General features: G+C 66.3%; 39 protein-coding genes. 17 read left to right on the top strand and 22 right to left on the bottom strand.

All coding sequences use genetic code 11. From position 1 onward, the window contains the following. Nucleotides 1-632 precede the first annotated feature (632 nt). Nucleotides 633-1,385: a phosphohydrolase gene (locus tag AB0L58_RS36810; protein ID WP_364394696.1), complete on the bottom strand. Its 753-nt coding sequence runs from the start codon at nucleotides 1,383-1,385 to the stop codon at nucleotides 633-635. Between the two features lie 192 nt (nucleotides 1,386-1,577). After that, nucleotides 1,578-2,417 carry an NAD(P)H-binding protein gene (locus AB0L58_RS36805; RefSeq protein ID WP_364394694.1) on the bottom strand — a complete coding sequence of 280 codons (840 nt, stop codon included), beginning with the start codon at nucleotides 2,415-2,417 and terminating at the stop codon, nucleotides 1,578-1,580. 63 nt (nucleotides 2,418-2,480) lie between these two features. Between AB0L58_RS36805 and AB0L58_RS36800 the strand changes: the two genes are divergently transcribed. The 3 genes from AB0L58_RS36800 (at nucleotide 2,481) to AB0L58_RS36790 (ending at nucleotide 4,488) form a co-directional block, all read left to right on the top strand. Continuing rightward, nucleotides 2,481-2,885 carry a helix-turn-helix domain-containing protein gene (locus AB0L58_RS36800; RefSeq protein WP_364394692.1) on the top strand — a complete coding sequence of 135 codons (405 nt, stop codon included), beginning with the start codon at nucleotides 2,481-2,483 and terminating at the stop codon, nucleotides 2,883-2,885. A gap of 102 nt (nucleotides 2,886-2,987) precedes the next feature. Beyond that, nucleotides 2,988-3,938, top strand: coding sequence for a helix-turn-helix domain-containing protein (locus AB0L58_RS36795; RefSeq protein ID WP_364394690.1), 951 nt, complete (start codon nucleotides 2,988-2,990; stop codon nucleotides 3,936-3,938). A 280-nt stretch (nucleotides 3,939-4,218) separates the two neighbouring features. Continuing rightward, nucleotides 4,219-4,488 carry a hypothetical protein gene (locus AB0L58_RS36790; RefSeq protein WP_364394688.1) on the top strand — a complete coding sequence of 90 codons (270 nt, stop codon included), beginning with the start codon at nucleotides 4,219-4,221 and terminating at the stop codon, nucleotides 4,486-4,488. On the opposite strand, the gene AB0L58_RS36785 is transcribed toward AB0L58_RS36790, so the two are convergent. Continuing rightward, nucleotides 4,489-5,931 carry an aldehyde dehydrogenase gene (locus AB0L58_RS36785; RefSeq protein WP_364394686.1) on the bottom strand — a complete coding sequence of 481 codons (1,443 nt, stop codon included), beginning with the start codon at nucleotides 5,929-5,931 and terminating at the stop codon, nucleotides 4,489-4,491. It lies immediately after the preceding gene. Between the two features lie 208 nt (nucleotides 5,932-6,139). Between AB0L58_RS36785 and AB0L58_RS36780 the strand changes: the two genes are divergently transcribed. Next, on the top strand, nucleotides 6,140-6,439 hold the full coding sequence (locus AB0L58_RS36780) for a hypothetical protein (protein ID WP_364394684.1): 300 nt from the start codon (nucleotides 6,140-6,142) through the stop codon (nucleotides 6,437-6,439). Between the two features lie 2 nt (nucleotides 6,440-6,441). Here the strand turns inward: AB0L58_RS36780 and AB0L58_RS36775 are convergent, their stop codons facing one another. After that, nucleotides 6,442-7,224 carry a class I SAM-dependent methyltransferase gene (locus tag AB0L58_RS36775; protein ID WP_364394708.1) on the bottom strand — a complete coding sequence of 261 codons (783 nt, stop codon included), beginning with the start codon at nucleotides 7,222-7,224 and terminating at the stop codon, nucleotides 6,442-6,444. Between the two features lie 226 nt (nucleotides 7,225-7,450). Here AB0L58_RS36775 and AB0L58_RS36770 point away from each other — a divergent pair, with 226 nt between their 5' ends. Next, nucleotides 7,451-8,617 (top strand): glycosyltransferase family 4 protein, encoded by a 1,167-nt coding sequence (locus AB0L58_RS36770; RefSeq protein WP_364394682.1) that lies wholly within the window; start codon nucleotides 7,451-7,453, stop codon nucleotides 8,615-8,617. A 101-nt stretch (nucleotides 8,618-8,718) separates the two neighbouring features. On the opposite strand, the gene AB0L58_RS36765 is transcribed toward AB0L58_RS36770, so the two are convergent. After that, a complete protein-coding gene (locus AB0L58_RS36765) occupies nucleotides 8,719-10,524 on the bottom strand; it encodes a hypothetical protein (protein WP_364394680.1) in 1,806 nt (601 codons plus the stop codon). 89 nt (nucleotides 10,525-10,613) lie between these two features. Next, the gene (locus tag AB0L58_RS36760) at nucleotides 10,614-11,081 is read right to left on the bottom strand and encodes a MarR family transcriptional regulator (protein WP_364394678.1); all 468 of its coding nucleotides are present in this window, start codon (nucleotides 11,079-11,081) and stop codon (nucleotides 10,614-10,616) included. A 385-nt stretch (nucleotides 11,082-11,466) separates the two neighbouring features. Here AB0L58_RS36760 and AB0L58_RS36755 point away from each other — a divergent pair, with 385 nt between their 5' ends. Both AB0L58_RS36755 and AB0L58_RS36750 read left to right on the top strand, forming a co-directional pair. Next, nucleotides 11,467-12,690 (top strand): polysaccharide biosynthesis protein, encoded by a 1,224-nt coding sequence (locus AB0L58_RS36755; RefSeq protein WP_364394706.1) that lies wholly within the window; start codon nucleotides 11,467-11,469, stop codon nucleotides 12,688-12,690. An 81-nt stretch (nucleotides 12,691-12,771) separates the two neighbouring features. Then, nucleotides 12,772-13,137 (top strand): VOC family protein, encoded by a 366-nt coding sequence (locus AB0L58_RS36750; protein ID WP_364394676.1) that lies wholly within the window; start codon nucleotides 12,772-12,774, stop codon nucleotides 13,135-13,137. 87 nt (nucleotides 13,138-13,224) lie between these two features. Here the strand turns inward: AB0L58_RS36750 and AB0L58_RS36745 are convergent, their stop codons facing one another. Further along, nucleotides 13,225-14,331 carry a DUF3068 domain-containing protein gene (locus AB0L58_RS36745; protein WP_364394674.1) on the bottom strand — a complete coding sequence of 369 codons (1,107 nt, stop codon included), beginning with the start codon at nucleotides 14,329-14,331 and terminating at the stop codon, nucleotides 13,225-13,227. A gap of 239 nt (nucleotides 14,332-14,570) precedes the next feature. On the opposite strand from AB0L58_RS36745, the gene AB0L58_RS36740 reads away from it, so the two are divergent. Next, nucleotides 14,571-15,776: an acyltransferase gene (locus tag AB0L58_RS36740; RefSeq protein ID WP_364394672.1), complete on the top strand. Its 1,206-nt coding sequence runs from the start codon at nucleotides 14,571-14,573 to the stop codon at nucleotides 15,774-15,776. A 112-nt stretch (nucleotides 15,777-15,888) separates the two neighbouring features. Here the strand turns inward: AB0L58_RS36740 and AB0L58_RS36735 are convergent, their stop codons facing one another. The 5 genes from AB0L58_RS36735 to AB0L58_RS36715 all read right to left on the bottom strand — a co-directional run bounded on the left by AB0L58_RS36735 (nucleotide 15,889) and on the right by AB0L58_RS36715 (nucleotide 22,877). Further along, a complete protein-coding gene (locus tag AB0L58_RS36735; RefSeq protein WP_364394670.1) occupies nucleotides 15,889-16,389 on the bottom strand; it encodes a DinB family protein in 501 nt (166 codons plus the stop codon). Nucleotides 16,390-16,419: 30 nt separating this feature from the next. Continuing rightward, on the bottom strand, nucleotides 16,420-20,820 hold the full coding sequence (locus tag AB0L58_RS36730; protein WP_364394704.1) for an alpha-(1->3)-arabinofuranosyltransferase: 4,401 nt from the start codon (nucleotides 20,818-20,820) through the stop codon (nucleotides 16,420-16,422). Between the two features lie 145 nt (nucleotides 20,821-20,965). Next, on the bottom strand, nucleotides 20,966-21,133 hold the full coding sequence (locus tag AB0L58_RS36725; protein ID WP_083898253.1) for a DUF2613 domain-containing protein: 168 nt from the start codon (nucleotides 21,131-21,133) through the stop codon (nucleotides 20,966-20,968). Nucleotides 21,134-21,248: 115 nt separating this feature from the next. Further along, nucleotides 21,249-22,340, bottom strand: coding sequence for an isochorismate synthase (locus tag AB0L58_RS36720; protein ID WP_364394668.1), 1,092 nt, complete (start codon nucleotides 22,338-22,340; stop codon nucleotides 21,249-21,251). Between the two features lie 57 nt (nucleotides 22,341-22,397). Further along, nucleotides 22,398-22,877, bottom strand: coding sequence for a universal stress protein (locus tag AB0L58_RS36715; RefSeq protein ID WP_364394665.1), 480 nt, complete (start codon nucleotides 22,875-22,877; stop codon nucleotides 22,398-22,400). A gap of 147 nt (nucleotides 22,878-23,024) precedes the next feature. Between AB0L58_RS36715 and AB0L58_RS36710 the strand changes: the two genes are divergently transcribed. The 4 genes from AB0L58_RS36710 to AB0L58_RS36695 all read left to right on the top strand — a co-directional run bounded on the left by AB0L58_RS36710 (nucleotide 23,025) and on the right by AB0L58_RS36695 (nucleotide 27,834). Continuing rightward, complete coding sequence (locus AB0L58_RS36710; RefSeq protein ID WP_364394663.1) at nucleotides 23,025-24,353, top strand: ADP-ribosylglycohydrolase family protein; 1,329 nt, start codon at nucleotides 23,025-23,027, stop codon at nucleotides 24,351-24,353. Nucleotides 24,354-24,391: 38 nt separating this feature from the next. After that, complete coding sequence (locus AB0L58_RS36705; RefSeq protein ID WP_364394661.1) at nucleotides 24,392-25,549, top strand: glycoside hydrolase family 3 N-terminal domain-containing protein; 1,158 nt, start codon at nucleotides 24,392-24,394, stop codon at nucleotides 25,547-25,549. Between the two features lie 251 nt (nucleotides 25,550-25,800). Then, the gene (locus tag AB0L58_RS36700; RefSeq protein WP_364394659.1) at nucleotides 25,801-26,400 is read left to right on the top strand and encodes a TetR/AcrR family transcriptional regulator; all 600 of its coding nucleotides are present in this window, start codon (nucleotides 25,801-25,803) and stop codon (nucleotides 26,398-26,400) included. Between the two features lie 207 nt (nucleotides 26,401-26,607). After that, on the top strand, nucleotides 26,608-27,834 hold the full coding sequence (locus AB0L58_RS36695) for a DUF5685 family protein (RefSeq protein ID WP_364394658.1): 1,227 nt from the start codon (nucleotides 26,608-26,610) through the stop codon (nucleotides 27,832-27,834). A 249-nt stretch (nucleotides 27,835-28,083) separates the two neighbouring features. On the opposite strand, the gene AB0L58_RS36690 is transcribed toward AB0L58_RS36695, so the two are convergent. Beyond that, on the bottom strand, nucleotides 28,084-28,950 hold the full coding sequence (locus AB0L58_RS36690) for a MaoC/PaaZ C-terminal domain-containing protein (RefSeq protein ID WP_364394702.1): 867 nt from the start codon (nucleotides 28,948-28,950) through the stop codon (nucleotides 28,084-28,086). Then, nucleotides 28,950-30,308 carry a 3-oxoacyl-ACP reductase gene (locus AB0L58_RS36685; RefSeq protein ID WP_364394656.1) on the bottom strand — a complete coding sequence of 453 codons (1,359 nt, stop codon included), beginning with the start codon at nucleotides 30,306-30,308 and terminating at the stop codon, nucleotides 28,950-28,952. Before AB0L58_RS36685 ends, AB0L58_RS36690 begins: the two co-directional genes overlap by 1 nt. Nucleotides 30,309-30,554: 246 nt before the next feature. Here AB0L58_RS36685 and AB0L58_RS36680 point away from each other — a divergent pair, with 246 nt between their 5' ends. Continuing rightward, entirely contained in the window at nucleotides 30,555-31,871 is a 1,317-nt protein-coding gene (locus tag AB0L58_RS36680) for an acetyl-CoA C-acetyltransferase (RefSeq protein WP_364394654.1), read from the top strand. Between the two features lie 322 nt (nucleotides 31,872-32,193). Further along, nucleotides 32,194-32,739 carry a hypothetical protein gene (locus AB0L58_RS36675; protein ID WP_364394652.1) on the top strand — a complete coding sequence of 182 codons (546 nt, stop codon included), beginning with the start codon at nucleotides 32,194-32,196 and terminating at the stop codon, nucleotides 32,737-32,739. Nucleotides 32,740-32,743: 4 nt separating this feature from the next. On the opposite strand, the gene prcB is transcribed toward AB0L58_RS36675, so the two are convergent. Both prcB and gnd read right to left on the bottom strand, forming a co-directional pair. Further along, entirely contained in the window at nucleotides 32,744-33,541 is a 798-nt protein-coding gene (prcB, locus tag AB0L58_RS36670) for a proteasome subunit beta (protein ID WP_364394650.1), read from the bottom strand. A 56-nt stretch (nucleotides 33,542-33,597) separates the two neighbouring features. Next, nucleotides 33,598-34,629, bottom strand: a complete 1,032-nt coding sequence (gene gnd, locus AB0L58_RS36665) for a phosphogluconate dehydrogenase (NAD(+)-dependent, decarboxylating) (protein WP_364394648.1) — start codon at nucleotides 34,627-34,629, stop codon at nucleotides 33,598-33,600. Between the two features lie 284 nt (nucleotides 34,630-34,913). Here gnd and AB0L58_RS36660 point away from each other — a divergent pair, with 284 nt between their 5' ends. Next, complete coding sequence (locus AB0L58_RS36660) at nucleotides 34,914-36,947, top strand: VanW family protein (protein WP_364394646.1); 2,034 nt, start codon at nucleotides 34,914-34,916, stop codon at nucleotides 36,945-36,947. Nucleotides 36,948-36,954: 7 nt separating this feature from the next. Here the strand turns inward: AB0L58_RS36660 and AB0L58_RS36655 are convergent, their stop codons facing one another. Further along, the gene (locus tag AB0L58_RS36655; protein ID WP_364394644.1) at nucleotides 36,955-38,058 is read right to left on the bottom strand and encodes a DUF4185 domain-containing protein; all 1,104 of its coding nucleotides are present in this window, start codon (nucleotides 38,056-38,058) and stop codon (nucleotides 36,955-36,957) included. 278 nt (nucleotides 38,059-38,336) lie between these two features. Between AB0L58_RS36655 and AB0L58_RS36650 the strand changes: the two genes are divergently transcribed. Further along, a complete protein-coding gene (locus AB0L58_RS36650; RefSeq protein WP_364394642.1) occupies nucleotides 38,337-39,461 on the top strand; it encodes a GGDEF domain-containing protein in 1,125 nt (374 codons plus the stop codon). A 49-nt stretch (nucleotides 39,462-39,510) separates the two neighbouring features. Here the strand turns inward: AB0L58_RS36650 and AB0L58_RS36645 are convergent, their stop codons facing one another. Further along, complete coding sequence (locus AB0L58_RS36645; protein WP_364394640.1) at nucleotides 39,511-41,346, bottom strand: acyl-CoA dehydrogenase; 1,836 nt, start codon at nucleotides 41,344-41,346, stop codon at nucleotides 39,511-39,513. A gap of 332 nt (nucleotides 41,347-41,678) precedes the next feature. Here AB0L58_RS36645 and AB0L58_RS36640 point away from each other — a divergent pair, with 332 nt between their 5' ends. Continuing rightward, nucleotides 41,679-42,275: an alpha/beta family hydrolase gene (locus AB0L58_RS36640; RefSeq protein WP_364394638.1), complete on the top strand. Its 597-nt coding sequence runs from the start codon at nucleotides 41,679-41,681 to the stop codon at nucleotides 42,273-42,275. A gap of 57 nt (nucleotides 42,276-42,332) precedes the next feature. On the opposite strand, the gene AB0L58_RS36635 is transcribed toward AB0L58_RS36640, so the two are convergent. The 4 genes from AB0L58_RS36635 to AB0L58_RS36620 all read right to left on the bottom strand — a co-directional run bounded on the left by AB0L58_RS36635 (nucleotide 42,333) and on the right by AB0L58_RS36620 (nucleotide 46,663). Continuing rightward, a complete protein-coding gene (locus AB0L58_RS36635; RefSeq protein ID WP_364394636.1) occupies nucleotides 42,333-43,031 on the bottom strand; it encodes a class I SAM-dependent methyltransferase in 699 nt (232 codons plus the stop codon). A 229-nt stretch (nucleotides 43,032-43,260) separates the two neighbouring features. After that, complete coding sequence (locus AB0L58_RS36630) at nucleotides 43,261-44,496, bottom strand: erythromycin esterase family protein (protein ID WP_364394634.1); 1,236 nt, start codon at nucleotides 44,494-44,496, stop codon at nucleotides 43,261-43,263. 127 nt (nucleotides 44,497-44,623) lie between these two features. Continuing rightward, complete coding sequence (locus tag AB0L58_RS36625; protein WP_364394632.1) at nucleotides 44,624-45,733, bottom strand: DUF4185 domain-containing protein; 1,110 nt, start codon at nucleotides 45,731-45,733, stop codon at nucleotides 44,624-44,626. Between the two features lie 180 nt (nucleotides 45,734-45,913). Continuing rightward, entirely contained in the window at nucleotides 45,914-46,663 is a 750-nt protein-coding gene (locus AB0L58_RS36620; RefSeq protein WP_364394630.1) for a crotonase/enoyl-CoA hydratase family protein, read from the bottom strand. Between the last annotated feature and the right edge of the window lie 59 nt (nucleotides 46,664-46,722).

Genomic DNA, 46,722 nt, shown 5'->3' with positions numbered 1-46,722 from the left:
AGCGCCTTCGGCGCTGCGTGTTCGCGGCCCCCTTCGGTCTCGCGTCCGAGCCGTCGAGACTCGCGCCTGCGGCGCATGCGCTTCGACGGCTCGGATGCGAGACGGGCCGCGAACGGGTCGCTCGTAAGACTCGCTCCGTGGTGGTTGGTGCGGGTGGAGCGTTCGGCACCTGGTGTATTCGTGTCGGACGGGTGAGTCCCGTGCCTGCGGTGCATGTGGTTCGATGGCTCGGATGCGAGACGGGCCGCGAACGGGTCGTTCGTAAGACTCGCTCCGTGGTGGTTGGTGCGGGTGGAGCGTTCGGCACCTGGTGTATTCGTGTCGGACGGGTGAGTCCGGTGGCTGCGGTGCATGTGGTTCGATGGCTCGGATGCGAGGCGGGCCGCGAAGCGTCGTTCGTAAGACTCGCTGCGTGGTGGTTGGTGCGGGTGGAGCGTTCGGCACCTGGTGTATTCGTGTCGGACGGGTGAGTCCCGTGCCTGCGGCGCATGCGCTTCGATGGCTCGGACGCGAGACGGGGCGTGAACGGGTCGCTCGTAAGACTCGCTCCGTGGGCCGAGTAATCGCCGAAACTCGTGGCACCGCCCGCACCATCGGAAGATGGTGCGGGCGGTGCCGTTTGTGACGGAGTGCTATTCGGCGAACGGTGCGCGGGCGATCAGCTGACGGAAGCCCGCGGTTCGCATGAGCCATCGGGCGCGTCCGTCCGGCACCGCGGCGGCCTCGTTCGTGAACGCTTCGGTCAAATGCTGTTTGAGGTTATGCCGCGGATGACGGCGCAGCAGTTCCTCGACCCAGCTCGGATCGAGATCGGACATCCGTGCCCCGAACACATCCACGGCCGCGCCGGCGGAAACGAAGCCGAGATTGTCGACCTTGTCGGCGACTCCGATGGTGAGATGCGCGGCGATCGCGGCACCGACCGTCTCCGCCTGCTCCGGTGTCGCCCCCGCGCCGATAGCGAATTCGACCGCGCGCTCCGCCCCGGCCACCGCGAAACACCTTCCGGGTGTTGGATGCTCGAGCCGCAAATCGTGCAGCAGGCAGGAGACATAGGCCAGCTCGTCGTCGTATCGCGTGCCATCGAATGCAGCGAGCGCCCGCCCGAAGAAGTAACTCCGATACGAGTGCTCCAACACGTGCACCGAAAGACATTCCCGCGCTTCCGCTTCCGCGTCCTTGGCGAGCTTCGAATCCGGCAGTCGCAGATCCGCGAAATCCACCCGCCCACTACCCCGCTTACCGAGCGCCAACGCGACCTTGCCAGCAACGAGCCGCGGCACTCCCGCAACCAACCTGACAGTCAGCTGCCCGCGCTGCCCACTCGAAAGCGCCCCACCGCTACGCCTAGCCCATTCCCAATCCATCCCAGCAGGCGCACCCACATCACTCTCCTCACTCCTCGACCACATCTCCCTCCCCACTCAACCCCCCCACCCACTCCCCCGACGAGTGGCGCAAATGCCACTAATCCTCGGATTTCCGCCAATCACTGGACGAGTGATCACGTGGAATCCGTGGCGGCAAAACGAGAAGCCGCCGCCACCAGTTCCACCACCTGATCTTGATCAGAGAGCTCAGCGGAAGTCGGATGCGTGGTCTGTTGCCCATTGGGCGAAGGTGTGTGGGGGGCGGGCGGTGATTTTTTCGATGATTGTCGATATCTGCGGTGGGGTGGTGACTCCGGCTTTCCATCCGGCCATGACGGCCTCGACGCCGATTTGCGGCATGGTTTTGCCCAGCTCTACGCGGGCTTGTTCGTCGGAGATCACCTCGACGGTGATTTCGCGATCGATGGCCGTGCCGATATGACGCACCTGCTCGCGCAGGGTCAGTGACTCGGGGCCCCACACGGTATAGGCCTGACTTTCGTGACCGGGCTCGGTCAGCGCGGTTACCGCGAGTGCCGCCATATCCTTCTCGTGGATGGGTGCGGTCCGGGAGTCGGGATACGGCATCCGGACGACACCCTCGTTCCGGATGGAATGCTGCCACCACCACAGTGCGTTCGTGGCGAACATGCCGGGGCGGATGAAGGTCCAGGCCAGCTCGGACCGTTCGATGGCGGACTCGATGACGCTGTGCATCAAGGCAATTGGATTACTCGAGGCGTCGCTGTTCAGCACCGCGCCCGACGATAGGAACACCACCTGTCGCACCCCGGCGGCCTCGGCCGCCGCCACGAATCCATCGATTCCCTCGGGTTTGGCGTAGAGGAATACGCGCTGCGCGCCCTCGAGTGCGGCGGGCAGCGTTTCGGGCTGCTCGAGATCGGCCGCGACGACCTCCGCGCCCGGCGGGAACGCTGCTGCGGCGGGTTCCCTGCTCGTCGCGCGGACCTGCTCCCCGCTCGAAATCAGTCCTGCCACCACGTGGCGACCGACATTGCCTCTGGCTCCGAAAACGACTGTGACCATGGCGGCAGCGTAGGCCTCCGGGCTTACCCATGGTAAGGACATACCTTCGGGTAAGCTCCAGAAATGACGGTACGTTCGCAGGTCCCGCCCACTACCTGGCAGGGCATGAGTGACGCATTCAACAGTGAATGTCCGGCCCGTGAGGTGCTCGACCACATCACCAGCCGCTGGGGCATGCTGATCCTGACCGCGCTGACCGACGGGCCACTACGGTTCTCCGAGCTGCACACCAAAATCGGCGGTATCAGCGAGAAAATGCTGTCGCAGACTCTGCGCACACTCGGGCGCGACGGGCTGATCGCACGCACCGTCGAGCCCACCACGCCACCGCGGGTCAGCTACGAACTCACCGAACTCGGCCGAGGGCTCACCGAATCGCTGCACCAGTTTCTCGGTTGGATCCGCCAGCACACGGTCGAGGTGATGGCCGCCCAGCGCCGCCACGACCGCTCCATCGATATTCGATAGCGCCTGGCTATTGCGCGAGTGTGTGGTGGCCGGCGCCTGTGTGTCGCCCAAGGTTGGTGGCGCGAATTCCATTGATGCTTGGATTCGTGCCAAACTGAGGGTGTGAAGCAAGTGGTCGCGCTGGCGTTGGACGGAGTCATGACCTACGACCTGGCGTGCGCGGTGCAGGCATTCCGTCACGGGCCGGGCAAGACCGGGGAGCCGGTGGGGTTCGAGATGCGGACCTGCGGCCTGCGGCCCGGCCCGGTGTGGACCCCCAATGGTTTCGAACTTCGGGTCGACGACGGACTCGATGCGCTGACCAGCGCCGATATCGTGGTGGTTCCCGGCATCGGATTGCCGACGCTGCCCCCGGCCGATGCGGTGGTCGATGCGCTCCGGGCCGCGTCGGCGCGGGGCGCGATCATGGTGAGCATATGCGTCGGTGCATTCGTCCTGGCGCGGGCCGGACTCCTGGATGGGCGACCGGCCACCACCCACTGGGCATATTGCGACGAATTCGCCGAATTGTTCCCCGCGGTCAAGCTCGACCCCGCCGCACTGTATGTGGATGACGGCGATGTGCTCACCTCGGCGGGCCTGTCCGCGGGAATGGACCTGTGCCTGCACATTGTGCGTCGTGAGCTGGGTGCGGGTGCGGCCGCCGAGCTGGCCCGCTGGAATGTGACGTCACCGCATCGCGAGGGCGGCCAGGCGCAATATATTCCGGATGCTTTGGGCGGCAGTGACTTTCCAGGCACCCTGGCCGCGACCATGGCCTGGGCCGCGGCGAATCCGGCTGCGGCGCCGGATGTTTCGGCGCTCGCCGGATATGCGCTGATGAGTGAACGCACATTTATCCGCCGGTTCAAGGCGGAAGTGGGCACGACGCCGCGGCGCTGGTTGGAGGCGCAGCGCACGGTGCGTGCCAGAGAATTGCTGGAGACCACTGAATTGCCCGTCGAAGTTGTTGCGGCACAATCGGGATTCGGCAGCGTCACCGCGCTGCGGGTGCATCTGCGCGCGGCCACCGGGACGACGCCCGCTGGTTATCGCCGGTCGCTGCGCCGCTAGTCGGCGAATGCGCGTACCTCGCGGTATCGATCGGTCGATGTTCTCGGATTGCCGGATCTGGAGCCGTCGGTGCGCTACGGTTGATTTGCCCGGACGCACTTCGTAACAATAGGAAGCAGGTCCGACAGGGGCTTATGCGCCCATATTTCCCGTCTCATGACCGAACAGTTCGATTGCTAATCGTTAACTATGACTTGGATCGACTGAACTACTTCCCTTTCGACTCGTGAATCCGCATACCTGCGGCGAGCGATGAGATCGACGCATGAGAGGTGGTTGGATGAGTACAGCATCGCGAAGCGATTCGGTGCGGGGTGGCGGTCGGGTGACGGGCGGGCCCGATCTGGAAATCGGCCCGCTGACGGCGCCGCGGATCGCCGGTAACGAGTCGGCGACCGCCAGCACACCGCTGCGGCGTGCTGTCGGACGTTTGCAGGATGTGCTGCCGTTGGGCTGGCAGGTCGAGATCATCGACGCCCCCGATGCGCCGAGCATCGTCGACGCACCGGGTCGTCAGCCCGTAGTGCGGGTGGTTATGCCGGGAGCCTGACTACCCGGTCCACCCCATCGGCATCAGCAGGGACTTCTGCTCGCAGAATGCGTCCAGACCCTCCGGTCCGTTCTCCCGGCCGAGGCCGGAGTTCTTGTACCCGCCGAACGGCGAACTCGGGTCGAACGCATACCAGTTGATCGCGTAGGTTCCGGTGCGCACCCGCGCCGCGATTTCCGCACCGTGCTCGATATCGGCGGTCCAGACCGAGCCGGCCAGTCCGTATACCGAATCGTTCGCGATGGCCACCGCTTCGTCCTCGGTCTCGTATGGAATGACCGACAGGACCGGGCCGAAAATCTCCTCCTGCGCGATCGTCGACTTGTTATCGACATCGGCGAAGATGGTCGGCTCGACGAACCAGCCGCGGTCCACATCCGCCGGGCGACCGCCGCCGAGCGCCAATCGCGCGCCCTCTTCCTTGCCCTTCGCGATATACCCCTCGACGCGGTCGCGCTGGCGTTCGGAGATGAGTGGGCCGAAGGTCGTCGCCGGATCGGTGGGATCGCCGGTCTTCAGCGTCTTCACATGCTCGACCAGTGCGTCCAGGATCTCGTCGTAGCGGCTGCGCGGTGCGAGAATGCGCGTCTGCGCGACGCAGCCCTGGCCGCTGTTCATCAGACCGGAGAAGGCCAGCACCGGAATATTGGCGATATCCATATCCGGCAGCAGGATTGCCGCCGATTTGCCACCGAGCTCGAGCGAGACGCTCTTGAGCTGTCCGGTCGCAATGGCGCCGATCTTGCGGCCGACGGCGGTGCTGCCGGTGAAGGTGATCTTGTCGACGCCCGGATGCGAGACCAGATACTCCGCGGCATCCGCCTCGGCGGGCAGGATCGACAGCACGCCCTCGGGCAGGCCCGCCTCGGTGAAGATTTCCCCGATCTTGTTGGCGGTCAACGGAGTCAGCGGCGCGGGCTTCAGCACCACGGTGCATCCGGCGAGCAATGCGGGGGCGAGCTTATTGGCCGCGAGGAACAGCGGCACATTCCATGCCGTGACCGCGGCGACCACCCCGCGCGGCTCCCGCGAGACCCGGGAGGTGCCGAACAAGCCGGTTCGGGTTTCGTGCCAGGGGAAGGACTCGGCCAGTCCGGCGTACGCGTCGAGCGTGGCCACCGCCGGAATCTGGTTGAGCGTCATGGCGATCATCTGGGGTGCGCCCATTTCCGCGGTGAGCGTGGCGAGCAGATCGGCCGAACGCTGCTCGATCAGGCGGGCGGCGCGCGACAATACCTGGGCGCGCTCCGCGGGCGGCGTGGACGGCCACGGACCGTTGTCGAAGGCGTGCCGGGCAGTGGCGACGGCGGCGTCGACATCGGCGCGACCGACCACCGGGACGCTGCCCACCGGCTCGACCGTCGCGGGCGAGATGACCTGGAGGCGCTCGGTGGCGGCGGGCGCGGTCCAGCGGCCGCCGATGAACAGGCTGTCGTAATGCATGAGAACACGTTACAGTTTTGTGGCCCGCTTGTCTGTAACGTGTTTCAGTTTTCGGCTCGATCGACATTCTGAACAGCGCGAATTCCGACCTCCCGGTTCGCTTTTCAGAGAACGCACTATTGCGTTCTGTTGCTGCACCGGTCATGCTGTAGCTACTGATCAGCTCGCTCGATTCATGAACCGATTACGCAATTGGGGAGTCCGAGTCATGGCGGTGCAAGTGATCGGCCGGTCGCTGATGACCAGCGACCAGACCGAGCATCAAGCTAAAAGTGTTGGCGCAGGTGGGTGGGTGGTTTCCTTCCTACCGGGCCGAACGCTGACCATCGAGCAGGCTATGGCCGCGATGCAGGCCGCCGAGGCGGTCGCCGTGGTCGGGATGCTGGCCGATCAGGTCGGCCTGACCACCCTGGAGACGGTTGGTCTGGCCATTCAGGAATCGCCCTGGGCCGCGACGATCAACGCATGCGGGCGCAGGAGCTGGCGCCGGGGCTGGCTGGAGAAGTAGCGCTACGGCTTGGTTGCCACTACCACCAGGTTGCTCACCAGTAACTCTCGCAATACGGGTACGCGAACCACCCACCAGGCCCAGCGTGGGTGGTAGCGGGGGAATACGATGCGCACATCTGCGGAAGTGCCTGCCGCCCAACGTAACCCGTCCGCAGCGCCGACCGCGAACAGCGATTCGCCGAAGCGGTTCTTCGGTTCCCGGCCGGTCTTGCGACGGTATCGGCGCGCGGCGTACTCGCCACCGAGGTAGTGCCACGGTCCCGTTTCGTGGCCGCCGAACGGGCCGTGCCACACCGTGTACGACAGCACGATCAAGCCGCCTCGACGGGTTACGCGCACCATTTCGTCGGCCATGACCCAAGGCTGTGGCACGTGCTCGGCGACGTTCGAGGAGAAGCAGATGTCGACCGCGTTATCGCGGAACGGCAGTGCCATACCGGACCCGCGGACCGCGCCGGCCATCGAAAGCCCGGCGGCGTGCATCTCGGATGGGTCGGGCTCGACGGGAATGTAGCGCGCACCGGTCTTGACGAATTCGTCCGCGAAGTAGCCGGGGCCACCGCCGACGTCCAGAATGGTCGCGCCATCGAGGCCGCACCCGGTAGCGTCCGCGTAGAAATCGCCGATCATCGCCGCGCTGTCGGCGGCCAGACCACCGTAGAACAGTGCCGGGTCGGTCTGCTCGAACCGAAAGCTGCCGAGCAGCCGCAGCGACCGGCGCAATGTCGCCCGCCGCGCGAACCGGGACACGACTCGTCCGCGCCGGGCAGCCTGCGCTGCCACGGCCTCGGCTGGCTCGGTTTCAGCTCTCGGCACGGCGCCGAGTCTCGCATAGTGCTGGCAACACACCGCAGTCCCGCCTGCCCAGGGCGGGAATTCGCGCGGGCGTCGGTCGCCGTTCACTCGACGCGCGATTACCCGCAATGGCGCGGTGGAAGCTGGTCGGCGGGGTGCGCGGGTTAGGGTGTACGGCGATATCCGTGACCTGCTGACCGAGAGAAGCTCCACCGTGCGCGAAGTCCTCCTGCTGTGCTGGCGTGACACCGGGCACCCGCAGGGCGGCGGCAGCGAACGGTACCTGGAACAGGTCGGCGCGCAGCTCGCCGCGCGCGGGGTCAAGGTCACCCTGCGCACCGCGCGCTATCCGGGGGCGCCGAAGCGGGAGCGGATCGACGGCATCGATATCAGCCGGGCGGGCGGGCGGTTCTCCGTCTATCCGCGGGCACTGGCCGCGATCGCATTCGGACGGCTCGGCATGGGGCCGCTGCGGGGCGTGCGTCCCGATGTGGTGATCGATACCCAGAACGGGATCCCGTTCTTCGCGGGTGCGGCGACCAAGGCACCGTCGGTGGTGCTGGTGCATCACGGGCATCGGGAGCAGTGGCCGGTCGCCGGACGGTTCGTCGGGCGGATCGGCTGGTGGATCGAATCGCGGCTTTCGCCGCGGGTGCATCGACACAACCAATACCTGACCGTTTCGCTGCCCTCGGCCGAGGAACTGGCCACGCTGGGGGTGGACGGTTCCCGGATCGCGGTGGTCCGCAATGGCGCCGAACCTGTTCCGGTGGATGCTCCGACCGGTTGCGCCGAGACGCGTACCGACGAGCCGCGCATCGTGGTGCTCTCGCGATTGGTGCCGCACAAGCAGATCGAAGACGCGTTGGCGGTTGTCGCCCGACTACGGAGTCGGATTCCCGGCCTGCGGCTCGATGTGATCGGTGACGGTTGGTGGGCGGACAACCTGAAGGCCGACGCCAACGACCTCGGCATCGCCGATGCGGTCACCTTCCACGGCCACGTCGACGAGCAGCGCAAACACGAATTGCTCGCGCGCGCTTGGGTACATGTGCTGCCGTCGCGCAAGGAGGGCTGGGGGCTCGCGGTCATCGAGGCGGCGCAACACGGGGTACCGACTATCGGTTACCGCAGTTCGCGCGGACTCACCGATTCCATTGTCGACGGGGTGACCGGGGTGCTCGTCGACGATGTGAGCCAGCTCTGCGAATCCGTCGGTGAGCTCGTCGACGACACCGAAGCCCGCGCCGTCATGGGGGAGAAGGCCCGTGCCCGTGCGCGTGAATTCTCCTGGGAGCAGACCGGAAACGGTGTGTATGCGGTGCTCGCGGCCGCGGCGCGCGGGGAGCACACCTCGGGGCTCATCCCGCCTGGGCCGTGATCTGGCTGCCGTCGTGCGACGAGTCGGCGCGCAGTGCGGTCTGTCGCTCCTGCTGACCGCGCGCGACATGCTCGGTCGAACGGCGGAATGTGCCGTTGCCGTCAACGGGTTGGGCGTGGGCGCGATATGGCTGCCACCAGCAGACCACCGACCAGCACGGCGGCCCAGAGGAGGTGGGCGGCGTAGGCGATCATCCGGTGTGTGGACTGCGATTCTTTGACATGGTCTGTTGCGCCGGGAACTCGGTACAGCGCCAGATCGGGGTCGGCGTAGACCGAGTCCAGCTGGGCGAGCGTTGTTTTCGACTCGCCGAGCGGTCCGGGCGTGGTGCGTTCGACGAGGACCCAGCCGACACCGAGCTCGCCCAACCGCTGTGCCGAATCACCGTGCAGCAGTGTGCTTTCCACCTCCCGCGCCCGGACGCCCTCGCCGGCCACGGTCCGTCCGCGCACCGGAAGCTCACCGGTTTGCAACACGTCGCGCGGCAACATCCGCGGTGCCGGATCCAGTACCGCCACCTTGCCGCTGTAGGGAAACTTCCGAAACATTCCGCCGGGCAATACCGCGATATCCCCGCGCCCATCGATCCGGTCCGCGACCCGCTGCCAGCCGACCGGATAGTGCACCGGCCGCAGCGCACCACCGACGCCCCAAGCCAAATCGAACAGCGGCAGCACCAGCAATGCGATGAATACCGTTGCGGTCAACGTAGTCCCGGGCATCGGCGAGCTGGCGGACTCCTTGGCCGCGAAGCGCGCTGCGACGGCTCGGCAGCCGGCGGCGGCGCACAGCGCATAGGCGGGCATGGCAAGCGCCACATACTTCTGCGTATCCCGCAACAGTCCCGCCCCGGACACATGAGCGACAAGCCACTCCATGCCGCTCATACCCCACGACGTCGCCCCCAACGCGGGCAGCACGACAGCGCAAGCCGCCAATACCAGCAGCCCGCGGCGAACTCGCACGGCGGCGCGTTCGGTGTCACCAGCCGAAGGGGCGCTGTTGATTTTCCCAGCGGTGCTGCGGATGCCAACGGCCACGAGGGCAAGCAGTAGGGCGCTGGCGATCAGGGCGAGGGGTGTGGTCCGGGAGTCGGGGACCGAATCGGCGTTCCAGATTCCACCGAGTCCGGCCAGCGCGCCGAGGGTGCCGAGCGCGGGTTCGGCGCGGGCGGCGAAGGCGGCGATTCCGGTCGGGTCGGAAGGCACGGTCCCGGCACCCGATAAGGCCGCCGCCGCCAACCAGGGACCGGACGCCGCCGACAGCAGAACCAGCGCCCCGAGCACATTTCGGCGCCCGACCAACACCACCGCGGAGCTGCCCGCCAACAGCGCGCCGGTCGGCGTCAGCCCCGCCGCCGCGAAACATCCGGCCAGGGCACCCCAGGAACCGACCGCGCCACCGCGTGCCACCGCGTCGGCGCCATGCCCCCCGATGCGAATTCGATAGGCGGCCAGCGCGGTCCACGGCAGTGCCGCGTATCCGGTCAACAGGCTCCAATGCCCTTGGAGTAGGCGTTCGGCCACGTATGGGTTCCAGAGCGCGACGGTCACAGCGACCAATTGCGGTCCGGTCGATACCCGAAGCAGTTCCTTGGCCAGCACCGCCGCTCCGTACCCGGCCGCCCACAGTGCCACGAGCAGGATCGTCTTGACGATCAGCCCACCGTCGACGATCGGCGACAGCGTGGCCAGCATCGCATCCTGTGGAACCGCTCGCGGAGCGGCGTCGCCGAGCCCGAGCGCCGAGTCCGTCAGATACGACCGCGGCGTGCTCACCGCATCTCGCAGCAGCAGGTAGCCCGGCCCCAACAGCGGCCCAGCGATCACCGCGGCCAGCAATCCGCTGTAACCGGCGGGGACGAACCTTGCCCACTTGTCGCGTCGAGCCAGGCCGCTGCCATTCACGCCTGTGCACCTTACGTACCGACGAGCGAACCGCCACGCTCCGGTACCGACCGCCTGTTACTGGGTCGATCGGCCCGCGCACGGGGTATTCACTGCCGCCCTTGCAGCGCCGCACGACGTTCGACCGCTCGCACCGCGGGGAAGTCGGCGGCGAAGCCGCGCAACAGTCGCAGCGTCTCGTCGACGGGTTGCCCCGTGGTCGCGATGTCGATCGCCCCGTACAGGCGCTCTTCCACCCGCGCCACCTCGGCGGCGAGGTGGCGTCCGGCCGGTGTGAGGCCGAGGGTGATCTGGCGCCGGTCGGTGGGGCCGGTCTGCTTATCGATCAGGTCCATGGCGACGAGTCGGTCCACGAGTCGGCTCGGGCTGCCGCCGGTCTCGCAGACCAACAGGTCGCCGAGCCCGGCCAAGGTCAGCGGTTGATGGTCGGCAAGTACGCGCAGGACCTCGGCCTGGGATGGCGTCAGTCCCAACGGTCGCAGCTCCGATGACAGCTTCCGGTTTCCCTCCCGCTGGATGGCGAGAATGAGATAGCGCAGTTCCTCAGCCGGCCGCACGGATGTGCACCTGCCGAGTGTCGTCGAATGAGCGGGTGAACGTCATGGGCTACCACTTTAGATGTCGTGTAACGGGCTGACGCGGGACAGGGGCCGCTAGCTGCTGGGCTCTGTTCGCGGAGATGTGCGTGTGCGAAGCGGAACGGGGCGACCGGTGGCGCTCACGGTGCGCCGGAGCAGCAGAGAACAAGGACGAGGTCGCTGCGGCCATCCTTTTAGATTACATGGCATACATGTTGTGTAATCTAAATGGTGATGCAGGTCATGGCAGTGCGGACGGTGGCCGCATGCGGGGCGCGTGGTGACGGGGTGGGACGATTGCCGCGTGCCCACAGTCCGTCGCCTCCCCGTCGTGGCGGATCTGACGTTGGTCACGGCCGGGGCGATGACGGCCAACGTGGCGGGATATCTGCTGCAGATGCTGGCCAGCCGGTGGTTGGGCGTCGCCGGATACAGCGAATTCGCCAGCCTGCTCGCGGTGCAGCTGTTGTGCGCGGTGCCCGCGCTGGCCTTGCAGAACGTGGTGGCCAGGGAACTGGTGCGTGGTGCGAGCGTGGCGGCACTGCGCGGATTGCAGTGGCGGTGTGCGGTGATCGTCGCGGTGGTGGCCGCGGTGCTGGTGCCGTCGGTGACCGCGGTACTGAATGTGGGCGTACTCGCCTGCGCCGCCGCCCTCGGCGCGGCCCCTGCCCTGGTCCTGCTATCCGGTGAACAGGGAATTCTGCAGGGCAGCAGGCGCTTCCGCGCCCTGGCCATAGTCCTGGGCGCGGCCGGAGTCGCGCGCGTGGCCCCGGCGTTGGTAGTCCTCGCGGCTGGCGGCGGCACAGCCCCCGCACTGTGGGCCGCCGCGCTCGGCATCGTCGCCGCCGCCGCATACGCCCGCTCCACCGCAGGCTCGCCCCCATCGCGAACTCGCCTCGCGATTTCCCCGGTCACAGAACGGTCGGAAGGGCTACCGGGTGGCGACGGGCCGCCGCCCGGGATCGCGGTGCCTTCCGTCGGTGTGTTGCCGGTGTTGCGGGCGGCGCAGGTGCAGGCGGCGTTGATGGCGTTGTCGTCCGCGGATCTGATCATCGCGCGAATAGTTTTGGACGAGGCGGATGCGAGCCGGTATGCGCTCGGTGCGATCGCGGCGAAGATCGCGTTCTGGCTGCCGCAGGCTGTGGGAGTAGTGCTGTATCCGCGGATGGCGCAGCCGACACATTCGGCGCGTGCGATCCGGGATGCGCTGGCCGTACTGTCCGGCATCGGAATCGTGGCGGTATTGGGCGCTGCCCTCGCCGCACCGATCGCGCCTTTGTTCGCGGGACAGGACTACGCGCCGATCCAAGGCTTGCTGTGGTTGTTCGCCCTGCAGGGAGCGATACTCGCGGTGTTGCAAGGCGCGCTGCTCTCGGCGATCGCGGTGGATCGCACCGCCCTCGCCGCGGTGACCTGGCTCGGTTTGGCGGTCGAGGTGGTGCTCATGACATGCTTCGCCCGCTCGGTACCCGCGCTGATCACCACCGCGGTCGGTGTCGCGGCCGTTACCACCACGTTCGTGGCGGTGATCGTCCTGCGCACCGCGGACCGCTCCGGGACCGCCGAAACGCCGAGCACATCCGGCTGAGCACGCACTATCCGAGGCATAACCTGTGCCGGTCGATAAGACACGCATCGCAGCGCCGTCCATGCATCTAGCATCACCAGCATGATCACCGCCGTGCATACCCTGGTCTACGCGGAGGATCCGGACGCGGCTCGTGCCTTCTTCCGCGACGTTCTCGGCTGGCCGAATGTCGATGCCCACGCCGGCTGGCTCATTTTCGGGACGGGGCCGAGCGAGCTCGGCGTGCATCCCGCGGATGGGCCGCCACGCCATGAGATTTCGTTGATGTGCGATGACATCGAGCAGACGATGGCGGAATTGGGCGGGCGTGGGGCGCAATTCGTGGGTGCGGTCGCCGAGCGGAGTTTCGGGCGCTGCGTCGATATGAAGATTCCGGGTGCGGGAGTGATGCTGCTGTATCAGCCGTCGCATCCCGTTGCCTATCCGCAGGGTTCGCCCACGCCCTGAGCGTCGCATGTCATCCGGACCGACCCACGCCGAAACGAACTCGGCTCCCCGACATAACGCCGGGGAGCCGAGTTATCGGATCAACTGTCAGCGATTCTTCTGGATCCGGATCTGCTCGGTCGGACTGTCGTCCCCACCGCGACCCGGCCCACGCCGGGCCGCACCGACCGGCGCGGACCCACCGCGGATCCCGAGGAACACACCGCCGACCACTGCGGCCACACCGAGCACGCCGAGCACGATCGGCATGATCCGGCCGTACAGCGACAGCTTGTCGATGTTCTCCTTGGCCACCGAGATCTGCGATTCGATGGTGTTCTCGTCGAAGACGAGGTGCGACTTCAGCGCGGTGACATCGGGGTGGTCACCGCTGCGCGCGTAGTAGAGGTGGATCTGCTCGCCACCCTTGATCACCGTGCCGGTCTGCGGTTCGACCCACAGGTCGCGGGTGTCGGTGTAGAAGCGGCTCATGGTGACCGGCTCGTCGCCCTCGAGGCCCCACTTGGCGGCGGGCAGGCTCAGCTTGTTGGACGGCGACTGGATCACGTCCCACAAGTTGGTCACCGGGACCGTCATCTGGAAGTGGTAGACCTTCATATCGTTGATTTCGGTCTCTTCGATGAAGTTGGCATCGAAGGTCTTACGCGCATTGATATCGAAGTACGGGTAGGTCTTCTTCTCGGTGCCGATCGGGAAGCGGTACTGCAGACCGGTGTGCTGGACCGGGTCGGCAATGCTCTCCATGTCCTTGTTCACCGTGACGGCGATGGAGCCGTTGGGGTCCTTGGCCACGGGCTCGCCGGACTTGCGGTCGATGGTGACCCGGTCCACGGTGGCGCTGAGTAGGCCGGTGTCGCCCTGCTTGTCGATGCGACGCAGGGTCTGACCGGCCTGGAGGGTCATCTCGGTGGCGTCGGAGGGCTCCTCGACGGTGGTGAACCGCTGCGAGATCAGCGGCACATTGGTGTCGATCTTGGCCGCGCCCTCCGGTGCGGTGAGCGACTTGGAGTCCAGGACCAGGCTGTCCTCGCCCGACTGGTTCGTCGCGATGGTTGTGATCTCGAGGTCGAGTGGAGTTTTGGCCAGTTTGCTGACGGTGTAGGTCGGGATCATCACCGCGGCGACGATCAGCAACGCGCCGAGACCCACGAGCAGGCAGGCCACCGTCCTTCTGGTTCCGGCACTCAGTGCCATGCAAACTCTCCTCGTCGTAGAACACAGGTCTGTACGGCGAGTACTGCGGGCGCACCGCGGCACTCGTGAGCCCCGACACTAACAGCCCGATGTCGTACCATGCGGTGCCGAGGCCGGATTCGACCCAGAAATCGCCCGAGTCTAGCGCGAAATCTGAAACGTCGGGTTACCAGCTGGTAGGGCGATATTCGTAGCGACTGCTTGCAGGTCGCTCGAAAGGGCCGGCAGACTGGAGTTCGATGACCGCTACCCTGCCCGCGCCGACCACCGACGCCGCCATGCGTACGCGCGGTTTCGTGCCCGCCCTCGAAGGTATGCGCGGCATGGCCGCACTCGGTGTGCTGCTGACCCATGTCGCATTCCAGACCGGTGCCGCGAATACGCCGGTGCTCGGTCGGATTTGGGAACGGTTCGATATGGCGGTCGCGGTGTTCTTCGCACTGTCCGGCTTCCTGCTCTGGCGTCCGCATGCGGCGGTGGCGCGCGGACTGGGCACCGCGCCGCCGGTCGGCCATTACTTCCGGCATCGGGCGGCGCGCATTCTGCCCGCGTATTGGGCGGTGGTTGCCGCGGTGCTGATCCTGGTGCCGGCCGCCGCCGATACCGCGGGCCTGCGGGTATGGGTCTCGAATCTGGCATTGACGCAGGTGTTCGTGCCGCTCACGCTCACCGATGGGCTCACTCAGATGTGGAGTCTGTCCGTCGAGGTGGCGTTCTATGTCGTGCTGCCGCTCTTGGCCTTCGCGACGGTGCGGCTGCGTGGCGATGCCGCGCGCTGGCGAATTCCCGCGATCCTCGCCCTCGCGGTGGTGAGTCTGGGCTGGAATTTCCTACCGGTGCCGACTCCCGACGCCATTCACGCCGACAATTGGCTGCCGGGCTATCTGCCGTGGTTCGCGGGCGGCATGTTGCTCGCCGAGCTCGTTGACAATAGCGATCGGCTATCGCCACGGCTTCGGGTGCTCGCGAATCAGCCGGTGATGTGGAGTATCGCCCTGATCGCCTTCCTGATGTCCGCCACGGACCTGGGCGGCCCCGCCGGTCTGACGCGGGCCGAGCCCTGGCAGTACGTGGCGAAGATGGGATTCGGCGCGGTCATCGGCTTCGCGCTGCTCGCTCCGCTGGTGCTGCGTCCGCCCGGCGCCCGTCCACATCGCTGGTTGGAATCCGGGCTCGCCGCGATGATCGGCCGCTGGTCCTACGGCATCTTCCTCTGGCATCTCGCGGTGCTTTCCGTGGTGTTCCCGATCTTCGGAATCCTTCCCTTCAGTGGCAACTTCGGCAGGGTGCTCATCCTGACGATCGCGATCACCCTGCCGATCGCCGCGGCCAGCTATGCACTCATCGAGGAACCGGCGCGCCGGTTCGCGCGTGATCGGGATCGTGCGAAGGCCGCGCGCTCGGCCACGGCCGTGACGCAAGCGCGCGACGATACGGTTGGCTGAGCGGGTTCGGGCCGCGGCAAGTGCGTTGCTCACGCCCGGTGACTGTGAGCGCTCGAATGCGGACCGCAAGATCAGCGACTCCTGCGCGAGATCTTGCGGGTTGTGGCACTGATCAGCCATCGAGCTGGCGGCGGATGTCGACCAGATGGTGCCGCAACTCGTGCAGCGTGTGCAGAGCCAGCCAGCGCAGTGTGCGTTCCTGTCGCTGCGGGTAGGTGAAAATGAGCTCCCGGTCCCAGGCCGAAGGTGTCAGCCGGTCGAGGACGTTGGCGAACAGCATTGCCGCATCCTCGAGCTGCCTGGCCACATCCGACGGTTGCTGATCGGCATAGCCGTCGTGCTCGACCCGCTCATCGCGACCCATGGGCTCCGGCTCGGGTCTATCGACCCGGCGGGCAAGCAGTACGCGTTCCCGTTGTGCGAGCAGGACATCCCGCACATGGCAGGCATATTCCAATGGTGACCACACCTCCGGCGCCCTCCGCTGCCGCAGCACCCGGATATCACCGTCTAGCAGTGCCGCGTACTCCGCCGCGTGCACCCTGGTCAGCGCCGACACCTCGGGAACCAACTCCGGGTCGTAGTCGAATCCGCACTCCGCGCAGTCCGTCATCTGATCGAGGCTAGCAATCGGCTGAATCCCTCAACGATGTTCGTGTCGCGCGGGCAGCGCGGCAATGCCGACGGCGATTACGGCGAGTAGTGCGGGCAGTTGCACCCACAGCGAGCCGCCCACGTATCCGCCTGCGGCGCGCCATGGTCCGGTGGACAGGGCCGCCGCTGCGGTCGCGGTGCCAAGGCCCGCAATGGCGGCGAGGACTTTCGGTGTCATCCATGCGGAGAACCTGGTGGCGGCGAGTATGACTATGGTCAGTGCCGTGCCGACCGGTCCGGCGATTACTGTTGCGACAGCGGTGATTCCGAGTGCGCCGAGAATGCGATTGCCCCAGGTGGTCGGGGGCGAATCGCCTTCGATGGTTCGATCGGCTGCATGCACATCAGCATCGGCATCGGGTGCGTTGGCGGAGGCTGGATTCATATCGGCGTCGGCGCGTGCGTTGGCGTCGGGTGTGTTCGCCTCGGTGGCGGCAGGGCTGTGCGGACCGGTCGCATTTCCACCGGCATCCGCACTCACGCGTGAATTCGGCTTCGGGCCACCGGCTGCCGGGATCCGGCGCTTGCGCGGGATGGCCAGTAGGGCCAACGGGAGCAGCAGGAGCAGACCGCCGAAGATGCTGAGGCGGTACCAGCGGTCGATGGGGAATGAGACGGTGATGGGATTCGATCCGGCGGCGTAGTTGTCCGGGAGCAGCCAGCCTTGCTGCCAACCGTTGACCACGACCGGCTCGAGTGCTTTGCCGTCAGCCGTGCGTGCCTGCCAACCGACATTGGTGCTGAGCGGCAGAACAACGAGCTGCCCCGATCTCGTCGTGGGCGTCGCCGTGGCGGGGTCGAAACCGGTGCGGTTCAGGCGAAGCCGGTCGACGAAGAACAGATCCGTCGGTGCGACCGTCACGTCCGCACGGCCCGCGGCCACCGCGATCGTGTCGGTGGTTTCGGCGGTGTCGGCCGAACCGGGGCGGCCCGCATCCTCGCCATGGACCGATTCGGGAGGAGGTTCCGAATCCGCACACACGCGAGCGGGAACCGGTGCACCAGAACGCAATTCATCAGCAGTCGCCGTGACAGAGGTATGTACGAACCGTCCACCGAGCGCGATCGTCGGCCCTTGCGCGCACGGGACGGTGATCAGCCGATCCGGTGCGGCGGGCGCGGGGTAATCCGGACCGAGCACCGACACCTCGGCGAGACCGGGCGGCTGTGCCTGGGCGTAACCGAGGGCGGTGCGGTCGAGTACCGGCTTCCAGGTCTGGATGCTCAGTTCGATGCGATCGGTCACGGTGGGCTGCAAGGAGATTCGGGTCGATTCACCCGGTTCGAGTTCGCGGACCTGTGGGCCGTTGCCGAGATTTACCGCCACCGATACGGGGGCGGCGGGCAGCCCACCGAGCGACGGTGTCACATCGAGACCCGTCACCAGTGCCGGTTCGGGCAATTCCAGGGTGAGTGTCGGTTTGCCGCCCGCCAGATTTCGTACCGAATCCTCCGGCGCGGTCCAACTCGTCCGCGGATCCCCATCGGTCGCCGCGAAGGCGGAACCACGCAGGTCGCCGACATCGGCCTTACCCCGGGCGACGGGATGGGTGTGGTCGGTGAGCAGCGCCTCCAGCGTCGGACCCTGCCGAGTTCGCACGGTCAACTGCGGCGTCACCGTCATCGGCTCCGGCACCGAAAGCGTGCGCTCGAATGTGCCGGGTTCTTCCGGTGCCAGGGCGAGTCCCTTACTGCACCGCACCCGGTCCGGCGCATCGAAGCACGCACTACGCCCCGGGAATTCCTGACCGAGATCCCAGGCCCGCACCTGTGCGCCCGCCGAGGTGGGCGGCAGCACGGTCCGGTGCCGAATATCGACCCGCACGGGTGCGGCGCGGTCGGTGTAGTCGTTCAGCGTCAGCTCGCTGATCCCGAATTGTCCACCGCGCGTTCCGTCCTCGGTGCGGATGGCGGTGATGGTGAGCCAGTCGGTTTTGCCCGCGGGCAACGAAATCGATACCGGCTTACCGGGTTCGGGAATCCGCGCGGACACACTCCCGTTCGCGGTCCGCACCTCGACCCATTTCACCGGATCGCCGATGGCAGCCGCACTGGTGGTCAACTGCAGCAGGCCGGAACTGATCGGCTGGTCGAGATCGAGCCGAAGCCATTGTCCCAGTGCGTGTTCGGCGCCATTGCTGATCCATGCGGTCGACGGATCACCATCCACGACGGCGGCGGTCGAACTGCCGGGTGCGGATCCACCCAACTGCGTCGCGTCGGCGGCGGAACTCGATGCGGTGACCGTCGCCCCCGACCATTCCCCGCGCACCAACTCCGCGCCGGGCACCGGATAGTCGGGCACCAGATTGTGCGTGCGGCGCGCATCGTCGGGCGCGCGCAACGCCGAATTGTGATTGTCCACCCGACCGAAATCGGCCTCTCGGTCCATCGGCGTATCCGTCACGGTCAACGGCCCGATCGGCAGTCCGGCCGCCGCCGCATCGGCGGCGAGAAGCATCGGTGCGGTAGTGGCATCGCGGCGCAACCGTTCGAGCACCTCGGGCCCGCCCTGAACCGTGCCGACCGATGCCATGGGCACCGCATAGGCACCTGGGAACGATGACGGTGCTCCGGTGCCGCTGCGAATTTCGATGGGGGTCCCGGCGGACTTCGCCTCGACCCGATAGATCTCGACCGCCGGATACGCCGGCCGCAGATCACCATCGGCGACCAGACCGTCGGACATAACGGCAGTCTGGATCGGGTTGCCGAATTCGGCGACCTTGTGCAATCCCGGTGACCCGTCGATCGCCTGATGTGCCAGCATCGGCCGGGTCGAACGCGATGTCTCCGGATCGAGATCGTTGCGCAATACCAGAATTCCGATGCCCTGTTCGGCCAGCGTCGCGGCGAGACCAGTCGACGGTCTGCCGTCGGCGATCAACCGCTGCACCGAATCCATGGCCCGGATGGTGCCCGGCGGATTCAGCGGGACCGCATCGCGAATCGCCCACGGCGTACTCGCGAGCGCCTGCAGCGGCTCGTCGCGGGTGAGTCCCCACACCTGACTGCCGAAGGGGGCGCCGGGCACAACCAGCGCTCGGGTGTCGGCGGCATTGTGGGACAACCACTGCGCCGTCTGCTTCCAGTACCCTGGCACCTCGTCGTAGGCGCCGCGCGGCGCGAGCTTCGTGGTCCAGGCCAATGAGGTGGACAGCGCGAGCGCGGTGAGGATCAGGGCGGCGACCGCGACCGACTTATCGCGTTCGGGATGTGCGAAGGCATTGCGCCATACCGGCATCGGGACGGATGCGGGCAACGCCACCTTGCGCAATAGGTGTGCGAGGCCGAGTACCAGCGGAATTCGGATCAGCGGTTCCAGCTTGTGCACATTGCGCAGCGGCGCGCCCCCGGCATCCAGGAATACGCGCACCGAATCCGCGAACGGCCCGCTCAGTTCACCGACGAATCCGGCACAGATCCCGACCAGTCCGACCAGCAGGATCAGCGTGAGTCGCCCGCGATAAGGCATGGACCGCATGGCCAATCCGGCCATACCCGCCGCCGCGAGCAGTCCGGTGGCCAGCACCGCCGAAGGTTGGGTCACCAGGACCGCGCCCGCGATCCGCTCCGGCGAGACGAACGGTGTCCAACTGTCGGTGCCGCGCAGCACCTCACCCAGCGACGCCCACTGTGTGGTCACCCCCGAGGATTCGATGTAGTCCAGGAACGGCGGACTCACCTTGCCGAGCAGCAGCAACGGCACCGCCCACCAGAAGGTGGCCAGTACCAGCAGTGGAATCCAGGTTCGGGTGAACCGCCACCAGCGCCGGTTCGGCCGATACGACGCCCACCACAACAGCGCGGGCAGAAATGCCGCGACCGTCGCCACCGCGTTGACCGCACCCATCAGCGCCAGTGCCAGCGCACTACCGGCGGGCGAGGCCGCACCGCCGCGTCGATTGCGATAGGCGGTGCCCAGTGCGGCGGGCGCGAGCAGCACCCACGGCGCGAGGACCATCGGCAGCGTTTCCGAGGAGATCGAACCCAGCGTGGTCAGCACGCGCGGTGATAGCGCGAACGCGGTCGCTGCCACGATCCTGGACCCGCGCGACCCGATGCCGAGCGTTTCACACAGCCGGACGATGCCCCAGAACCCGGCGAGCAGCAGCAATGCCCACCAGATCCGCTGTGTCACCCATGCGGGCAGCCCGAGCACATGTCCGGCCGAGAAGAACGCGCCGTGCGGAAAGAAGTACCCGTAGGCCTGGTTCTGCACCTGCCCCATCGGGGCCTGACTGCTCCACAGATGGGCGGCGCGTTCGAGGAAACCCAGCGGGTTCTGCGCTAAGTCGTATTTGGTGTCGGCGACCGTCAGGCCGGGCGCCTGGAGGAAGGTGAGTAGGAACGCCGCGACCACGGTCCCGACGAACCAGCCGCGGCCCAGCGCGGCGCGGTCGTGCGCCGCATCGGAGGTACCGAGCGGGCCGGCAGGGGAAGCCCGATTCTGCGGTGGATTGGCGGTTCTCCGAGGCCGCTCCGTCGTCACGCTGCGCTACCGCCCCCGCGGGCGGCGCTCGCCTCGTCGCGGGTCAGCGGCTGCCGTACTCAACGTTGTTGAGTAGCGAGGAGGTGGAGTCGCTGCGCTCGATATCCGGCCGCGTGTTCTGCTGCACTGCCATCGTGATGACGAACACCGCGATCACGCCCAACACGGCGCCGGCGACCGCACTCGCAACACCAGGGACAGCAAACTTCATCGCGGCACTCCAATACATCGATGCAGGCACATTCTGGGCCAACCTAGCAGGGCCGCGCGCGATCACCTACGTTCAGGCCACCGATAGCGAAACCGAATTGCGGGCAGGGGGTCGCTCAGCTCGGGACGGCGCAGTGCAAACTGCCGAGCAGGGTGCGCAGCTTGGCGGTGGTCTCGTCCAATTCGGCCTGCGGATCGGAGGCGGCTACGATGCCGCCGCCCGCGAAGGCGCGGATCGCGCGCCCGTCGGCGGTGATTTCCGCGCTGCGGATGGCGACCACCCATTCGCCGTCGCCGTGCGCATCGCACCAGCCGACCGCGCCGCCGTAGAAGCCGCGTTCCTCTTCTCTGTGCGCGATCGTGTCGAGGGCGAGATCGGTCGGTGTGCCACCGACCGCCGGGGTCGGGTGCAGTCGGATCGCCAGGTCGAGCGCGGTCGTCGCGGGATCGCGCAGGCGGCCGGTGATCGGGGTGGCCAGATGCCAGACCTCGTGCGTACTGATCAGCTGCGGACCGTCCGGAATGCTGAGTTCCGCGCACACCGGTGCGAGCACTTCGCGGATCCAGTCGATGACGAACGCATGCTCGTCACGATTCTTGGTGCTGGCCAACAAATCTCGCGCTTGTGCGGCATCGGCGTCCGGATCGGCGAGGCGCGGCAGCGTACCCGCGAGCGGATGCAGCGTGACGGTCGCGCCGTGCCGCGCGACCAGTACCTCCGGGGTGGCGCCGACCAGCGTCACACCCGGCCGCCCCGCGGCCGTCAGATCGACCGCGAAAACATTCGCATGCGGATGCCTGGTCAACAGATGTCCCGCGACCAACTCCGGGTCCAGCGCGCTATCGGCTTCGACCAGCACCGATCGAGCGGCCACGACCTTGCGCAACGGCTGCGCCGGATCGTTCAGCTGCTCGACCAGTTTCGTCACCCGCGCGACATGCTCTGCCGGACTGGGTATTTCGGCAATGACCCGAACGGCGGGCAAGTCCGGCAGCGCCGCGGGCCGCCATGGCCCGACCGTATGTTGTGCCTGTTCGGGCACGCTCAGCGCGGCCGGATTCCGCGGATCGAACGGCAGGGCCCCGACGATCAGTTCGGCGGATCCGTCCCGCAGCGCCGCCACCGCCCGTGCCGCCTCGTCGAAGGCGACCCGGGTCCCCGACGCGCGGACCACCCCACCGGGCTGGGCGAGCAAGAAACCGTTCATGATCCCTCGACCCTAACCCCGCAAACCCGGAGCAGAGCCACCCGAGCGATCCAAATCTCAGCGACGCGGTTCCCTGCCCGGCGGCACCATGAGCACCGGACGGTGGCAATGTTTGAGTACGGCGTCGGCGACGCTGCTGTGCATCAGCGCTCGAATACCGGTGGCGCCGCGCGTACCCGCCACGATGATGTCGACGTCCAAGTCGTCGGCGGTTTCGACGATGGCGTTCCAGATCGTCGTCGTGCATTCCGCGGTGCGTGCCTCGGCATTCAGACCGGCGAGTTTGGCCAGGCGGACGCCCTCGATATTGATATTGCGGGCGTCGACATAGGCGACATCCTCGATCTCTTCGTCGGGCACCCATTCCGGCTGCATCACACCGGAGAGTCCGGACAGCCGAGCGGCCTGGCGCACCATCGGTTCCCAGGCGGTGAGCACCACCGCTCGGTTCGCCGCGAGGAACCGACCGGCATATTCGATGGCCCGCTTGGCATTTTCGGAACCGTCATAGGCGATGAGCATGAGATCGCACGGCACGATGACCTCCAGTTGGGAGTCATTTGGCTACGTCACAACATTACTCCGGACAACTCCGTCCCGAGGTATTGCCGCGCGCGGATAATCTGCTGCGGGAAAGGATTGAACAGCGGAAAACCGACCGGGCGATACGGACCAGGAGCGGATATGCCCGATGCGAACGAACTGTTGTTCTTCGGCAGGCACGAGATCGACCCGCGGACGCTGCTGTTCTATGAATGGCGGCAGCGGCTCGAATCGGGCTATCCGGTAGCCGAGTTCGAGTCCGAGGTGCGCGCGCTGATTGCCGCCGATCCGGTCGAACCGACCGAATGCTGGGCGGTTCTCGAGCGACTCGAGGGCGCCGAACGCGATCCCGACTGGGGTTATGACGAATCAGAAACCGCGGCACCGCCATGCGCCATGCGGCCGGTCGCGCCGATACCCGAGCTGTTCGAGCGGATCCATGGTGGTTGGCTCGGGCGCTGCGTGGGCTGCACACTCGGTAAGCCGCTGGAAAACGGATTCGTTTGGACGCCCGCGCGAATCCGTGCCTACCTCGAGCGGGCCGGTGCCTATCCGCTGACCGACTATGTGCCCGCATTATTGCCGCCGTCGCCGGAATATCCGTTGAATCCGACCTGGCCGGTGTCGGTGCAGGGGCGCATCGATGGCGCGCCGCGCGATGACGATGTCGATTACACCGTCCTGGGCCTGCGCCTATTGGAAACGTGCGGAACGAATTTCACACAATCCGATGTCGCGGATGCCTGGTTGACACATCTGCCATTTCTGCAGACCTATACCGCGGAGCGGGTCGCCTACCGCAATCTGATCGCCGGTCGGAAACCACCGCAGGTGGCCGGGTATCGAAATCCGTACCGCGAGTGGATCGGTGCGATGATTCGCGCGGATATCTACGGTTACGTCAACCCGGGTAATCCGGTACGTGCCGCCGAACTCGCGGCGCGCGATGCCGGGCTCTCACATATCGGCAACGGTATGTATGCGGCGATGTGGGCTGCCGCGCTGGTCGCCGCCGCCTTCACCGCCGATGGCATAGTGGATGCGGTTTCCATTGCCCAACAATGCATTCCGCACCGTTCGAGGTTGTACGCCGCGGTCGCCGAAGTGATCGCGGACCATGACAGCGCCATGCCGTGGGAGCAGGCCGTCGAAGCCATTCACCGCCGCCACGACCACTACAACTGGGTGCACGCCATTCCGAACGCCTGCCTCGTCACCGCCGGTTTGCTCTGGGGCGCTGGCGATTTCACCCGCACCATCGCGCTCACCGTACAAGGTGGTTGCGATACCGACTCCAATGGCGCGACGGCGGGTTCGGTCGCCGGAATCCGGGTCGGTGGAGGCGGGATCCCGGCCCACTGGACCGACCCGTTCCACGACAGACTGCACAGCGCGGTCTTCGGCCAAGACGGCAGCCGAATCTCCGACCTGGCTCGCCGGACGCAGCGCTTGGCCGCTAGTCGGACCTGAGTCGAACCCGCCGGAGCGCGCGGATTACCGTGAGTGTTATGCGGAAGACGCCTATCGTCCTGCTCGCAATTCTCGCCGCCGTCGCGACGGCCTGCTCGAACGGTGACTCCGGCTCCGCGCCGTCGCCCGCCTCGACGCACGACGCTACGACCGGTTTGGCTCCCGCCACCACCGTCGCCAGACGCGACTGCGGAGCGGACTTTCTCGCCAAGCTCACCACCCGAGAGAAACTCGCCCAGCTGCTGACCGTCGGTGTCACAGGTGCCGACGACGCCACGAATGTGGTGCGCAATTCGCAGGTCGGCGGCATCTTCGTCGGCGGCTGGACCGATCGGTCGCTGCTGGCCGATGGCCTGATCAAGCAGGTCAAGGACGCGGCCGAGATACCGCTGCTGGTGACCATCGATGAGGAGGGCGGCCGGGTCTCCCGGGTCAAGGATCTGATCGGCGCGGTCCCGTCGGCCAGGGTGACCGCTCAGACCATGACCGCCCAGCAGTTCCACGACGCCACCGTGACCCGGGGGCGCGCCCTCAAGGATCTGGGCGTCACGGTGGACTTCGCCCCGGACGTCGATGTGAGCAGCCAGCCCGACGACTCCGTCATCGGCGACCGGTCCTTCTCCGACGATCCCGCGGTGGTCACCGAATACGCCGACGCCTACATCCGCGCCATGAACGAGGTCGGCGTCGGCACGGTGATGAAGCACTTCCCTGGCCACGGTTCCGGATCGGGCGATTCGCATACCGGCGCCGTCCGTACCCCGCCGCTGTCGCAGCTGCAGACGGTCGACCTGGTGCCGTTCCGCAATCTGATCGGCTCCGGTGCCGCCGTCATGGTCGGCCACCTCGACGTACCCGGCCTGACCACTCCTGATGTCCCCGCCAGCATCAGCCCGGAGGCCATGTCGCTGCTGCGCGATGGGACCGGCTACGGTGCGGCCCCGTTCCAGGGTCCGATCTTCACCGATGACCTCGGCGGCATGGCCGCGATCACCAGCCGGATGAGCATCGAGGACGCGGTCGAGGCGGCGCTGGTCGCCGGTGCCGACAATGCCCTGTGGATCACCACCGATGCGGTGCCGCAGGTGCTGGATCGGCTCGAGCAGGCAGTTTCGAGTGGCCGCCTGTCCGCAGAGCGGGTCGACGCATCGGTGCTGCGAATGGCTCGATTCAAGGGCGCGCTGCCGTCCTGCTGAGTGCCGACCCGTTCGAGCGACCTGCAAGCGGTCGCTACGGGTGTCGTATGTTGTACAGCCGCCTTGTCGCTGGACAGCCGTAATATCGCTCTGCTGGACAGCTGAACAGTGTTGCCCGCGAATCCAAGGACATCGCGGTCCGAGGGATGGGAGCCGAGTGCCGATAGTTCGCCGAACTTACGAACGCGCAATCCGACCCACCGAACTTACCTTGGAGTAATATAAGAGCTTCACCATGTGGTAGGAGAGTGATGGCGGGCGGAACGAAGCGACTTCCTCGTGCGGTTCGTGAGCAGCAGATGCTCGATGCCGCGGTCGAGGTCTTCTCGCGTAAGGGGTTCCACGACACCTCGATGGACGCGATCGCCGCCGAGGCGAAGATCTCCAAGCCCATGCTGTATCTCTACTACGGCTCCAAGGATGAATTGTTCCGCGCCTGCATCCAGCGCGAGGGGTTGCGCTTCATCGAATCGGTGGCCCCGGCGGGCAATCCGCAACTGTCCCCGCACGATCAGCTCCGCACGGCACTCGAGGGTTTCCTCGGATTCGTCGACCGCAACCGCAACTCCTGGCAGGTGCTCTACCGCCAGGCGATCGGTCAGCAGGCCTTCGCCTCGGAAATCGAGAACGCCCGGGAACGCGTCATCGAACTGACTGCCAAACTCCTCGAATCCAGCGCCAAACACGCCGAACCCGGCACCAACTTCGACATTGTCGCCGTGGCCGTCATCGGCGCGGGCGAAGCCATTGCCGACCGCGTGGCCAGTGGCCGCATCGAAGTCGCCGAGGCAGTCGACCTGCTGGACGACCTCGCCTGGCGCGGCCTCGCAGGCCGCAAAAAGGCGGAGTAGCGCCGGACCCGCCGCGGCCGTCAGTTCGGTCCCGCGCTCGAGTCTTCTCCTGCGTGTGTGTTCGCACGCTGATTCGTGCGCGGCGGGCAACCCGTGCGCCGCGGGGCAGGACTGGCTTGCGGCGGTGTTAACGGGCTGCCAGAGTGCGGGAGATCAAAAGAGTGGACCGGCGCAGTTGGGTCGGGGAACGGGGCGGAATTGTTCGGGATGTTGCGGCCGTGTTCGCATGGGGCCGAGAAATACGGGATCGATGCGGGGCAGTGGCGTGCACATATGTGTGGGCTGTGTTTGGGGTTGCGGGACGGGCACGGGCAGTTGGCGCGGGCGGCGACCAATACTGATGCGATCGTCCTGAGCGTGCTGACCGAGGCGCAGCTGCCCGGTACGGCGGGGCGGACCACGGCGGGGCCGTGCGCACTGCGGGGGATGCGTCGAGCCGAGGTGGCGAGTGCGGATGCGCCGGGCGTACTGCTGGCGGCCACCGCGTCACTCTTGTTGGGCTCGGCCAAGATTCGCGATCACGTCTACGACGGTGACGGCTCCGTGCTCACCGGCCGCCCGATGACGAAGGTGTCGACCCGCTGGGCGGACCGCGCGCGATCACAGGCAACGCTGATCGGCCTCGATGTGGAACCGCTTGTCGCCGCGATCAACTCGCAGCCGCACCTGGAAGCCCTTGCCTTGGCCGGTGCCGATGGCTCGGGACTTTCGGCGCGCGGATTGCCCAGCGGCAGGCCCGAAACATCGGAAGATGCGGCTCGCACCATCACTCTCGACGAGTTGACCGCGCCGACGCAACTCTGCGCGGCGGAATTCTTCGCGCACACCGCGGTTCTGGCCGACCGGCCGGACAACATCGCCGCTCTGCGCGAGGCGGGCAGGCATTTCGGACGGATCGCGCATCTCGCCGATGCCGTCGAGGACTTCGACGACGACCGGACCCGCGGCCGCTTCAATCCGCTCGCGGCTACCGGAACCACCATGCCCGAGGCCTACGATCTGCTGCGGCAATCGAATTCGCGGCTGCGCCGAGCGGTTGCGGAGGCGAAACTGGACCAGGTCCCCGCCATTCGCTGGATGCTGCTCGACCCACTGCACTCCGTGGTGCGCAGAGTCGGCGGCGGCCTCGGCGCAGCCGCCCACGCCTGCCGCGCATCCCGGCACACCCCGACCATGCAGTACCCGACGCCACCGGGAACCGGATTCGAGAAACCGCCGCGCCGCCCAGGGGTCGGCCAGGCGCTGGCATTGGTTCTCGGCGTCTACTGCACCGGCTACGCCTGCTGCGCCGACCACACCAACCCATGCAGCGGCAAACGCAAGGACGCCTGGATCAAGAACTGCGACTGCGGCGATTGCTGCGATGGCTGCGACTGCTGCAGCAACTGCTGTGACTGCGACGGCTGCTGCGACGGTTGCGGCTGCGACTGCTGACCCGCGCGCTCGACTCCGACCCGCCACGCACCGATCTGTCCTACGATTCGCCGGGATTCGTGTGCCGCAGCTGAATCGGCGCGGCGAGCTGCGCCGTTCCTACCGCGCATGTTCTGTCGCGTCGCGCACTGATTTACCCGGCATTCGCTGCGCAGAAGGCGAATTCACGCGCGGCAGCGGGCCGGCCCGCGCGGGTGCGGCTGGAAACGGCGAAGCCGCACCCCGTACGGGGTGCGGCTTCGGGCGAACTCAGCGCAGGGTGGCCGTCAGATGCGGGTAGCCCTTTTTCGGGTGCAGCAACGCCAGGTCCCAACCGCCCTCGACTTGGTCGGCGTAGACGTTCACGGTGGACGGCAGCAGAATCGGCTTGCCGAACTTGACCGCGTAGCTCGCCTTTTCCGGAATCCGCCCTTCGACATTCGAGAGGATGTTCGCGGCCGACCACATGCCGTGCGCGATCGCTTTCGGGAAGCCGAATGCCTTGGCGCCCAATGCCGAAGTGTGGATCGGGTTGTGGTCCCCGGAGGCGGCCGCGTACCGGGTGATCGTCTTCTGATCCACCCGAACGGTCCGCATCGGCGGCGGCGGCACCTCTTCCGGCTTCGGCTCACCCTTCGGCTCACCCGAAAGCGAGGTGCGCTGTTGGTGCAGGAAGGTGGTGACCTGACGCCACACCAGCTCCCGGCCGACGTTCACCTCGGTGATCGCATCCACCAGCAGCCCCTTCGGGTGCTCGCGCAGATTCTCGATATGCGTGGTGAAGTCCAGCGGCTCGCTCACCGAGATCTCGCGACTGCGCTCGATCAGATTCTGCGCGTGCACCGCACCTACCGCGACGAACGGAAAGTCGCGTGCCACAACGAGTTGCATCGCCAGCGGGAAGCTGAGGATGAACGGGTACGTCAGCGGCAGCGAGTCGCCGAACCGCAGTCCGGTCGCCCGGCAGTACGCGGCCAGGTGATCCGGATCAACGCGCAGTCCCGCCAGCCGCACGATGCGGTCGGGCAGCGTCGATTTGCGTGCCGAGATCAGTGGCACCGGCACCGCACCGAGCGCGGCCTTGACGAAAAGGCTGCTGTTCTTGGGAGGTTCGGTGAGCGTGATCGTCTCGGTCATCATGCGCCGATCAGGCTCTGACCGCAGACCCGAACCACATTGCCGCTCACCGCATTCGACGCCGGGCTGGCGAAGTAGGCGATGGTCTCGGCGACGTCGACGGTCTGTCCGCCCTGCAGCAGTGAGCTCATCAGCCGACCCGCCTCGCGGGTGGCCAGCGGAATGGCCGCGGTCATGGCGGTTTCGATGAAACCGGGCGCGACGGCGTTGATGGTGATGCCCTTCTCGGCCAGCTTCGGCGCCTCGGCGTCGACCATACCGATGACACCGGCCTTGGAGGTGCCGTAGTTGGTCTGGCCGCGGTTGCCCGCGATGCCAGCGATGGAAGACACGTCGATTACTCGGCCGCCCTCCTTCAGGGCGCCACGCGCCACCAGCCCCTCGGTAATGCGGTGCGGTGCGGCGAGATTCACGTTGATGACCGATTTCCACCGGCCCTCGTCCATATTGGCGAGCAGCTTGTCGCGGGTGATGCCGGCGTTGTGCACGATGATGTCGATGCCGCCGAAGCGCTCGGTGGCGAATTCCGCCAGCTTCTCGGCGGCGTCCGACGCGGTCACGTCGAGCGCGAGCGCGGTCCCGCCGACCTTGTTCGCGGTGGCCGAAAGGGCCTCACCGGCGGCCGGGATATCGGCGACGATCACGGTGGCGCCATCGCGGGCGAATACCTCGGCGATGGTCGCGCCGATGCCGCGCGCGGCGCCGGTGACCACGGCGACCTTGCCATCGAGCGGCTTATCCCAGGCGGCCGGGGCCACCGCGTCGGCCTTGCCGACCCGGATGACCTGACCGTCGACGAATGCCGATTTGGCCGAAAGCAGGAAGCGCAGCGTGGATTCCAGACCGGAGGCGGTGGCGGAGGCCTCCGGGTGCAGGTAGACCAGCTGGGCGGTGGCGCCGCGCAGCAGTTCCTTGGCCACGCTGCGGGTGAAGCCCTCGAGCGCGCGCTGGGCGATCTGCTCGTCGACGCCCGCGGTCAGCTCGGGGGTGGTACCGATGACGATGACGCGACCGGACGCCGCGATGCTGCGCATGGCGGGCTGGAAGAATTCGAAAAGCTGTGCGAGATCCTCGACCGTGCCGATGCCGGTCGCGTCGAACACCAGCGCTCCGTACTTCTGACCCGACGCGGGCGCGTCGGCGAAGGTGTAGTCCGACAGCAGGGTGCGAACGGGTTCGGCGACGCGGCCCTTGCCGCCGAGCAGTACCGGACCGGGCAGCGGCGGCTCACCGGCCTGGTAACGGCGCAGGTTCTCCGGCTGCGGCAGGCCCAACTTGCTCGCCAGGAACTGGCCGGGAGCGGAGTGTACGAACGATCCGTAGAGGTTGGGAGCACCCTTGCTCTTGCTTGCTGCCACTGTTTCTCCCTTTTCTGTGTCTCGTGTGTCGTGGTTTCGGCCCGCCGGTGGCTCTGCTGCCGAATGGTCTGTTCGCTCACTAGCTGCCCCGGCGCGAATTTACGCAGACTTGCCGGGTACGGTGTCGACAATAAACTTACTCCAGAGTAAGTTTAAAGTAAACCAACCGCGACGGGGCGTCGATCTGCGCGGACACGTCCGCGCCGAACGGCCCACCGGGCACCCGACGAGACCTTGGAGACTCGAGTGACAACCAAAGCCCGTTCAGCGAAGAGCACGGCCAAGAAGGGCCCACGCCCGGTTGCGATCGTGGGCGGCAACCGGATTCCGTTCGCCCGCTCCGACAAGGCCTATGCCCACGCCTCGAACCAGGACATGTTCACCGCCGCGTTGGACGGATTGGTGAGCCGGTTCGGCCTGCAGGGCGAGCGCCTCGGCATGGTGGTCGGCGGCGCGGTGCTCAAGCGCGTCGGCGAGCACGGCATGATCCGCGAGAGTGTGCTCGGCAGCAAGCTCAGTCCCTACACCCCGGCCCACGACCTCCAATTGGCCTGCGGCACCGGCTTGCAGGCGATCGTCACCGTCGGTGACGCGATCGCCGCCGGTCGCATCGATGCCGGTGTGGGCGGTGGCACCGATACCACCTCCGACGCTCCGATCGGGGTCAGCGAGGCCATGCGCGAGTGGATGCTCGACGCCAACCGCGCCAAGACCAATAAGGACCGCCTCAAGCTGGTCGGTCAGTTGCGCCCGGCCATGCTCGGCATCGAAATTCCGCGCAATGCCGAACCGCGCACCGGACTGTCCATGGGTGAGCATGCCGCCATCACCGCCAAGGAATTCGGCATCGCGCGCGAGGCGCAGGACGAACTGGCCTACCTGTCGCACAAGAATATGGCCGCCGCCTACGACCGCGGCTTCTTCGACGATCTGATCACCCCGTTCCTCGGCCTGACCCGCGATGACAACCTGCGTCCCGGTTCGACCATCGAGAAGCTGGCCACCCTGAAGCCCGTCTTCGGCACCAAACTGGGCGATGCCACCATGACCGCGGGTAACTCCACCCCGCTCACCGACGGTGCCTCCGCGGTGCTGCTGTCCAGTGCGGAATGGGCCGCCGAGCGCAATCTGCCGGTGCTCGCGAATCTGGTCGATTCCGAGGTCGCCGCCGTCGATTACATCCACGGCCCGGACGGCCTGCTGATGGCGCCCACCTACGCGGTGCCGCGCCTGCTGGCCCGAAATGGCCTGACCTTGCAGGACTTCGACTACTACGAGATCCACGAGGCCTTCGCCTCGGTGGTGCTGGCCACCCTGCAGGCGTGGGAGTCGGATCAGTACTGCAAGGAGCGGCTGGGTCTGGACGGCGCGCTCGGTTCGATCGATCGCAGCAAGCTCAATGTCAACGGTTCCTCGCTCGCCGCGGGTCACCCGTTCGCCGCGACCGGCGGCCGCATCGTGGCGTCCGCCGCGAAGATGTTGGCGGAGAAGGGATCCGGCCGCGCGCTGATCTCCATCTGCGCCGCGGGTGGTCAGGGCGTTGTCGCGATCCTGGAGCGCTGAGCGCTCCCCCGCCTCCCCGGATATACAGCGCCGGACCCGAGTGCCACGGCGTCGGCGGCTGGGGGCAGGCGGTGGCCGGGTTGGAGCGTACCCGATGAGTTACCCATGTGCTGACGAAATCAGCTGTCGCCTTTCGAGAAAGCTGATGTGAACACGAGCCGGGGGTGGGTGGTATTCGGTTTCGTTTCGTCGACCGAAAACCACCCCTGGCGTTCAATCGTGTGCCGCCGCAGCACGGTCGTCGGCAGGCTCGGGGGTGATCTCCGCGAGTCGATTCGCGGAAATCTCCACCGCGCCTTCGGAATCGACTACGGTCGGGTGGATGCCGACCGCGAGGACCCTGGCCGAAGCACAGATCTACCTGGGCCTGCTCGCGGCAGCCGATGAGACCACGGTGGCGAGCCCACCCCAGATCGAGCCGATCGAAGGCGAGCACGCATGGACCGTGCACTCGACGGTCGGTGACGTCGAGATCCCGTACGACTCCGAGGCGGCGTGCCGGAATCTCGGCGTGCGGTTCGGTCTCGGCGTCTCCCCGCTGGTCGACGCCGCGCAGTGGATCATGGTCGCGAACACCTTCGCCCGCCGTGCACTCGCGGCGGACATGGCCTACCAGGGCAGACCTGAGCAGGATCGCAAAGCCGTGGAGTTGAACTGGCAGTTCGCCGCCGATGCGATCGAGGAGGCGATCAAATTCCTGCCCGATCACGCGGACCGCTTACCTCCCTCGGCATTCTGGTCCGAGCAGGGCGAACAGCTACAGCGTGCCGAGCCCGAACGGATCACGCGCCATCAGCTCTTCGACGATCTGGAGTACTACACCGGCACGCTCGCGGACTTCCGCGCACTCTACGGCGAGTCCCCCTGAGGGCTCATTCGCGGGCCAGTGCGGCACGATCCTCGACGAGTCGGCGAGTGATATCGGCGAGTCGATTCGCGGGAATCTCCACCGCGCCTTCGGAATTGATGACGACTACAGTCGGGTAGATGCCACGGGACAGATCCGGTCCGCCGGTGGCGGTGTCGTCCTCGGCGGCGTCGAAGAGTGATTCGACGGTGATCCGAAGTGCCCGGTCCTCGTCGATGCCACGACTGTAGGTTTTCTTCAGCGAGGACTTCGCGAACAGCGAACCGGAACCGACCGCGGTGTAGCCGAAGCGCTCCTCGCTGCGACCGCCGACGACATCGTAGGAGAAGATCCGTCCGACCTTCTCTGGATCGGTGGCACTCAGGTCATAGCCGACCAGCACCGGGACCACCGCCATATCCTGTAGTGCGGCAGGCAGATTGTCGCGCACCATCTTCGAGAGCTTATTGGCCTTGCCCTCGAAGGTCAGCCCGACACCCTCGATCTTCTCGTAGTGTTCGAGCTCGACCGCGAACAATCGGATCATCTCGATGGCCATGCCGACGGTGCCCGCGAAACCCGCCGCCGAGTAGGTATCGGTGATGAACACCTTCTCCATATCCCGGCTGGCCAGCAGATTTCCCATGGTGCCGCGCCGGTCACCGGCGAGTAGCACGCCGCCGCGGTAGGCGACGGCCACGATGGTGGTGCCGTGCGGCGCGATGTCCTTGTGCACCGTGGCATTGCCGAAATCGCTGCCTGGCAGGAGTTCCGGGGCATATCGGCGCAGGTTCTCGGAGAAGGAAGACGTCGCGAACTCCATGACTCCCACCGTAACGACTTCCCACCCTGGGCGTCAGCGCCCCGAAATAGGTGGTCCTACTTCGCGGGCAGCTCGATGTGACCGCCGAATGCCTTGCGCATGGCCGAGAGCATTTTGTCCGCATACAGCGCTTCGCCGCGTGAGGAGAACCGCCCGAACAGCGCCGCCGCGAGCACCGGCGCGGGGACACCGGTATCGATCGCGGCATCCAGGGTCCAGCGGCCCTCGCCGGAGTCCGATACCCGGCCGTCGAAGGATTGCAGGGTCGGGTCGGCATAGAGCTCGCTCGCGGTGAGGTCCAGCAACCACGAGGCGACCACCGAACCGCGCCGCCACACCTCGGTCACCTCGGGCACGTCGATGTCGTATCGATACCACTCGGGATGTTCGAGCGGGGTCTGCTCGGCGGAGGCCACAGCATCGTGCGTCGCGCCGATACCGGCCTTGTGCAGGATGTTCAGCCCCTCGGCATAGGCGGCCATCGCGCCGTATTCGATGCCGTTGTGCACCATCTTCACGAAATGGCCCGCACCGGCGGGTCCGCAGTGCAGATAGCCCTGTTCGGCGGGCGACGGCTCGCCCGTGCGGCCCGGCGTCCGCTCGGCCGCCTCGACTCCGGGTGCGATGGATTTCAGCAGCGGATCCAGATGCGCCACGGGCTCGGTCTCGCCGCCGATCATCAGACAGAAGCCGCGGTCCAGTCCGAATACCCCACCCGAGGTGCCGATATCCACATAGTGGATGCCCTTGGGCCGCAGCGCGGCGGCCCGCGCGATGTCGTCGTGGTAGCGGCTGTTGCCGCCGTCGATGATGATGTCGCCGGGCTCGAGCAGCGCGGCGACCTGGTCGATCACCTGTCCGGTCACCGCGGCCGGGATCATCACCCAGACCACCCGCGGGGTCTCCAGCCGGGACACGAAGTCCGGTAGCTCGGTGGAGCCCTGGAAACCGTCGCTGCCCAGTTCCGTGGTGAGGGCGCCGATCATTTTGGGTTTGCGTTCGTAGCCGACGGCGGTATGTCCGTCTTTGACGATCCGGCGCACGATATTGCTGCCCATTCGGCCTAGGCCGATCATTCCCAGCTGCATTCCATCCATCTCCTCGTCGCATGTGGAGCCCTGGTGGGAATAGTTCAGCTCGATTGTCCCGCGCCGGTGTAACGCGCGGTGCGCCGGAGCGATAAACGGGTTGGCTCCGCGTAGTTGCCAGACCCCCGACCCGGCAACTACGCGGGGCCCTTCCATGTGTGACGCGGTCCGTTGCGCGGGATTTGCTGATGGACCGTGCTGTGCTGACGATGTCGGTGTCGACCGTTATCGTTGGCGGTGCTCGCACCGTGCGAGCTCCTTACAATCGAGCGGGAGGACGGTTCGTGACGAGCGAATCGAGTACCGGGCAGCACGGCCGACACGAAGGCGGCCAGGTCGGACTACGACAGCTGCTCGACTCGGCTCGATCCGCCACACCGCAGCAGCCACTGCCCCCGCGCACGGTCGCACAGCAGGTGCCGGGCACGGATCAACCGCCGCAGCCAGGGGCGCCCCAGGACGCCGCGCAACATCGGTCGGCGGACATACCGCAGCAGACCCGGTCCGGGTATCAGTCATCGGCGTGGGTGGGGGATTCCACGCCCACCGAGCCGCTGCGGACAAATCAGCCGCCCAAAACGACCGAGCCCATCGGGCGTCGGCCACGGCGTCGTGTGCCCGAACGGCCGTCCAGACCGAGCGGGCTGAGATCGCCCATCGCCAAACGTATCGGCATCGGCGTCGGCGCACTGATAACGCTGTGTGGGCTGGCTTACGTTGCGGACCTTGTACTTTCGTCGGGGCATGTCCCGCGCGGCGTCGTCGTGGCCGGTATCGATATCGGCGGCAAGGACACCGCGGCCGCGGTGTCCGAACTGCGCAGTGCGGTGGATCCGCGTGTCGACCAGGAACTGCCACTGCAAATCGGTGACGTGCAGACCAGGCTCACCCCGAAAACCGCTGGCCTTGCGGCGGATTGGGATGCCACCTTGGCCCGCGTCGGCGGCCAACCGCTCAATCCGATCACCCGGCTGACTTCGCTGTTCGTCACGCATACCGTGCCGGTCGCGAGCACCGTCGATGACAACGCACTGGATGCCCAGCTCACCGCCCTACGCGTGCACGACCGCGCGACGGTCGAGGGCACCATCGCCTTCGACGGCGCCCGCGCGGTCGCCGTGCCGCCGGTACCCGGCCGCATCCTCGATGTTCCGGCCGCGCGCACCGCGCTCATCGAAAACTGGTATCTCGGTGCGCTGCTCGATCTTCCGGAGACCGCCGCGCCCATCGCCGTGCGCGCCGAGGCGGTCGAGCAGGCCCTGCACACCATCGCCGAACCGGCGGTGAGCGCGCCGATCGTCTTCGCGGGCAAGAACGATGCGGCGGGCAAACTGGAGCCGGAGCAGATCGCGTCCATCATGTCCTTCGCCCCCGACGGCCAGGGCGGTCTCGCCGCGACCTTCAAACAGGATGTCGCACTCGGGATGCTCGGTCCGCAACTCGCACCCTCGGAGGTCGAGGCCAAGGATGCGACGTTCGCCGTGACCGGGTCGACCCCGACGGTGGTGCCGGCCGTGATCGGCGACAAGATCAATTGGGCAAAGACGTTGGAGCAGTTGCCGAATCTCATCGTCGCCCCGCAGCAGCGCACCGCACCGGCCATCTACGAAAAGGTCGATCCCAAGCTCACCACCGAGGCTGCCAATGCACTCGGTGTCACCGAGGTGATGGGGCAGTTCACCACCAGCGGCTTCAGCGGGCCGTCCGGGGTGAATATCCGGGTGGTCGCCAAGAAGGTGAACGGCGCCATCGTCAAGCCGGGAGAAACCTTCTCGCTCAACGATTTCACCGGTCCGCGCGGCACGGCCGAGGGGTATGTCGAATCCGGCATCATCGACCACGGTCGCCCGAGCACCGCGGTCGGTGGTGGCATCAGCCAGTTCGCCACCACCCTCTACAACGCCGCCTATTTCGCGGGTATGGAGGATGCCGGTCACACCGAGCACAGCTACTACATTTCCCGCTATCCGGCGGCGCGCGAGGCCACCGTCTTCGATGGCGCCATCGACCTCAAATTCCGCAATAACGGCCAATCCGGTGTCTATATCGAAACATCGACCACGGACTCCGACGTCACGGTCCGCCTCTGGGGCACCAAGACGGTGAACGTCGAATCCATCACCGGCGAGAAGACCAAGCCCACCGAGCCCACCGAGATCAAACTCCCGAAGGGCAAGGACTGCATCGCCACCGAAGGTGCACCGGGCTTCACGATCTCGGATACGCGAGTCATCACCGACCGCAAAACCGGCCGCCCGATCTCGCGCACCACGCGGACGGTGAAGTACGACCCGGTGCCGGTCGTGAAATGCGAGTAGACAACTCCTACAACGGAGTTCGCATCAGCAGCACGTTGTACTGGTTCCATACCGACAGCAAGAAGTACAGGTCACTGCCGGTCTGATACGGGAAGATCATCGGCGCGTAGGCACTCGGCAGCGCGGGACCGTCGACGAGCACCTCCGGCTCGCTCCACGGTCCCTCCGGCGCCGATGCGGTGCGCAGCACCACCGCATTCCGGGAATCCGTTGTGAGCATGATGAATTTGCCGAGATGCTCATTCCACATGACCGACAGCTCGCTGACATCCCCCACGATCGGTGTGGCGTCCTTGGCTTCGGGCTTCCACTCCTTGCCGTCCCAGTACTCGTAGCGATCGAGATCGGCGATATCGGATTCCATTGCCCGCGAGACGAATCCGGGATTCAGCCGGCCGGCCGGGGTGCCGTAGCGGTAGATGTAACCGGCATCCTTCAGGAAGGCGTTCTGCTGAAAGTTCTGATGTCCGTCCACGTTCGCGCGCCGGGTCGTGGTCAGTGGGGTCCAGGTCTGCCCGCCGTCAGCGGAGGCGGCGAGGGTGGAGAAGTTGGTGGACCACTTGCCGTGCTCACCCCATTCACGCACCGACATCAGGCTCATGTACTGCACGCCGCCGACCGAAATGCCCGCTGTCGGAATGAGACTGATCTCGATACCCGGAATCTTCGGGCTGGGCAGCGGATTGGTCACGGCGCCTTCGAAGGAGATCCCCTGCGACGGATCCTTGGTCGAACTGTGGAAAAGCACCTGGCTGTTCCAGGCGAAGACGCTGCCGATGAGCAGATTGGGGAAGCCAAGGCCCGCGCTGTCGCCGAAGGCGGTGATCATCCGGCCGTTGCCGTCGTCCCACATGACGCCGAGGTCGGTGCCGAGCACGTTGACGTTCTGGGTGCGATTTGGGCTGTCCATACCGGTCATCTGGAAGACCGCCTGGGTCCGTCCGGGTAAGTGCGGCAGGCCGCGTGGCTGTCCGTTGATGCCGGGAATGGGGTTGATGCCCGGGATGGGGATCACGAGATTCGGATCGGCGGCGGCCGGTCCGGCCAGCGCGACCGAGAATGCGGCGGCGAGTACACCGGCTCTGGTGAGTGCGGACAGCGATCGATTCATCCGGACGATCCCTTCTAGCGCGCGGTCTGCCCGGTCATTGTGCCCGGTTTCGTGATCTCTGTCCGGCTCCTGCGCGGTAGCGGCCGATCGCATGTGACCATCGCTACACTGAGTGGTACCAGTAGATGGGGCTTCGGCAGGGGCTGGCCTGTCACCACAGGCGAGGCGCACACCGGTCATTCGATACAACACCGTTGGCGATGGCTTAATCGTCGCTCGAAATGGCAAAGCTGTTCGGTACATCCGGCAGGATTTCGTGAACGCTAGGCGGTGGCTCCATGGGTGACAGTCGCGCGATACTTCGTAGTTGGTGGCGCGATCCGGCGCACTATGGCTGGTTCGTGCGTACACTCGAATCCCATTCCGGACTGCGCCTGATCAAGGCGATCATCGGTGCAGGCGGTGCGTTGATGTTCGTGATCAATATGTTGATCTGGATGTCGCCCGCTGGTCCTACCGGCACGGTGGGCCGTACCATCTTCGCCGCGGCCGGTGCGACGGCCGCGGTCTGGACGATCCGCTGGTGGCTGTTCCCGTGGCCCCGCGCCATGACTTCGGTGACCATGTTGACCTGGGCGGATCTCGCGATCACGGCATCGTGCCTGGTGGACAGCGATCGCGTGTACGGCGCATTGAGCGCGATGCTGCTGGTGGTCACCGGCTCCTACATCACGTTCTTCCACAGTCCGAAGGCGCTGGCCGCGCACGCCGGATGGTCGTTGCTCACGGTGGGTGTACTGGCCGTATTGCTGGTAGCCGATGCGGAGAGCAATGATCTCGCGCTGGCCGGTGCGATGGTCTTGATCATGGTGGCGGCCATCGTCGTCGTGCTGCCGGCGTTGCAATTCTGCTATTGGGTGCTGCGCATCGATGTGCTCTCCGACCCGTTGACCCTGCTGCTGAATCGTCGCGGGCTCGATTACTACCTGCACCGTCCCCGATACCAGCAACATATGTGTGTCATCGCCCTCGACCTCGACAGCTTCAAGACGGTCAACGACACCTTCGGCCACACCATCGGTGACGAGGTGCTGGTCTCGACGGCCGAGCGGTTGCGCGCCGCGGCCGATCCCGATGCCCTGGTCGCCCGCACGGGCGGAGAGGAATTCGCCGTCGTAGATCAATTGGATCGCGCGGCCGCGCTCGGCCTGGGCGAGCGATTGCGTCGCGCTGTGGCGGAGTCGCCCGGCATACCCGTCACCGTCACGGTCAGTGTGGGGGTCGCGGTGTGCGACGGCGGCACGGACGCCGGACGACCGCAGTTGCTGCTGCGCTGTGCCGATAACGCGATGTATCGGGCGAAACGGCTGGGCGGCAATACCGTTGTGCTGGCCGAGGATCCGGAACAACCGATGATCCAGCTGGCCGAGCCCACCCGAGAGATGGTGCGGCGCACCGAATAACAACAGCGGCCCCGGAAAATCCGAGGCCGCTGCTGCGAAATCAATTGGATCAGAACGCCGCTTCGTCCAGTTCCATGATGTCGTTGTCCAGGTTGGACAGGATGGCGCGGGTCGCGGTCAGCTCGGGCAGCACGTTGCGTGCGAAGAACTGTGCGACGCCGACCTTGCCCTGGTAGAACGCCTGGTCGGTACCGGTCGCGCCATTGTCGAGGGCCTTGATGGCGACGTCGGCCTGGCGCAGCAGCTGCCAGCCGATGAGCAGGTCACCGACGGCGAGCAGGAAGCGCACCGAACCCAGGCCGACCTTGTACAGCTCGGTCGGCTGCTCCTGGGCGCCCATCAGGTGCCCGGTCAGCGTGGCGGCCATGGCCTGCACATCCTCGAGCGCGGTGGCCAGCAGCTTGCGCTCGGCCTTCAGACGGCCGTTGCCCGCCTCCGACTCGATGAACTTCTGCACCTGCCCGGCCACATGGGCCAGCGCGACGCCGCGGTCACGGGCGATCTTGCGGAAGAAGAAGTCCTGCGCCTGGATCGCGGTGGTGCCCTCGTAGAGCGAGTCGATCTTCGCGTCGCGGATGTACTGCTCGATCGGGTAGTCCTGCAGGAAGCCCGAGCCACCGAAGGTCTGCAGCGATTCGGTCAGGTACTGGTAGGCCCGCTCGGAACCGACACCCTTGACGATCGGCAGCAGCAGATCGTTGACCCGGAAGGCCACATCCGCATCGGCACCGGAGACCAGCTCGGCGATATCCGAATCCTGGTGCGCCGCGGTGTAGAGGTAGATGGCGCGCAGGCCCTCGGCATAGGCCTTCTGCATGGCCAGGCTGCGGCGCACATCCGGGTGGTGGGTGATGGTGACGCGCGGGGCGGCCTTATCGGTCATCTGGGTCAGGTCCGCACCCTGGACGCGCTGCTTGGCGTAGTCCAGTGCGTTCAGGTAACCGGTCGACAGGGTCGCGATGGCCTTGGTGCCCACCATCATGCGCGCGTTCTCGATCACATCGAACATCTGCGCGATGCCGTTGTGCACCTCACCGACCAGCCAGCCCTTGGCAGGCACGCCGTGTCCGCCGAAGGTGACCTCACAGGTGGCCGAGACCTTGATGCCCATCTTGTGCTCGACATTGGTGACGAAGACACCGTTGCGGTCGCCCATGGTCTGGGTCTCGAAGTCGAAGTGCCACTTCGGCACATAGAACAGCGACAGGCCCTTGGTACCAGGACCGGCGCCCTCCGGGCGGGCCAGCACCAGGTGCATGATGTTCTCGAACAGGTCGTCGGAGTCACCCGAGGTGATGAAGCGCTTGACGCCCTCGATGTGCCAGGAGCCGTCCTCCTGCTTGATCGCCTTGGTGCGGCCGGCGCCGACATCCGAACCGGCATCCGGCTCGGTCAGCACCATGGTGGCGCCCCAGTTGCGATCGGCGATGATCTGCGCCCACTTCTTCTGCTCATCGGTGCCGTTGTTGTAGAACACCTGCGCGAAACCCGCACCGGCGGCGTACATCTGCGCGGGCGGGTTGGCGCCGAGGATCATCTCGCCCAGCGCCCAGGAGACGGCGCTCGGGGCACCCAGGCCGCCCAGTTCCTCGCGGACGGCGACCTTGGCCCAGCCCGCGTCTTCCAGCGCGCGGTAGGACTTCTTGAACGATTCGGGGAGAGTGACCGTGTGGGTCTCGGGATCGAAGGTCGGCGGGTTGCGATCACCGTCGACGAACGAATCGGCCAGCGGACCCTCGGCCAGGCGGCGCACCTCGTTGAGCATCTCCTTGACGGTTTCGGTGTCGAGATCGCCGTAGGCGTCGCTGTCGAGGATGGTGCCGAGGCCGAGTACCTCGAAGAGGTTGAACTCCAGGTCGCGGACGTTGCTCTTGTAGTGACCCATGGTCTGTTACTCACTCTCCGTTGAGTTGGTGCGGTCGGTTGGGTTGCCGTTCCCGCCCGTTGTTCGTCCACCGGGTAGCCTCGCCGGCGTCCGTGCTCGAAAGGATCAGCCGGTTGCTACTCGCGGGTAACTTATCTGCCATATTACCGGTCGGTAATGGGGTCGCAAAGACCCGCGCGGGCAATGTGACGCGGAAAACACTCGAGGGCGTTGCCGTTTGCCTACGGCTCGCGTAGTAGACGATCGAGTCGGGTTTGCCGATGCTTTACCGTCCGGCCGCGGCGCTGCGGGTGGCTGGGCGTCTTCGGATAGCTGGGGACTACCGTGGAAATGTGCGAATCGAGACGAGTGCCGGGCCCGCGGAGATCGAGCTCGACAAGCCGCGTAAGGCGGCGTTCCTCCTGCTGCTCACGCACGGATCCGGTGGCGGTGTGGATGCGAAAGACCTGCTCGCCGTGCGCGATTGCGCCTACGAACTGGGTGGCGCGGTCGCGCGGGTGGTGCAGCCGTATCGAGTCGCCGGACGACGTGCGCCCGGTTCCGCGGTCAAGCAGGACGAGGCCTGGCTCGAGGTCGTCGCCGACCTGCGTAGGCGGGTCGAGAAGGTCCCGCTTATCCAGGGTGGCCGCAGCAATGGCGCTCGAGTCGCCTGCCGCACCGCCATTGCCGCCGACGCGCGCGGCGTACTCGCGCTCTCGTTCCCGCTGCATCCACCGGGTAAGCCGCAGAACACGCGTCGCGAGGAACTGCTCGCCCCCGGTGATATCGAAGTCGTCGTGATCAACGGCGCGAACGATCCGTTCGGCATCCCCGACCCCACCGACGCCGCCGAAGTGCGCGTAATCCCTGGTCAGCCGCACTCCTTCCGCTCGGGGTTCGAACTCATCACCGACACCGTCACCCCGTGGTTGCGGCGCTGGTCCGCGTAGCGCAGGGCCATCGGACGGTGGTTCGGCAGGTTCGGGGCCGGGCCGGGCCGGACTGCCTCAGCTGGACGCGGGTTCGACGGCGGGCGGGTTTGGTGCGGGTTTTGTCGCGATGACCAGGGCGTCGATGGCGTCGCGCTCCTCGGTGGGGCGGTAGACGCGGTCGGCGATGCGGATCCGGATGCGGTCCGGATCGTCACCGAGGTCGGCGATGATGTCGTCGGGAGTGAACAGGACCGAGGGGTCCTTCGGGCCGCCGAAGCCTTCGGTGAGATTGGCGGTGTCGTGGCCGAGGATCAGCAGGGTGCCCTCGGGGGCCAGGAGATCGGCGAGGCGGCGAACCAGCGGACGGCGTTGTTCGGTGGGCAGCTGCAGGAAGACCATCAGCACCAGTTCGTACGGGCCGGTTATGCCTGCTGCGTCCAGATCGGTGACATCGGCGCACTGCCAACTGATCCGGCTGCGGACCGAGCGGGACAGCCGGGTTGCGATGGTGCGGCCCTTGTCAATGCCCACCTGTGAATAGTCGACGGCATGTACCTGCCAGCCGTGGGTGGCCAGCCACAATGCGTTGCGACCTTCGCCGCAGGCGAGATCGAGGGCACGCGGCAGGGCGGGCGGATCGCTGTCCGGGGTGTCCGGCAGCAGCGGGGCGATCCGCTCCAGCCCGTAGACGTGTTCCACCACGGTGCTGTTCGGCGGCGCGCCCCAGATCAGTTCGCTCTGCGCATACCGCGTGTCCCAATCGGTCGCGTCCATATGCGCGAGTGTATTTGTCCCGTGTACCTCGCAGTCGTCGCGCATCGGTGCTGGAGTATGGGTCTGGTCGCAATCGCCTTGCACCGTTGGGGGCAGAAGTCTGCTCGTGACTGTGTTGGGCTCGTCGTGTGGCGTGAGTCTGCTCGCAACCATCACTCACCCAGACGGGCGCGAAAACCATCGCCACCTCACGCGATCGCCGCGGCAGGCCCGCGCGCCAAGCACTCGATTACGGCAGCCAGTGCACCGGCGAGGTCTCGCGGATGTGGACGAGTATGTCGAAAGCGCCCACGAGGGATCGCACCGTGGTGTGGGCGGTAGCGTCCTCGGCCGGATCGTAGATGCCGCTGATCGTGCGCAGCTTCGCCGGCCCCTGCAGCCACTGCCGTACCGATTCCGGTGCGTCGCTGTGCAAATCGACGTAGAAGGCCCGCAGTTGTACGGCGCCGAGCGTCGCGTCGACCAGGTCCGGCAGCGGCTCCGGTGCCACCGCCATACCGAGATTCCCGTGATGGAAGCCGATGGCCACCGAGATGTACTGCGCATCGAACTTTTCGCGCAAATAGCTGCCGGTACCGCGGAATTCGGAGGTCTCCGCCGGACCGTCACCGAGGCTGAGGGCTGCGGTATGGGCGATGCCGTCCCAATACACGATCTTCGCGCCGGTATCGCGCTGCCATTCGATGACCCGGTCCGCGGCGGGTCGCTCGTCGCGCGCGAAACCACCTTGTCCGGCGACGCTGTTCTCGTGGAATGCGACGATGAGTCGCAGATGTGTCAGTGCACTTTCGAATTCTGTTGTCGACGGGAGCTTTTCGAATAAAGCCAACGCCTCGCGTGCGTCCTCTGCGAACGGGCGGCCGGGGTGAATTCCCTGATGCCGCTGCACATGTTCATCCACTTGATGTGCGGTGCGGATCGGGATGAGGTGGGATTCGATGGCGGCCAACCGATCCGGTGCCTGTTGCCGGACATAATCGAGCACGAAGTCGTAATCCGAGGGTTCCGCACGCGGCGGCTCGACGCCGAAAATTCGCACGGGATCGTTCGGATGCACGGTATTGAATTCGCGAATCCACCGAAGTGCCGCCGCCATTTCTCTGGTCCGGGTCGGCCGCCACGCATCGGCGAGCGCTGATTCGGGATCGCCCGTCCCGGTACGCGCATAGACATCGAGCCGCTCACCGGAACGCGCACTGTCCTGGACAGCGAGCGCGCGGAATCCGTATTCCACGACAAGCCTTCGGAATATCCGCTCACGCAATCCGAAGGTCTGCCGGGAGAATCGGGTCGACTCACCCAGGCCGACCACGGTTGCCGACCCGAGGCGCTGGGTCAGTGCCGCGAGATCCGAACCGGTGCTATTCGAATCCGTGTCGAAAACCGGCCGGGCCCGCGCGCGTAGCCATTCGCGCAAATCCGAAGTGCCGGTGTCTGGTTCGCTGGGTGCGAATGTGATGCCCATGGTCTCTCCCGAAGCTCTACGACTCGACGCGACCCAGCTTCATACCTGAAGTGCCATTGAGGTCAAGTCGGTGGAACGTGAGGACATGGCGGTAGGGAATGCCACGGCCATGTGCCGTTGCACAGGACTAGAGGGTGGTACGCATCAGGACGACGTTGTACTGGCTGTGCACGGTGGTGAGAAAGTACAGGTCGCGCCCGGTCTGGTACGGGAAGATCGACGGGGCGTACGCGGATGGGAGCTCGCGGGTATCGATCAACACCTCGGGATCGCTCCACGGACCCGCGGGCGATGCGGCCCGCCGCATGACCACCGAATTGAACGGATCGGTGGTGAGCGAGATGAACTGGCCGAGATACTCGTTGTACATCACCGACATCTCGCCGACGCCCCACATGATCGGCGCCGCGGCATTGACGTCGCCCTTCTTGCTCCAGTGCTCGCCGTCCCAGTACTCGTACTCGCCCAGATTGGCGATATCGCCTTCCCGTACCCGCCCGACGTACGCGGCCTGATTGCGCCCGGACCTGGTGCCGTATTCGTAGACGTAACCGCCGTTCTTGACGAAGGCGTTCATCTGGAAGTTGGCGTTACCGCCCTCATTCGGGCGCCGGGTCTCGGGTAGCTCGCCCCAGGTCTCACCGTTATCGCCGGAGGCGGCGAGTCCGGAGAAATTCGTGGTCCACCGGCCGATATCGTCCCAGCTCTGTACCGACATCAGGCTCATGTACTGAACACCGCCGACCGAAATGCCCGCGGTGGGGATCCGGCTGATCTCCACGAATGGAATCTTCGGGCTCGGAATCAGATCGCGGGCCTGACCGAAGATATCGCGCACGACACTGTCGAAGTAGATCCCGCTGGATGGATCGGTGGTGTGGCTGCGCACGAGAATGTTGCTGCGCCATGCCCAGGTGCTGCCCGCGAGCAGATTCGGCAGGCCGAATCCGGCGGTATCGCCGAATGCGGTGAGCATCTCGCCGTCGCCGTTATCCCACATGATGCCCAGATCGGTGCCGAGCACGTTATAGGCCTGGGTGTTGTTGGGGCTGGCCATGCCGGTCACCTGGAATATCGCCCTGGTTCGGCCGACCAGATTGGGTAATCCATTGCTGCCGTTCAACACCGGGATCGGGTTGATCGCATTGGGGTTTGCCGTGGCTGGCGTAGTCGCTGCGAGGAGCAAGGCCGATGCTCCTGCCAGTGCCGAGAGCAAAGCGGACGCGGTCTTGTTCAAAGTCTCTAAGCCCTCCGGTTCTGGCCGAAGCGGCACAATACGCAGGCCCCCCACCCGTGTGTCGTGTCACATTTCGGCTGGCTGGCAAATCGTTCAAGATGCTAACAGCGAAACCGGAGAAATTGGTGGCTTGCGTGATTCGTCTGGAGAATTGTAAGCGGCACGCTACCCGAATTGTGATCAGCGACGACGAGATATGGCCTGCCGCAGGATCAATGGCAGCTGGGTGGCCCGTTCGATGGCGAAGGTGCGGCGGGCCGAGGCATGCCACGAGCGATCGAGGAGTCGTTTGGCCCCCGCGACGGCGTGCGGGGGGCGAAGCGCGATGCGATCGGCGAGCTTTTCCGCCGCCGCGACCGGGTCGGCGGTCATCTCGGTGACCAGGCCGATCCGCTCGGCGTAGGCGGCGTCCACGATATCGGCGGTCATGGTCAGCAGCAGCGCCTTGTCGACGCCGATCAGCCGGGACAGCGTCGCCGCGCCGGTCATATCCGGGACCAGGCCGTGTTTGACCTCCATTACCGAGAATTCGGCGTCGGGGCTGGCGAAGCGGACGTCGGCGGCCAGTGCGATCTGCAGTCCGCCGCCGTAGCAGTGGCCGTGGACCGCCGCGATCACCGGCACCGAGAGCCGACGCCAGGCCCAGCAGGCCTCCTGGAAGGCATTGGTGCCGCGCCAGGGCAGTGGGACGAAGCCGCGGATGGCGGCGAGCGGATCGCTGCTCGCCCCCGCGATATCGAGGCCGCTGCTGAAACTCGGACCGTTGCCGGACAGGATTACCGCGCGGACCCCCTCGTGGCCTGCGACGGTGTGCGCCGTGGTGACGAGATCGCGCAGCATCTCGATGGTCAGGCCGTTGTGCTTATCCGGCCGGTCCAGCGTGACGTAGGCGCGGTCGTCGACGAACCGCAGCGCGATATTCGAGCCCATGCCCAGGATCTTACCCGTGAGTCAGTTCGTGGGCCATTGCCCGAACGTCCGCACTTTGC

Source organism: Nocardia sp. NPDC052112 (assembly GCF_040680135.1).
Taxonomy (GTDB): Bacteria; Actinomycetota; Actinomycetes; order Mycobacteriales; family Mycobacteriaceae; genus Nocardia.
This window is presented reverse-complemented; position numbering and strand designations above follow the sequence as displayed.

What these genes read in the sequence shown, in the direction of transcription:
- AB0L58_RS36805 (WP_364394694.1), bottom strand. Translation starts at nt 2,417, where the DNA reads ATGGTCACAGTCGTTTTCGGAGCCAGAGGCAATGTCGGTCGCCACGTG.
- AB0L58_RS36800 (WP_364394692.1), top strand. Translation starts at nt 2,481, where the DNA reads ATGACGGTACGTTCGCAGGTCCCGCCCACTACCTGGCAGGGCATGAGT.
- AB0L58_RS36790 (WP_364394688.1), top strand. Translation starts at nt 4,219, where the DNA reads ATGAGTACAGCATCGCGAAGCGATTCGGTGCGGGGTGGCGGTCGGGTG.
- AB0L58_RS36785 (WP_364394686.1), bottom strand. Translation starts at nt 5,931, where the DNA reads ATGCATTACGACAGCCTGTTCATCGGCGGCCGCTGGACCGCGCCCGCC.
- AB0L58_RS36780 (WP_364394684.1), top strand. Translation starts at nt 6,140, where the DNA reads ATGGCGGTGCAAGTGATCGGCCGGTCGCTGATGACCAGCGACCAGACC.
- AB0L58_RS36755 (WP_364394706.1), top strand. Translation starts at nt 11,467, where the DNA reads ATGACGGCCAACGTGGCGGGATATCTGCTGCAGATGCTGGCCAGCCGG.
- AB0L58_RS36750 (WP_364394676.1), top strand. Translation starts at nt 12,772, where the DNA reads ATGATCACCGCCGTGCATACCCTGGTCTACGCGGAGGATCCGGACGCG.
- AB0L58_RS36745 (WP_364394674.1), bottom strand. Translation starts at nt 14,331, where the DNA reads ATGGCACTGAGTGCCGGAACCAGAAGGACGGTGGCCTGCCTGCTCGTG.
- AB0L58_RS36740 (WP_364394672.1), top strand. Translation starts at nt 14,571, where the DNA reads ATGACCGCTACCCTGCCCGCGCCGACCACCGACGCCGCCATGCGTACG.
- AB0L58_RS36735 (WP_364394670.1), bottom strand. Translation starts at nt 16,389, where the DNA reads ATGACGGACTGCGCGGAGTGCGGATTCGACTACGACCCGGAGTTGGTT.
- AB0L58_RS36725 (WP_083898253.1), bottom strand. Translation starts at nt 21,133, where the DNA reads ATGAAGTTTGCTGTCCCTGGTGTTGCGAGTGCGGTCGCCGGCGCCGTG.
- AB0L58_RS36720 (WP_364394668.1), bottom strand. Translation starts at nt 22,340, where the DNA reads ATGAACGGTTTCTTGCTCGCCCAGCCCGGTGGGGTGGTCCGCGCGTCG.
- AB0L58_RS36710 (WP_364394663.1), top strand. Translation starts at nt 23,025, where the DNA reads ATGCCCGATGCGAACGAACTGTTGTTCTTCGGCAGGCACGAGATCGAC.
- AB0L58_RS36705 (WP_364394661.1), top strand. Translation starts at nt 24,392, where the DNA reads ATGCGGAAGACGCCTATCGTCCTGCTCGCAATTCTCGCCGCCGTCGCG.
- AB0L58_RS36700 (WP_364394659.1), top strand. Translation starts at nt 25,801, where the DNA reads ATGGCGGGCGGAACGAAGCGACTTCCTCGTGCGGTTCGTGAGCAGCAG.
- AB0L58_RS36695 (WP_364394658.1), top strand. Translation starts at nt 26,608, where the DNA reads ATGTTGCGGCCGTGTTCGCATGGGGCCGAGAAATACGGGATCGATGCG.
- AB0L58_RS36690 (WP_364394702.1), bottom strand. Translation starts at nt 28,950, where the DNA reads ATGACCGAGACGATCACGCTCACCGAACCTCCCAAGAACAGCAGCCTT.
- AB0L58_RS36675 (WP_364394652.1), top strand. Translation starts at nt 32,194, where the DNA reads ATGCCGACCGCGAGGACCCTGGCCGAAGCACAGATCTACCTGGGCCTG.
- prcB (WP_364394650.1), bottom strand. Translation starts at nt 33,541, where the DNA reads ATGGAGTTCGCGACGTCTTCCTTCTCCGAGAACCTGCGCCGATATGCC.
- gnd (WP_364394648.1), bottom strand. Translation starts at nt 34,629, where the DNA reads ATGCAGCTGGGAATGATCGGCCTAGGCCGAATGGGCAGCAATATCGTG.
- AB0L58_RS36655 (WP_364394644.1), bottom strand. Translation starts at nt 38,058, where the DNA reads ATGAATCGATCGCTGTCCGCACTCACCAGAGCCGGTGTACTCGCCGCC.
- AB0L58_RS36650 (WP_364394642.1), top strand. Translation starts at nt 38,337, where the DNA reads ATGGGTGACAGTCGCGCGATACTTCGTAGTTGGTGGCGCGATCCGGCG.
- AB0L58_RS36645 (WP_364394640.1), bottom strand. Translation starts at nt 41,346, where the DNA reads ATGGGTCACTACAAGAGCAACGTCCGCGACCTGGAGTTCAACCTCTTC.
- AB0L58_RS36635 (WP_364394636.1), bottom strand. Translation starts at nt 43,031, where the DNA reads ATGGACGCGACCGATTGGGACACGCGGTATGCGCAGAGCGAACTGATC.
- AB0L58_RS36630 (WP_364394634.1), bottom strand. Translation starts at nt 44,496, where the DNA reads ATGGGCATCACATTCGCACCCAGCGAACCAGACACCGGCACTTCGGAT.
- AB0L58_RS36620 (WP_364394630.1), bottom strand. Translation starts at nt 46,663, where the DNA reads ATGGGCTCGAATATCGCGCTGCGGTTCGTCGACGACCGCGCCTACGTC.